This is a genomic window from Microscilla marina ATCC 23134, assembly GCF_000169175.1.
Classification (GTDB): domain Bacteria; phylum Bacteroidota; class Bacteroidia; order Cytophagales; family Microscillaceae; genus Microscilla; species Microscilla marina.
Map to the genome: position 1 here is coordinate 1 of NZ_AAWS01000017.1, position 57,671 is coordinate 57,671.

Below are 57,671 nucleotides of genomic sequence, written 5' to 3' on the forward strand. Positions count from 1 at the left end.
CTTTTTGTGGTAGATTCTTTCAAAGAACTCAGAGATAAAGTTACTTGGCCTAAATATAAAGAACTGCAAAACAGTTCTACTTTAGTATTAATAGCTTCTGTAATTTTTGCATTGGTAATTTTTATGATTGATAAAGTTTTTGAAAATGCGATGAATTTGTATTACAGCGCATTTTAAACAACTTAAACTAACAAAAAAATTTCGATGAGTCAATTAAAGTGGTATGTGGTAAGGGCAATAGCCAGTAAAGAGAAAAAAGCGAAAACATACTTAGAAAATGAAATAGCCAAGCGTGAATTTCATGAACATGTTCCGCAAGTACTCATCCCTTCCGAAAAAGTATATGAGATGCGTAATGGTAAAAAACGATTACGTGAAAAAAGCTTTTTCCCTGGATATATAATGGTACAGGCTAACCTTGAAAAAGATAATCCCACAACAGGAGAATTGATTCACATGATTACTAGCATTCCTGGTATTATAGGATTCTTAGGAGCTACTGGAAGTACCTCTAAAGATCCCGTGGCATTACGACAGTCAGAAGTAAACCGAATATTAGGTAAAGTAGATGAAAGTGCTGAAGATGATGTGAAGTTGGAAACTACCTTTATTGTTGGAGAAACTGTAAAAGTAATAGACGGGCCATTCAATGGTTTTACTGGGACTGTTGAAGAAGTGTTTGAAGAACGCCAAAAAATAAATGTGATGGTAAAGATTTTTGGCAGAAATACACCAGTTGAATTGAACTATTCGCAGGTTGAAAAACAAGAGTAACGTTTTTAAGCCTGCTTATTTTATATACAATAAGGGATATAATACCTCCATAGTTGAGCAAAAACGCTCAACTTAATTTTTTGAAGTGTTATGGCAAAAGAAGTTGAAGGTTATCTAAAACTACAAGTTTCTGGTGGCGATGCAAAGCCTGCACCTCCTATCGGACCCGCTCTTGGTAGTAAGGGTTTGAATATTATGGAGTTTTGTAAGCAATTTAATGCACGTACTCAGGACAAAAAGGGAATGATTTTGCCTGTTGTGGTGACTTATTACAAAGACAAGTCTTTTGACTTTGTGATTAAAACACCTCCAACTCCTATATTACTAAAAGAAACTGCCAAAGTTAAGTCTGGTTCTGGTGAGCCTAACCGTAAAAAAGTAGCGCAAGTTACTTGGGATCAGGTTCGTGAAATCGCCAAAACTAAGATGCCTGACCTAAACTGTTTTACAGAAGAGTCAGCCATGATGATGGTAGCTGGTACAGCACGTAGTATGGGAATTACAGTGACAGGAGAAAAACCCTTCTAAAGAGAATTTTTGTATAATGAATGGTAGAATGAAATAAAACTCATTTGCTTGCCCATTCAAGATCCATTTAAAATGGCAAAATTAACAAAAAAGAAGAAAGAGGCTCTCTCAAAGTTTGACAAGAGTCGTGAGTATCCACTAAATGAGGCTGTAAGTGTTATCAAAGATATCACTTTCACCAAATTTGACGCTTCCGTGGATGTTGACGTGCGTTTGGGAGTTGACCCTCGAAAAGCTGACCAGATGGTTAGAGGAACGGTTACGCTTCCTCACGGTCTTGGTAAAGACGTTAGAGTATTGGTTTTATGTTCTCCAGACAAGGAGCAAGAGGCCAAAGATGCTGGTGCTGATCACGTAGGGTTAGATGAATACATCAAGAAGATTGAAGGTGGATGGACTGACATTGATGTAGTAATTACTATGCCTACTGTAATGGCTAAAGTGGGACGTTTAGGTAGAGTATTAGGACCTCGTGGACTAATGCCAAACCCTAAATCAGGTACTGTGACACTTGATGTTGCAAATGCTGTAAAAGAGGTAAAAGCTGGTAAGGTTGACTTCAAAGTAGACAAAACTGGTATTATTCATACTTCAGTTGGTAAAGCATCTTTTACTGCTGAGAAGTTAAATGATAACGCTCGTGAGTTAATCAATACTTTGGTTAAGTTAAGACCTGCTTCTGCTAAGGGTACCTATATCAAAAGTATTTACTTGTCAAGTACAATGAGTCCGTCGGTTATGGTAGATAAAAATACCTTTGAAAATTAACTGAGGAGATCACTATTAAATTTTTAGGAAAATGACAAGGGAAGAAAAAGCAGTAGTGATTAAAGAATTACAAGAAAAGTTTTCTAATGCACCTGGTTTTTATATCACTGATGCGGCTGGAATGAATGTGGAAAGCATTAATAATTTCCGTCGTATGTGTTTTGAAAAAGGTATAGAATATCGTGTAGCGAAAAATTCTTTGATCCAAAAAGCACTCGAGCAACAAGAATCTGATTATACTACTTTGTTTGATTCAGAAGCACTTAAAGGATTTTCAGGTATCATGTTCGCTGGTGAAGCGATGAGTGACCCTGCTAAGGTGCTTAAAAAGTTTCAAAAAGAGGGTAACGAAAAACCTGCATTGAAAGGTGCATCTATCGATTCAGCTATCTATATCGGAGCTGAGCACTTAGAGCCTCTTTCTAAGATCAAGTCTCGCGAAGAGATGATCGCCGAACTTGTTGGACTTTTACAGTCTCCAGGTCGCAACTTGGTATCTGCTTTACAAGGCAGTGGCAGCAAATTGGCAGGCGTGCTTAAGGCTTTGTCTGATAAACAAGAAGCATAATCAATAGCTTATAATTTTGTAATAACATTCAATTTAGACTTTTTTAAAATTTTAATACAATGGCAGACTTGAAGGAGTTCGCAGAACAGTTAGTAAACTTATCTTTGAAAGAGGTAAACGAATTAGTAACTATTCTTAAAGATGATCACGGTATCGAACCTGCAGCAGCAGCTGTAGCTGTAGCTGGTCCTGCTGGCGGTGGTGAAGCTGGTGGTGGTGAAGAAGAGAAAACTGCATTTGATGTTGTTTTGAAATCTGCTGGTGGCGCTAAACTTAAAGTAGTAAAAGCAGTAAAAGAACTAACTGGCTTAGGATTGAAAGATGCTAAGGCATTGGTAGACGAAGCTCCAAAACCTTTGAAAGAAGGTGTGGATAAAGCTGAAGCTGATGCATTAAAAGCTCAGTTAGAAGAATTAGGTGCTGAAGTAGAGATCAAGTAATTTATTTGAACTTTCAATTGAGTTGGTTATATTTAGCCAATTCAATATTTGAGATAAAATTCCAGACCTGGCGTATAAAATACGTTCAGGTCTTTTCCTCATGTATATGAGGCTATTTTTTAACGGCTTGGCTTTTGAAGAATATTATTGATTCACGACAATAATAAATACCCTATACTCTTAGGACACAGGTTACCCATGCAAAATCCCAACAACAACGAAAGACATAGTTTTGCTACCGTAGAAAAAGTAGTGAAATACCCTGATTTTCTTGATGTTCAAATACAATCTTTTCAAGACTTTTTTCAACTGGAAACCCCCGCTGAATTTCGTCAACAAGAAGGGTTGTACAAGGTATTCTCTGAGAATTTTCCCATATCTGATTCACGGGAAAATTTCTTGCTTGAGTTTATCGACTATTCTATTGATCCCCCAAAATATTCGGTGGATGAATGTATAGATCGAGGGCTGACTTATTCAGTGCCCTTAAAAGCTAAACTCAGGTTATCTTGTAGTGATGAAGATAATGAGGACTTTGAAACCATTGAACAGGAAGTATTTTTAGGGAATATCCCTTACATGACCACTAAAGGGTCATTTATTATAAATGGCGCAGAAAGGGTGATTGTGTCTCAATTGCACCGTTCCCCTGGTGTATTCTTTGCTCAAAGCAAGCACACGAACGGGACCAAACTATATTCTGCTCGTATTATCCCTTTTAAAGGTTCTTGGATAGAATTTACGACTGATGTAAACAACGTAATGTATGCTTACATTGATCGTAAAAAGAAATTCCCGGTAACAACACTTTTACGTGTCATTGGTTTTGGTTCAGATAAGCAAATTTTGGACTTATTTAATCTTTCAGAGGAGATTGAGGCAGAAGACAAAGTGTTGAGAGATAAAGCCATTGGTCGCAAGCTTGCTGCTCGTATTTTGAAAACGTGGACTGAGGATTTTGTTGATGAAGATACAGGTGAAGTAGTTTCTATTGAACGAAATGAAATCCTTTTAGAACGTGACTCGATCCTTGAAGCAGAAGACATAGATACTATTGTTGACTCTGGAGTGAAGTCTATTATTGTTCACCGTGATGATGTCAATGTTACCGATTACTCAATTATATATAACACGCTTCAAAAAGATAACTCAAACTCTGAGAAAGAAGCATTAGAACAAATATACCGTCAGTTGCGTAATACCGAGGCTCCTGATGAACAAACAGCCCGTGAGATCATCCAAAGCTTATTCTTTAGTGATAAGCGTTATGACTTAGGAGAGGTTGGCCGTTATCGTATTAATAAAAAATTAGAATTGGCAATAGACAGTGATACACGCGTATTAACACGTGAAGATATTGTTTCTATTGTAAAACGTTTGATCAAGTTAATCAACGCGAAGGCAGTTGTAGATGATATTGATCACTTGAGTAATCGTCGTGTAAGAACTGTAGGAGAACAACTATATACACAATTTGGTGTAGGCTTGGCTCGTATGGCTCGTACTATCAAAGAAAGAATGAATGTTCGTGACAACGAAGATTTCAAACCTGTAGATTTGATTAACGCAAGAACACTTTCTTCTGTAATCAATTCTTTCTTTGGTACCAACCAACTTTCTCAGTTTATGGATCAAACCAATCCATTAGCTGAAATTACTCATAAACGCAGAATGTCTGCATTAGGACCAGGAGGACTATCTCGTGAACGTGCGGGATTTGAAGTACGTGATGTTCACTATACTCACTATGGTCGTTTGTGTACCATTGAAACTCCGGAAGGTCCAAACATTGGTTTGATATCTTCTTTGTGTGTTCATGCAAAAGTGAACAGCATGGGCTTTATTGAAACTCCTTATCGTAAGGTAGCAGAAGGCAAAGTAACCAATGACATTTCTTATTTGACTGCTGAGGAAGAAGATACTCACCATATTGCACAAGCAAATGTACCTATCTCTGAAAGTGGTGAATTCCTTAGAGATAAAGTAAAAGCACGACTTGAAGGTGATTTCCCGGTAGTAGACCCTGCGGTGTTATCCTATATGGATGTTGCTCCAAACCAGATTGTATCAGTGGCGGCATCATTGATTCCCTTCCTTGAACATGATGATGCAAACCGCGCATTGATGGGTTCTAACATGCAACGTCAAGCTGTTCCATTGCTTCGTCCACAGGCACCTATTGTTGGAACTGGCCTGGAAGAGCAAGTAGCAGTAGATTCTCGTGCACTAGTAGTGGCGGAGTATGATGGAGTCATCGATTATGTAGATGCTAAAAAAATCATAGTTCGTTATGATTTTAACGAAGAGCAACAACTTACATCATTCCAAGATGATATTGTTTCTTATAACTTAATTAAGTTTAGAAGAACAAACCAAGACACTTGCGTAAATCTTAGCCCTATTGTTTATAAGGGGCAAAAAGTGAAAAAAGGTCAAGCGTTGTGCGAAGGATATGCCACCAATGATGGCGAATTAGCACTTGGAGCTAACATGAAAGTAGCCTTTATGCCTTGGCAAGGGTATAACTTTGAGGATGCGATCGTGATTTCTGAAAGAGTAGTAAGAGACGACGTATTTACTTCTATTCATATCGAAGAGAAGGAGTTAGAAGTAAGAGACACTAAGCGTGGACAAGAAGAACTTACCGCAGAAATACCAAACGTGAGCGAAGATGCTATCAAGTATCTGGATGAAAATGGTATTGTGATGGTGGGTACTAAAATCCGCGAAGGAGATATATTGATTGGTAAAATCACTCCCAAAGGAGAGTCTGATCCTACGCCAGAAGAAAAATTATTAAGAGCAATCTTTGGAGATAAAGCAGGGGATGTGAAAGATGCTTCGTTGAAAGCACCTCCATCTTTGCGTGGAGTAGTGATTGATACCAAGTTGTTTTCACGCCCTAAGAAAGATAAAGACTTAAGAGCAAAGGCAAAAGAAGAAGTAAAGTCTTTGATTACTCAATACCGAAAAGATTTACAAGCAATACAAGAGATTGTAGTTGAGAAATTGGTCACTTTACTTGAGGGTAAAACTTCTAAGGGGATTAAGCATAAGTTTGGCAATATTGTAATGTCAAAAGGGGTTAAGTTTAACCAAACCAACATTCATGAAAACTTATTCCCAAAAGAGAATGTCTATCGTGACGAAAGCACTTATAACGTGCCAGAAGAAGCTAACTTTGTTGCAGATTTGATTTTAGACAATGCAACCGAGGATGAAAAAACAAACAGGTTGTTAGTTGGGTTGGTGAAAAACTACAATAAAAAACGCAACGAAATCTCTGGTAAGTTTAAGCGCGAACGATTTGCACTTGAAGTAGGTGATGAGTTGCCAGCTGGTATTGTAAAACTTGCCAAAGTTTACATTGCTAAAAAGCGTAAACTGAAAGTAGGGGATAAAATGGCGGGACGTCACGGAAACAAAGGAGTAGTGGCGAAAATTGTACGTGCTGAAGATATGCCTTTCTTGGAAGATGGAACTCCTGTGGACATTGTTTTGAATCCATTGGGTGTACCTTCTCGTATGAACCTGGGGCAAATCTATGAAACTGTACTAGGTTGGGCAGGGTTAAAACTAGGTAAGAAATATGCAACTCCTATTTTTGATGGCGCCACTGAAGATCAAGTAACAACAGAGCTTGATAAAGCTGGATTGCCTGAGTTTGGCCGTACTTATCTGTATGATGGATTGACCGGGGAACGTTTTGACCAACCAACTACTGTTGGAATTATTTATATGTTGAAACTTGGTCACTTAGTTGATGATAAAATGCACGCACGTTCTATTGGTCCTTACTCATTGATTACTCAACAGCCGTTGGGTGGTAAAGCCCAGTTTGGTGGACAGCGTTTTGGAGAAATGGAAGTGTGGGCTCTTGAGGCATTTGGTGCTGCCAACGTTCTTCAGGAAATTTTGACTGTAAAGTCAGATGATGTAATTGGTAGAGCCAAGGCTTATGAATCAATTGTGAAAGGGGAAAATATTCCTAACCCTAACATCCCTGAGTCTTTTAATGTACTAGTACATGAATTGAGAGGTTTAGCGCTCGAAATTACTCTGCAGTAGATACAGTGTTAAAAAAAAGTTAAAGTTTAGGTTGTTTTAACCTTTATAACTACATTTAGTTATAGAGGTTAATTCTCTTGTAGTTAAAGAGTTATCATAAAACTTAACTTTGGTTAAAAATTTCAATTTTAACTTATAGGATAATTATCTTTCATTATATAATAACCCACTTAATTTTAAATTATCAGGATGGCATTTAGAAAAAATAAAAAGCTGACCAACGATTTTAGGAAAGTCACAATAAGCTTAGCTTCCCCTGAGTCTATTTTGGATTCTTCTTATGGTGAAGTGACGCAACCAGAGACCATCAACTACCGCACATACAAGCCAGAAATGGGGGGCTTGTTCTGTGAACGCATTTTTGGTCCTGTGAAGGACTGGGAGTGTCATTGTGGGAAATATAAAAGGATACGTTATAAAGGCATTATCTGTGATAGATGTGGAGTTGAAGTAACTGAGAAAAAGGTTCGCCGTGAACGTATGGGACATATCGAGTTAGTTGTACCTGTGGTACATATTTGGTATTTCCGATCTCTTCCCAATAAAATTGGCTACCTGCTAGGGTTGCCGACCAAAAAACTGGATCAAATCATTTATTATGAAAGATATGTAGTGATTCAGTCGGGTATTATGGAAGATGAAGGTATCAATTACCTTGATTTCCTTACCGAAGATGAATATTTAGATATAGTAGATAAATTACCAAGAGAAAACCAACAATTAGACAATGGCGATCCTAATAAGTTTATAGCTAGGATGGGAGCAGAGGCACTAGAAATGCTTTTAGCACGTCTTGACTTAGATAAGCTATCGTTTGATTTGCGGGATTCTGCTTCAAAAGATAAATCTCAACAACGAAAAGCAGAGGCATTGAAACGTCTACGCGTGGTAGAGGCTTTCCGTGATGCTCAAAATCGTATTGAGAATAAACCAGAGTGGATGATTATCAGAATGGTTCCTGTAATTCCTCCTGAATTACGACCATTGGTTCCTTTAGATGGGGGACGTTTTGCCACCTCTGACTTGAATGATTTATATCGTCGTGTGATTATTAGAAATAATCGTCTTAAACGACTAATAGAAATTAAAGCTCCTGAAGTAATTCTTCGTAATGAGAAACGTATGCTTCAGGAAGCAGTAGATTCATTATTTGACAACTCACGTAAAGTCAACGCTGTAAGGGCTGATGGTAACCGTGCTTTAAAATCCCTTTCAGACATGTTGAAAGGTAAACAAGGTCGTTTCCGTCAAAACTTATTGGGTAAAAGGGTTGATTATTCTGGTCGTTCTGTAATTGTGGTAGGTCCCGAGCTCAAACTCCATGAGTGTGGGTTACCAAAAAGCATGGCGGCAGAACTTTTCAAACCATTTATTATCCGTAAGCTAATTGAGCGTGGGATTGTTAAGACAGTAAAATCTGCTAAGAAAATTGTAGACCGAAAAGACCCTGTAGTTTGGGATATTTTGGAAAATGTACTTAAAGGACACCCAGTACTGCTTAACCGAGCTCCAACGCTTCACCGATTGGGTATTCAGGCATTCCAACCTAAATTAATTGAAGGTAAGGCTATTCAGTTACACCCTCTGGCTTGTACAGCATTTAACGCTGACTTTGATGGTGACCAGATGGCGGTACACGTGCCATTGGGTCATGCAGCTATTTTAGAGGCTTCTGTGCTGATGCTTTCTGCTCACAATATACTAAACCCAGCGAATGGTAAGCCAATTACAGTACCATCACAAGACATGGTATTAGGGCTTTATTACCTTACTAAAGGACGTAAAACTACCAAGGAAGTACCTATTAAAGGGGAAGGCAAACGTTTTTATGATGCTGAGGAGGTAATCATTGCATTGAATGAAAAGCAATTATCTAAAAATGCATACATTCATGTAAATGTGCAAGTAAGAGATGAGGAGAGTGGAGAGTTAGAGACTAAGATGATTGAAACCGTTGCTGGACGAGTACTCTTTAACGAGTTTGTTCCAGAGGAGGTAGGTTACGTAAACGAGTTACTAACAAAGAAAAAGCTTCAGAAAATTATTTCTCATGTATATAAGATTTCTGGTGGCGCCCGTACTGCACACTTCTTAGATGATATTAAGCACCTTGGTTTCCAAACTGCTTATAAAGGTGGACTTTCTATCGGTTTAGGTGATGTAGTAGTTCCTGCTGAGAAGGATTCATTGATTGCCAAGGCAAAAGAAGATATAGAAGAGGTATCAACCAACTATATGCTTGGTTTGATTACTGATAATGAGAGATATAATAAAGTAATTGATATTTGGACTCGTATCAACTCTAGAATTACCGAGATTTTAATGGGTAAATTAGAGGCTGATCAGCAAGGGTTCAACTCAATTTATATGATGATGCACTCTGGCGCTCGTGGTTCTCGTGAGCAGATTCGCCAATTAGGTGGTATGAGGGGATTGATGGCAAAACCACAAAAGAACTTACAAGGTTCTGTGGGTGAAATCATTGAAAACCCCATTATCTCTAACTTTAAAGAAGGTTTAGATGTAATTGAGTACTTTATCTCTACTCACGGTGCTCGTAAAGGTTTGGCCGATACTGCACTTAAAACGGCTGATGCGGGTTATTTGACAAGACGTTTGGTAGATGTGGCACAGGATGCGATCATTACCGAGGAAGATTGTGGTACCTTACGTGGTATTCAAACCTCTGAATTGAAAGATGATGAGACTACTGTTGAATATTTGTCAGAGAGAATTCTAGGGCGTGTATCAGTACATGATATTACTGATCCATTGACTGATGAGTTGATAGTTGCTTCAGGGGACGAAATTACTGAAGCAATTGCTACAAGAATTGAAAATACCAGTATTGAAGAGGTTGAGATTCGTTCTGTATTGACTTGTGAAACCCGTTATGGAGTTTGTGCAAAATGTTATGGAAGAAACCTTGCTTCCAATAAAATGGTTCAACGAGGTGAATCAGTAGGGGTTATTGCAGCCCAATCTATTGGTGAGCCCGGTACACAACTTACACTTCGTACTTTTCACTTAGGGGGTACTGCTTCCAACATTGCTGTTGATACTACATTGACAGCTAAGTTTAGTGGTCTCATTGAGTTTGAAGGCATTAGAACGGTAAAGACTACTGTGACTACTCCTGATGGAGATGAGGTGAAAGTAGATGTAGTAATGGGACGTTCTGGTGAGGTAAAAATTGTACAGAAGGGCACAAATAAAGTATTACTTACCAACCATATTCCTTATGGCGCTTTCTTAAAAGTAAAAGATGGAGTAGAGGTTGCATCTGGTGATGAGATTTGTAGTTGGGATCCATACAATGCAGTAATTTTGTCAGAAGTTACTGGAGAGATTGAGTTTGAATCTATAGAGGAAGGAATTACTTTTAAAGAAGAAGCTGATGAGCAAACAAGTTTCCGTGAAAAAGTAATTATTGACACAAAGGATAAAACTAAAAACCCGGCAATTGTTGTAAATGCTGGTGATAAGACCAAGAGTTATAACATTCCGGTAGGTGCCCGTTTGGCGGTGAATAAAGGCGATGCTATTAAAGCTGGCCAAGTGTTGGCAAAAGTACCAAGAGCTATTGGTAAAACCAGGGATATTACTGGTGGTTTGCCTCGAGTAACAGAGCTATTTGAGGCGCGTAACCCATCAAACCCTGCAGTAGTAAGTGCTATTGATGGTATTGTATCTTATGGTACAATCAAGCGTGGTAATCGTGAAATTTTTGTAGAATCTAAAGATGGGGTTCGTAAAAAATATATGGTGCCATTGTCTAAGCACATCTTGGTACAAGACGGTGACTTTGTAAGAGCTGGACAACCTTTGTCTGATGGAGCGATTACTCCTGCTGATATTCTTTCTATTAAAGGACCCACAGCAGTACAAGAGTATTTAGTAAATGAGATTCAGGAAGTTTACCGTTTACAAGGGGTAAAAATCAATGACAAGCACATTGAAATCATCGTACGTCAGATGATGCAGAAGGTTCAAATCATTGATGCTGGAGATACTAGTTTCTTGCCTAACCAAGTAGTAGACAAGTTTGAGTTTAGAGAAGAAAACGATAACATTCTGAACAAGAAGGTAGTCGTAGAGGCAGGCGAGTCTGCTAAATTCAAAGCAGGTCAGATTGTAACAGCTCGTGCTTTACGTGATGAGAATTCTAGTTTGAAACGTCGTGATATGAAAGTAGTAAAAGTGAGAGACGCGGAGCCAGCAGTTTCTAAACCAACGCTACAAGGTATCACACAAGCCTCATTAGGTACTAAGAGTTTCATTTCAGCGGCATCGTTCCAGGAAACTACCAAAGTATTGAGTGAAGCAGCAATTACAGGTAAAACTGATGATTTGATTGGTTTGAAAGAAAACGTAATTGTAGGTCACTTGATTCCAGCAGGTACTGGTATCCGTTATTATGATGATTTAATTGTGATGTCTCAGGAAGAACATGATGCTTTGGTTGAGCCTAGATTGGCAGCAAACCGAGAGAAAAACAGACAGTTACAGAACTAATTATAAATATTAATATGCGGCAGGTACTATACCTGCCGTTTTTCATGAAAGATTTATGGCACAGTACGATCCTAAGGAAGAAAACCAAATTAATATTGAACTCTCTGAGGAAATAGCAGAAGGCACTTATGTAAACCTTGCTATGATTGCACACTCTAATAGCGAGTTTGTCGTGGATTTTATCAGAGTGATGCCAGGGCTACCTAAAGCAAAAGTGAAGTCAAGGATTGTATTAACTCCCGAACATGCCAAGAGGCTACTTGATGCATTGAAAGATAATATTCAAAAATACGAAGCAAGTTTTGGGAATATTGTTTCTTCTGGAGATGACTTTCAATTTCCAATGAATTTTGGAGGTACAATGGGAGAAGCCTAACTTTAGTGAAGCATATTATTATAGAGCCAAGTAAGTGATAAAAACTTACTTGGCTTTTTTATTGGCTTTTAGGCATTTAATATGTTGGAAAAGGAGGTAAAAATATTGCTGATAATGCCAGTTCTTAATGAAATAACTTATATATTTGGATTGTACGTTACATTGCATAACTATAAATATTTTACCAAATGGCAACATATCATTTTAATCTTGATGGGTCACTTGTTAGTGCAGATCCTTCTGGTAATGCAGCAGTTGTAGGAGGACAATCCTTTCCCTTAACAGGTAGCCAGCTTACTATGTATGCAGCAACTATATATGCAGAAGCTTCTTTTATGGGATTGGTTCAACAAATTAACCCTAATGATCCAGAAGGTGAAATGCAAAGAGAAACTTTTGCAATTGCTTATTCTATGTTTAACTACGCTTCTGCTAAAAAGCAAAAGGATGCTACCTATACATTTGACAAAATGTTGGTGGATAAAAGCTATACCCATGCAATTGGTAGCCCGGTATACAATGAGTATTTTAGTGCTGGTGGAGACTCTATACGAAAAAAATATGCTACACAGGCTATTATCAAGATGTTTACCCGCAACACAGCAGATATGCTACATGTGATACAAACCTTAGACAGTGGACCGTTTTGGGATGGTGCTGATATTTACCAAAGGTTTAGAGATCACTATAGAGCAAAACAAGGGTTTAAATTATCTGACCCATCACACGGAAGCCTTTATCAGAATGTAACAGTAGTACAAGGTACACAAGTGATAGAAACAGTAGAGGGCAATAACAAGTGGATTCAGGGACCGTATACCTTTATGTCCACAATGACTGCTGGAGGAACCATATTCTGGAAGTTTATGCCTGGGTCTGGTGCAAGTGTGTAAAAGTGATGTGCTCAAATTGTCAGAAGTAAATAATAGGCTTTGCACTCAAAATATTTAGCTTGATTTTTCTTAAAGTATACAGTTTATATAACAGATGTAAGGTACTCCGCTTGACGGAGTATTTTGCGTTATAAGGGATAGGATTGTAACCTTTGATATCCAGGCGGCCCTGTTTACGATATGATCAACAGTATGGGTATACTCTAGTTTGAGCCTTTTACTTATAATTAAATTTTTTTCTGTTATATTTGACTTCATCAGCATCTTACCAAAAGAGTAAAACCCAAACTAAATTTGCTGTGTTTCTCACTTCACAAACATTAAAAAGGTTTTTGAGGTGTTCCCCTAATATTGATAAGATAACAAGGTATTGATAATATATATAGATAGATTATGAAGAAGATAGCACTTCATTGGCAAATACTAATTGCTTTAGCTTTAGGTGTTGTTGTTGGTTTGCAGTTAACACCCACCTATGAGGTTACTAAAGAGTCAGTAAGCAAACTGCAAAGTGTACAAGTTTTTGATAAAGCTTCTAAGAAAAAGCAACATATAGAAACTGACATTATTGAGAACCTTAAAAAACTAGAGGGGAAAGATTATCACAATGATAAAGCTTTTGAAGAAGCCTTGAAAAGTGCTATAGGTGATGAAAATGTAAAAAAGTATAGAAAAACCATCTTAAAAGAAACAGAGTTTCAACCAGTTACTTATGTAAGCTGGATGGGTGATATTTTTCTAAGAGCCTTAAAAATGGTGATTGTGCCTCTGATTTTGAGCTCCATCATTACTGGTATAACCAATATTGGGAGCGGAGAAAACTTAGGGCGTTTAGGGGGTAAAACATTGCTATACTATTTATCTACCAGTGTATTAGCCATTACTACAGGGTTATTTTTTGTAAACCTTATTCGCCCAGGAGTGGGAGCCCCTACTAGTTCGGCAGGAGCCGTAGAAGGTCTTGACGATGCCAGAGGATCTTTTGGTGATACTTTGATTAACATGATTCCTACCAATGTATTTGAGTCATTGAGTACAGGTAAAATGCTCTCTATTATCTTCTTTGCGATTATGTTTGGGTATTTTATTACCCAAATACAACAAAATTATAAGGATCTGCTCAATGATTTTTTTAATGCAGTGTTTGAAGTGATGATGAAAATCACGATGTTCATTATCAAGTTTACTCCACTAGGGGTTTTAGGGTTAGTTGCCAATACCATTGCCGAGCAAGCAGGTGACAGCCAGGCATTGGGGCAAATGGCAGGTAGTTTGGGCTGGTATATGCTCACGGTAATTTTGGGCTTAGGAACTCACTTCTTTATCATTTTGCCACTCATTGTAAAGTTTATAGGCAAGGCCAACCCTTTTGCTCACCTACGCAATATGACCAACCCATTACTTACAGCTTTTTCTACTTCTTCGTCAAGTGCCACCTTACCTTTGTCAATGGAGACAGTAGAGCATAAAAGCGGAGTCTCTAATAAAATCACAAGCTTTACGCTACCTTTGGGTGCTACCATTAATATGGATGGAACTGCATTGTATGAATGTGTAGCAGCTATGTTTATTGCCCAGGCGTATGGCATAGAATTAAGCATTATGCAACAAATAGTAGTAGTAATGACTGCTTTATTGGCTTCTATTGGTGCAGCGGGTATACCAATGGCAGGTTTGGTAATGATTTCGGTAATTTTGAGTGCAGTAGGTTTGCCACTTGAGGGTTTAGGGATGATTTTGGCAGTAGACCGAATACTAGATATGTTGCGTACTACTACCAATGTGTGGAGTGATAGCTGCGGGGCCGTAATTATTGGCAAAAGCGAGGGAGAAGAACTAAAAGTATAAATTAGCAAATACTGAGCAAGCCTTTGCTGGGCAACTTACTTGGCAAAGGCTGATTTTGTCGTTCTATCTTAGTTTTTTAACGTGATGTATTTAGAGGTGGTCGTGATTTTAGTATCTACTGCAATCTCTTGTGAGCCATTATTCATAGTCATATACATCGTGCCTGACATTACTTGTTTGATATAATAACGCTGGGTCCAACCAGTTTCTATGTCTATATCCATAGAACCTTCTTGGGTACCATTGAGATCATATTTTGCTGTTACAATACCTAAATCTACTATCGTATTAGGGGTGGGTCTTACCGTGGCTTTAATGTTAATCAGTCCTGTATTTTCTTCCACTTTATCCAAAGTCCATGTCATATTCACTTTACTTGGAAACGAGGCTGTTTTCTCGAATTTCTTTGACCAACTATCACCTACCGCAATTTTTTTGTTAGGGTAAATATTAAAGAATTGATCCATAGACTCCCTCAGTGCAGCCTCACCAAAAGCCTTTTTAAATGTTTTGTGAAGCCTCTCTCTAGTGGCTTTATTAGCTACCGCCTTTGCATTGAGCATTTTCTCAATTAGCTCGTCAGCACCAATTAATTCTCTTACTTGTCCTTGATTGTTGACTTGCATAGTTATCCTGCTATCAATCATAGCGCCCAATGCTCTAGATAAAGCCGTTTCTGTAGCAGTGGTATCCTCAGAGTTATACGTTGACTTTCCCTGTTTATAATGTATTTTTTTGTATACAACCACTATCTTATAAAATCCCTCTTCATCTATTTCTTTGATGTTATACTGGTAAGTAATGCTACTATTTTGTCTTTGTCCTTGAAACTCTTGTTCAATATACTGAGATATTTGTTGTTGGATAACATACGAAGTGTTAGGAGTAAGTTTGAGCGTGAGTTTGTGTTTTTTTTGGGCATATGTAAGAGAAGGGACTTGAACAATGAACAAGAGAAAAATAAAAAATTTGAAGTGTTTTTTCATCGTGTAGGGGTTTAAAAGTTCGTTGATTTGTAGCAGTTACAATGTATGTACGAAGAGGTTATTTTGTTGGTTTTGTGATAAAGGTAAGCCTAAAGAAAAAATAAAGGTTAATTGTGCGCTCATATTTGACGGTTTAGAATATACAAAAGTGTAGTTTTATAGCGATAGGGTTGTAGGATTGCCGGAAATGATAATTTTTTCATCAATTGTAAGTGCTTTTAACAATTTTATGCCATAGCTTTATTAACTTTGCACTTCGTGTAAATTTTTAAAAAGCTAAATTGCTTTGGTAATAATAACCCGGGGGGGTAAACTCAAAAAAAAATAATCGTCATGGCTGACCAAAAATTCAAGCTACATTTTGATGACAATACTACGCAAGAATTTGATGCTGAAGAGAAGATAATTCTTCAGAAAAAACGTACCGAAAAAGAAGAAATCACAGTAGATGAAGTACAAGTAAACCAAAAATTGGTTTTTTATACTATAGAGTCTTCACTACAGGATGAAATACTTCAAGAGGTGCAAGATGCTCCAATAGAAGTAGAAGTAGGCAAGTATGACTGGTTGGATATTTTCAAAAAGCTAAAAAGTTTTTATGTAACTGACCTGGCCGTATACCGTATGTCGAAAATCACTGCAAACCAGAATTCTTTTTTGAAATGGATTTCGGGTGAAACTGATAAGCTTCCATTGAAGAAAAAAGACTTTGGAATTGTTTTATTGATGGCTCGTGAAAAAGGCATCATCACAGATGATGTAGAAGAGAACCAAGTAACAAGCAGTGAAACCATAGCTGATGATTTACATTCAGAGCTTAATATGTTGGAATTGACCCGTAAGAAAGGGGCTATTTGTTCTACCATAAGCACTAGTTTGTTCAAAAAAATCAAAGAGCAACGTTCTTCTAAAGTAGTAGCATCTATCGAGATGGCATAATCCCCGTTTTTATGTATTGAAATATGCCTAAGTTTATTTGTATAAGCTTAGGCATATTCTTTTTTAAACCCTTTAATAAAAGAGTGATATGTCTGATTCAGATATAGCATTTTTGTTATCTGAGGATGTACAGCAGTACATTGACGCTAACCTCTATAAAACCCCAGCAGACTTAATTTTAGCTGCATCGCCTTACTCAAAACCTGAAATGACCCACATTGTTGGACAAATTCAAGCACGGCGTAAAATACAAGCCAAATTACCTACCTGGTTTGATACTCCCAATATTATTTATCCACCTTTGCTGTCTATTGAGCAATGTTCTTCTGAAATAGCTGCATTGCATAAAGCACAAATTTTATCTGGAAACACCCTGGTCGATCTTACAGGAGGGTTTGGGGTAGATAGTTATCATTTTGCCCAAACCTTTGATCAGGTATATTATGTAGAACAACACCAAGAACTGGCGAAACTTGTGCAGCATAACTTTGAAGCGTTTGGGGTAACAAACATACAAATCAAGGCACAATCTGCGGAAAGTTTTCTTAAAGAAGTAGATAAAGTAGATGCAGTTTATATTGATCCAGCGAGGCGTGATGATGCCAAAAATAAAGTGTTTAGGTTGGAAGAGTGTACCCCTAATTTGCTGGAGTTGTTGCCTGTGCTTTGGCAAAAGACTGATCAATTATTAATTAAACTTTCACCAATGTTGGATATTGACTTGGGTATAAGGCAGCTGGAGCAAGTAGCAAAGGTAGTAGTAGTGGCTATAAATAATGAATGTAAAGAACTACTATTTGTACTAAAAAACAATCACCAGACAATACCCCACATTGAAGCTTTGAACCTAAACGCCCATAAACCTGCTCAGTACTTTAGCTTTACCCGAAACGAAGAGAGGACCTCGCAAGTAGTATATGCTGAGCCTATGCAATACTTGTATGAGCCTAATGTGGCCATATTGAAAGCAGGAGCTTTTAAACAAATTGCCCAATGCTTTGGGTTGGCAAAGTTACACCCACATAGTCACTTGTATACATCAAACACTTGGTTAAAAGATTTCCCAGGGCGGAGTTTTAAAATAAAAGGAGTATGTAGGTATACTAAAAAAGAGGTTGCAAAGTACTGTCCAGCTAAAAAAGCCAATATTACTGCGCGAAACTTTCCCGACTCAGTGGCATTGGTGCGTAAGAAACTTCAGCTAAAAGATGGAGGGAATGATTATTTATTTGTAACTCAAACTCAAGCTCATAGAGCGTTGGTAATTGTTACTGAAAAAGCATGAGTGATTATAACGAAAATTTCGCCAAAAGCATGAAACTTTGAAAGTGTTCAGCGTATACAGAAGGTAGAAGAAGGAAAAAAATAATAATATGGCGCAAGTTATAAGAAACGTACACAATCATAATATTATAGATTTACTTGAAATCTATCACATATTTATAGACGAGTTGGAAGAGTCGGGAAAGTTTGACCTTAAATTTGATAAAATAGATCCGGTAAGACCCCAGGATATTGCTGATTTTGTAAAAGAATACGATGTATTTGTTCCAAAAGACGTTTGGACTTTTTGGGAAGAAGGATTGATGTCAGTATCTTTTGTTGGAGAGAAAAACAAGTTTGCGGCAGGTACCGATTTCTTGCCTTTTAAATATGTAGTAAGAGATACGGCTATGTTACGTGAAATGGCAGAAAACTATGACGATGAAGAAGACAAAGAAGAAATGGAATTGCGACGCTTACATCTATATGGTATTCCACTTACCTTTGAAGAGCCTTGCCTGATATTAGATGCCCAACCAGAGAGAAAAGAAAATGGGATTTACCGTATTTTGTACGATGGCTCACCCTTAAAAAACGTGATAGCTCCCGACTTTACTACTTTCTGGGAGCATTGGCTTGCTGCTGGGTGCTTTATTAAAGGTAACTTTGATATTTATTGGCAAATCGTGCACGAATATGTTACCTTACAAATTCCTCATAAGGATAATCTATGGTTGAAATATTGGGATCAGCAGTATAGAACAAATTACGCCCATTAATAATACCTATTTATCATAATAAGCATTGTGTAAGCAGCTGATTATATTAACAGTTTCTTTTTATTATTTTCTCCTTTGTTTCTGTACTTGTCGTATAAGACTTTTATCTTTACTCATCTAAAAGTTAGGATAGAATTTATAGACATAATTACGACATGAGAAACTATATTGCTTTGGTTTTAATAAGCTTAATGACAGTGGCTTGTGCCAAAAAACAAGCGAATAAAGATGATAAAACTTCAGACTCAACAATTACAGCTGATAAGAGCCCGCAAAAACAATCTAAACTGACCAATCGATTTACTGATGACACCTTGGTGAATATATACAATCACCAAACAGCCCGTGACTCTAAGGGAGTAATTCATTTTTTTTCTAATAGTAACCCTACTTATCGTGAAGCTGCTGCCATGGCTTTCGCGTCAATACAGGATACAACTGTTGTTGATACATTGGCAAGTTTGCTGGTAGACAAAGATGTAGAAGTACGCAAAGCAGCAGTGTATGCCTTGGGGCAAATTGGTAAAACCATGAAAGATCCAGCAAAGGCTCAGGAAAAGTTGTTGAGAGCGTGGATCAAAGAAGAAAACAAAGAAGTGAAAATCTTGATACTTGAGGCTATAGGCAAATCGGCCACTGCTAAGGGCATGGATTATTTGGCTTCTTTAGATATTAGAGATGAAGGTCTTTTATATGGCTTGGCACTTGGAGTATACCGAGCTGGACTCAAAGAAGTTTTTAAAGATGAACTGACCACCAAAATGGTAGACTTGATTAATCCCAGCCACCAAGAAAGGGTACGCGAGATGGCAGCTAATCATTTAGGACGTTTTGGTAGGTTGGCTGAGCTCAAAGATGTACAAGATAAGATTATTCAGGCCATGGCAAGCGACCAACACCCATTTGTGCGCATGAACTGTGCCCGTGCTTTATCCAAAATAAACACTCCTGAAGTAATAGCCAGTTTGACTAATAGCCTTAAAAACGATGAAAACTATTTGGTAAGGGTCAATGCGATCAGAGCCTATAGATTTGCTTATGATTCGGTTCGTAATGCCATACTAGATGCGATCAATGACGACAATGAGCATGTGGCCATCACAGCTTCTCAATATATGCTAAACAATGCTCCCGAATCAGATGCAGATACACTATGGAAGTTGGCAAAAAAGCTCAAAAGCTGGAAAACCAGGGCTAACTTGCTTACTGTAGTAAATAAATATGCTCAAGGCAATGAAGTGAATGATTACATTAAGTCATTGTACGAAAAATCAGACAATATGTATGAAAAAGGCAGTTTAATGCTTGCCTTGGCTGAAAAGGTAGAAAATTACCCTTGGCTTGCCAATCATTTGTACAACAGCAAAGAACTACTCATTCGTTCAGCAGCCATTACTGCCTTGAGCAAGGTGAGAAGCTTAAAAGCTTTTGACAAGGTAAGAGCAGATACAGTAAAAAAGGATTTTGGAAAAATATTCAAGTATGCCATAGAGAGTAAAGATGTTGGTTTGGTTGTATATGGTGCTCAGGCATTGCGTAATCCTAAGTATAATTACAAAGACTTTTATCGTGACAAGTCCTTTTTGCAGAAAGCGCTGGATTTGCTCAAATTACCCCTTGAGCTGGAAGGCTATCAAGAACTAAAGAAAACCATAGACGTTTTTGCGGGTAGAAAAGTAAAGCCTACTCCGGCAGGCAAGGCAAAAAAAGAAGTAAACTGGGCAATGATCAAAACTCTACCCCAATTACAAAAAGTGCAACTTAAAACCTCTAAAGGCGACATCATGTTTGAGTTATTTGTAAATGAATCACCGGTAAGTGTAGCTACTTTTGTGAGTTTGGTCAAAAAGAAATTTTATGACAATAAAGCTTTTCATAGAGTCATTGCCAATTTTGTGGCACAGGGCGGGGGACCTCATGGCGACGGTTTTGGTGGTTTAGATTACACCATTACTTCCGAGCTATCTTCTTTGCGTTACCGCGAAGGTTATATAGGGTTGGCTTCTGCCGGTAAAGATACCGAAAGTTGTCAATGGTTCATTACTCATTCACCCACCCCACATTTAGACGGCAACTATACCATTTTTGCTAAAATAGTGGAAGGAATGGACGTAGTACACAAACTACAAGTAGGTGATAAAATCCAGCGTGTTTCTTTATTAGAAAGCGTAAGTCAATAGTTTTAACAGACTTGTTTAATACTACTGTATAATACAAAAAATCCCTGAAGCAATCACTTCAGGGATTCTCATTCAAGCATTTACACAGTAACCTTGTCACCATTGAAGTCATCTATGTTTACATTTTCTATTGTTTCAAAAAGTATTTGATCATACTCGTTAAGGTGCATTGTCACTACAGACCCTTTACTTATTTTACCTGCCAAAATTTCTTTTGAAAGTTCATTCAAGATGCGTTTCTGCAATACTCTTTTCAAAGGCCTTGCCCCAAACTCAGGGTCAAATCCTATCTCTGCCAGCGTATCTAACACGTTTTCGGGGGCGTCAAGGTGAATGTCTTGTTCTTTGAGTAACCTTTGAATATGTGCAAATTGAATATTAGTAATGTTTCGCATATCTTGTTTGCTTAACGGACGGAACATTACCACCTCATCTATTCTATTCAGAAACTCTGGTCTTACACTTTGTTTAAGCAAGTCAAATACCTCCTCTCTGGTATTGGTCATAATCTCAAACTCGCTAAGTGTATTGCCCTCTTCATACAATTTGGCAAAGTTATCTTTTATAAGGTGCGAGCCTGCATTAGATGTCATAATAATGATGGTATTCTTAAAGTTTACCAACCGCCCCTTACTATCAGTCAACCGACCATCGTCTAGTACTTGCAACAAAGTATTGAAAACATCAGGGTGCGCTTTTTCTATTTCGTCGAGCAATACTACTGAGTAGGGTTTGCGCCTAACTGCTTCGGTTAATTGCCCACCTTCTTCATAACCTACATAACCAGGAGGCGCTCCTATCAAACGACTCACTGCATGGCGTTCCTGGTATTCCGACATATCTATGCGTACCATCGCATCTTCGTCGTTGAACAGAAAATTCGCCAGTGTTTTTGCCAACTCAGTTTTACCTACCCCAGTGGTTCCCAAAAATATAAAAGAACCAATAGGGCGGCGGGGGTCTTGTAAACCAGCCCTGCTTCGTCGTACTGCATCAGCCACTACCTTAATTGCCTGGTCTTGTCCTGCGACTCGTTTGGCAAGTTCAGCTTCCAGCTCTAATAATTTTTCACGCTCGCTTTTTAGCATTTTAGATACGGGCACACCAGTCCATTTAGCCACTACCTCGGCAATATCTTCATTTCCAACTTCTTCTTTTAGCAACGCATTGTCTTGAATATGCGAAAGTTCTGCTTGTTTCTCTGCCAACACTTTTTCTGTTTCCAGTATTTTGCCATAGCGTAGTTCTGCTACTTTAGCCAAGTTACCCTCTCGTTCGGCGGTTTCTGCAGCAATTTTCATTTGCTCTATATCTTCTTTAGCCTTTCTTATGCTTTGAATGACTCCTTTCTCGGTCTCCCACCTTGCTTTAAGACTATCTCTTTTTTGACTCAACTCAGCTATTTCTCTAGAAATCTCTTTTTCTCTTTTTTTATTTTTTTCGCGTCTTATTGCTTCTCTTTCTATCTCAAGTTGCATTACCTTGCGTTGTAGCTCATCTAGCTCTGCCGGCATTGAGTCAATCTCTATTCGCAGTTTAGCAGCAGCCTCATCCATCAGGTCAATAGCCTTGTCAGGTAAAAAACGATCAGAAATATAGCGATCAGACAACTCTACTGCCGCAATAATGGCGTCATCCTGAATGCGTACCCCGTGGTGTAGTTCATAGCGTTCTTTCAAGCCCCTTAGAATAGAAATGGCATCAGGTACATTAGGTTCATCTACCATCACTCCTTGAAAACGCCGCTCTAAGGCTTTGTCTTTTTCTATGTATTTTTGATACTCTTTGAGCGTAGTAGCTCCTACAGTATGCAATTCGCCCCGTGCCAAAGCAGGCTTTAATAAATTGGCGGCATCCATGGCACTTTCACCACCGCTTCCGGCACCCACCAAGGTATGTATCTCATCTATGAAAAGAATAATTTCACCATCAGAGTCTATCACTTCTTGAATCACAGCTTTGAGCCGCTCTTCAAACTCTCCCTTATATTTGGCACCAGCTACCAATAATCCCATATCAAGCGATACCAGCTGTTTTGACTGAAGGTTTTCTGGTACATCACCTTCTACTATTCTTTGGGCAAGTCCTTCAGCAATAGCAGTTTTTCCTACCCCTGGTTCACCTATCAGCATAGGGTTGTTTTTAGTACGGCGCGACAAAATTTGTAGTACACGACGTATTTCTTCATCCCGCCCAATTACAGGGTCAAGTTTTCCGGCTTTCGCCAATTCATTTAAATTTTTCGAGTATCTCTCCAGCGATTTATAAGTAGCTTCAGCGTTTTGATTCATAACCTTATTTCCTCCTCTTAGGTCATTGATGGTTTTTAGTAAGTCTTTTTCGTTCATACCTGCTTCTTTGAGCAGTTGGGCAGTATTATCTTTACCTGCCAGCAACCCTAGTAGTAAATGCTCAAGGCTGATGTATTCATCATCCAGCTTGGTTTTATATTTTTCTGCCTGTTGCAGGGCAGCCGCAGTATCATTGCCAAAATAAGCTTGTCCATTTACTTTGGGGTAGGTATGGAGCAAATCATCTATTTTGCTTTGTAAACTTTCCCTGTTAATACCTAACTGTGTGTGAATAAACGAAGTAAGGTTGTGGTCAGCCTCCATTACGGCTTTCAGCAAGTGCCCTGTTTCTATGGCTTGTTGTCCTGTTTGCTGGGCTATCTGTGCCGATTGTTGTATGGCTTCTTGTGCTTTAGTTGTATAATTTTTAAAGTTCATAGTTTTGTGTGAGTTATAGAAAATGATAAATAGTGTAAAATATTACTGTTTGCCTTTTTTTGATCAAAAGTGTTACCAAGCCAATTTAAATTGTTTTTTAGGACAAAATGGCTTAATTTACTGCGGATTCTCTAATTTGAGTGTGACATAATGTCTTGATTGTTAGGCGCTTATTTATTTTAACCTGTCAATTCAATCAAAAAACAGTATTAGTATCCTTGATTATTTTATGGAAAGTTACCCGGTAGAGTATTATTACCAAAGCATAGAAAAGTACAAGCAAAGAGCTTATGAAACTTCCTTGGAACTGATTACTCAAGCCATTGCCTTGGATGCAAATCAGGTGGCTTACTATTACCACAGAGGAGGTGTGTTGCAAAGGCTGCAAAAGTTTGATGTTGCTATACAAGACTTTGATAAAGTGATTGGTTGGGAGAGGCAGGCTGCCGCGCCATTTATTGTAGAAGCGTTACTAGCAAAAACGGAGATGCTTTATCAACAAAAAAACTATGATTTACTCATTGCTACCTGTGACCATTTCCTGAGGATTTGTCGCAATCATTGGAAAGGTTTTTTTTTTCGTGCCCTGGGGTTTTACTTTACCCAGCATTATTATTTGGCATACCAAGACATTGAAATGGCGTTTTACCTGAGCAAGCAACCTGACAGTATACGGCCATATCGTGGGTTGATCGGCTTTAAAGTTGGAAAGTTTGTACAAGCACAAGTAGACTTTGATATAGCGATCAGACAAAAGCCAGAAGAAGCCGTATTATGGTTTAATCGCGGAATGAATCTCTACAAACTTAATAAGTTGAGTGAAGCCATTGCTAGTTTTGACAAAGCCACTCAACTAGGTTTAAAAAACAAACAGTTGTATGATTTTAGAGCCAAAGCATTACAACAGATCAATAGCTTGAAATAAAAAAGGACACCTTTCGAGATGTCCTGATTAGCCGTGGCTTTTAAATGTTTTAAACTTCCCATTCTTCCCGCAAAAAGTCAAGATAGTTTTTGTTAGCAGAAGAAAACAAATTGAAATCAGTAGCACTTTTGATAATGCTTATAAACTCACGCAGCTCTTCTACTTCGAATTCTTTGTCCATAGCATCTACTGCTTGCTGAACCAAATCATCTAACTCTCCATCAGGTATATTATGATAATCTTCGTGGAAATAAATTTCAAAAGCATCGCGCACTGCAATAGTATCAAAGTCTAGTTGGCGAGCAATGCGTGGTATCACCCTATCATAAATACGGTCCAATTCATCTTCCGAAATGGTTCCATCAGCACCTAAGCCTTCTACAATAAGCACTGACATAAAGTATTCTAGTCTATCTCTCATCTTCATTAGTTAGTTAATAGTTGAGAAAGCAATCGTGTATACAAGATTGACTAATTGTGTTGTTGAAAATATTACTTAGAATCTATTTTTGCAACAAATCCTTGTATTCTTTTACCAGTTTATTTAGCTGCTTTGCCAATTCTTCGTTTTGCAAAGCTTGACCAATATGCACTTTTTTCAATGTTTCTACTTTTGTAAGGTTAGCAGTAACTGCTGCTTGCCACGCTTTCATAGTTTTTTCTGATACTTGTACTCTGCTGGTGGTTTTGGTCAGCTCGATGTGTTGACGCATATTATTTTTATTGGCTGTTAAATATTCCTGAGCATCTTTTATTCCTGTGATAAGGTCAGGTTTTTCCTTCGTTTTACGCAATAGTTGAGTCGTAAACTGATTTAACTGTTGAATACTGTGTTGTACTTGGGTTTCCTTGGTTTGACAGCTTGACAATAAAATTATCGGTATACAAAATATTAAACTTACTTTATTTTTCATGAGCATTATATAGTTGTGTTGTTATATGTTTTTTATGCAAAGAAGGCGAAGTCAGACAAATTTCAGTGGTAAAGGCAACCCTTTTTAAACGAAGCAGGTCTGCCTTTATATACGAAGATAAAACAACTATTTATTACCATGAAACAATTTATATTGACAATGTTTTTGAGCTTGAGCATAGCTTCTTTGAGCCAGGGACAAGACAACCCCGCAACTTTATTTGGTGGTGCTGGTAACATGAAAATCTCAGGGTTTGGAGGTCCGACAGTAAGTTTAGGAGTAATTGATGGATCAATTGCGATGTTTAATGGAGGAGGAGGAGCGATTATGTTCAACAATTTCTTTTTTGGTGGATATGGGTCAAACATGTCTTTTTCTACTGTGACAAGGTCGGTGGGTGGTGAAAACCTTCGCCTAAGAATGCGTCAGGGAGGCTTATGGTTTGGGTATGATGCACAAGCACACAAACTAGTACATTTGACTTCTAGCCTTAAAATGGGTTGGGGGCACCTGCGATTTTATCGCTCAACAACGTCGTTTTACGATGATACTCAAAGTGTGTTGCGAGAACATTTTTTTATGTTAACACCTGAAGCTGGAATAGAAGTAAATATTACTAAGTTTATGAAAATAGCCCTTACTGGAGGGTATAGGATAGGATTTTCTAACACTATCAAAGAAGATGACAACTCTAGTATAAACCTGAATGGGCAGTACATGGCGCTCACTTTTAAGTTTGGTTGGTTTGGAAAAAGTGGACCTATAACCGAGATAAAGAAACTAATCAAAGATTAAACATAATGTGTGCTTATTGGCTGATGGGAATTTTAAGCCAAACGAAAAATAGCGAGTAGTTTTTGCCCAACTGAAGGGGTAAGTAATAGGTTTTGATTAATGTAAGTTTCTTTTGAAAAATTACTATGTAAGTTTTGCTTGTAAAACATAATTTTAAATAAAGATATTTACATAATATCGTAGTTTTTGACAAAAAAAAAGCCCGTATCAGTTGGATGACGCGGGTTTTTTGCTATTTCGTAACTATGCTATATGTTCTTAAATTCCAAAATTGGTTCGATTAATTAAATAGTACTTTTATAAGATTGATATATTTAAACTATCTGTTTTTTTGTAAAAATCGTCTATTTTAGAGACTTTTCAAAAAAAAATAAGTAATTTTTTTTAGTTAAACTCGTTTCTGCCATTATCTTGTATGGGTAATGCCAAGGTAAGTTGTATAAAAGTTTTATGATCAGCGATTTATTTAAGTGAAAATTAAAGAATTGTAGCGTGTAAATCAAACTAAGATGAATGAATAAGCGTATTCTTTTCTTTAAATGCAACTATTTTTTATACAAATAAAAGTAGTTATGCTATTTATGTAATATTGTGTGATACATTTTATAAAAACATATCATATAACTTTGAATAAACTCAAAAATTACAAAACCAAGGCGTTCAGTTTGATCTCGCGACAAACCGGGCAATTAAGCGTTCTTTTTACAGTTTGTTTCCTGTTTTGTGTACCATTGCAAGCACAACCTGGGGCACGTTGGCAAAATATAGAAACCTTGCTTGAGCAATATCGGCGTCACCTCAAAATTCCTGGAATGTCGGCAGGGGTAGTGCATAATGGAGAACTCGTCTGGAGTAAGGGCTTTGGTTATGCTGATATACTGCGAAAGGTCAAAGTCACTCCACAAACCATTTTTCATATTGCGTCTTTAACCAAAACGTTTACTGCTGCCATTGTTCTCAAACTTGAGCAAGCTGGTAAATTAAAATTGACCGATTCATTGGCAAAGTATGGGATCAACAAACCAAAGCTAAAGCACCTTCAGGTTCGACATATTTTATCGCATGTCTCAGATAGCAAACCAGTAGGTAATGCTTACAAATACAATAGTCCCAGGTTCGAGCTTTTAGGAAAAGTATTAAAAAAAGCCAGTGGAAAATCCTTCGCTCAGTTGGTGACGCAATACATTGCCAATCCCTTAAAGATGCATCATACTGCCCCTAATATAAATGCTCGCAAAGATTTTTTAGTGGCTAAACGAAATTGGTACACCTTTACCCAAAAGTTGGCCAAACCATATAAACTAAAAAATGGGCAACCTGCCAAGTTTGTTTACTCTAACCGCTTTAATACTTCGGTAGGAATGATGTCTAACATTTCTGATTTGGCAAAATATGCCCAAGCGTTGGAAGGAGAGGAGTTATTGACAGCTAAACAAAAGAAACGTATTTTTCAGCCTTGGGTTACTCCAAAAAATGATACTTTACCTTATGCTAAAGGTTGGTTTGTACAGTGTTATCAAGGAGTAGAGATGTATTGGCATTATGGATATGGACGCTCTTGTTCTTCTTTAATTTTGAAGGTACCTGACAAAAAAATGACCATATTATTGCTCGCCAACACCGATATGTTGAGTGAGCCTTTTAGTGCAGGTTTAGGGGTTTTTGGTGATGTTACATCCTCACCCATAGCTAATATCTTCTTACGCAAATTGGTGTTCGCTAATAGTTCCTTGCCTGACTTAAACTATATAAGTAACAATGGTAAAAGTCTGCAAGCCCAATGGCAAGCTACTCAAAGGACTGCTTTTGCTACAATGTATAAAAATGAATTGATTGCCAACACTTTACTTGCTAAAAGTACCAAGCGACATATACGGTTTGATGCATTATTTCGCTGGCATATCAAGGTGACTTATCCCAGCTACAAACCCGATACAACCCAGTGGAAACATTATATGGGAAAATACCCGGTGAGCAGGTATTATATCTTTAAAATTGTGAAGATCGACAATCAATTGTACTACAAGACCCCGGGGTCGCGGGGAACAGGATTAAAACTGTACCCTATTGCCCCTGATAAGTTCTTGTTGGACCCTTATACTCGCATTATTTTCCGAAATAATCAATTAATTATTCAAAACGATTGGGATGAAGTGAAGATAAGAAAAAAGAAATAAGCATTGCTTATTTGGTAAAATGAGGCTACCTCATAATTCAAACGTTTCCTGTTTTTATTAGAGAAAAACGACTTTAAGGCACTTTATACCTGCTAGTATTTAGAGGTATATTCTCCTAAAATATATGATGAGATAGCTTCAGATAGTGTTTATGAAAGAGTGTTTTCATTTTTATGTTCACTCACAATTTGCCCATCAAATAAATTGACAATGCGATGTGCATACTCAGCATCCAACGATGAGTGAGTGACCATGACAATGGTAGTACCGCCAGCATTGAGTTCAGTTAATAGGTTCATTACTTCTTCTCCATTTTTAGAGTCCAGGTTACCAGTAGGTTCATCCGCCAAAATCAGTTTTGGTTTTGTAATTACAGCCCGTGAAATGGCCACCCTTTGTTGTTGTCCACCCGAAAGCTGCTGGGGAAAATGCTTTTTACGGTGCATAATCTCCATCTTGTTCATAATTTCTTCAACTCGGCGTTTGCGTTCTACAGCTGGTACTTTTAAATAAATAAGTGGTAGCTCTATGTTTTCAAATACTGTCAACTCATCAATCAAGTTAAAACTTTGAAACACAAACCCAATATTTGCTTTACGCATATCGGCACGTTGTTTCTCACTAAACCCACTAATTTCTTTATCTAAAAAATAAAACTCACCTGTGCTAGGGTTATCCAATAACCCTAATATGTTCAACAGAGTAGACTTGCCACAGCCTGAAGGCCCCATGATGGCCACAAACTCACCTGAGTCTATCTTCATATTTACACTGTTCAATGCAGTGGTTTCTATTTCATCCGTAGTATATATTTTACTAAGTTTCTTAGTCTGTATCATTGATTTCTATTTTTTGGCAGCATCTGTTGCTACAGTTTCATTGAATGGTTTATATGGTTTTTATTCTGAGTGATAAAGTAAGCAAGACTGGTTATTTTTGCAACACAAGTTGGTCAATATTTTCATAACCTTCATAGGATGATACAACGACTTTTTCGCCAAGTTTCAAGCCTTGGGTTACTTCGTAATAGTGTGGATTTTGTCGCCCAAGTTTTATGTTACGTTTTACAGCCTTGTCTCCATTAGGGTTTACCACAAATATCCAACCACCGCCAGTTGCCTGATAAAATCCTCCACGAGGGATTAAAACTGCCTGCTGAGAACTACTGAGTTGTAGTTTAATTTGTAAGGTTTGCCCTCGGCGAATTTTAGCCGGAATCGTTTTCAAAAACTCCATATCTACCTTAAACTCCCCCGACTGTACCTCAGGGTATACTTTTTTTACTACCAATTCATAGTTTTTTCCTTCTAACTCAAATGTTCCTTTGAGTCCGGTGTATACTTTAGAAATATAGTGTTCGTCAATGCCTACATTAATTTTATAGCCATCCAAGTTATCGATTTGTCCAATGTTTTCACCCGGAGATTTAGACTCGCCCACTTCGGCTTTGAGAGTTGATAACTGCCCGCTGATAGGTGCTATTACATAGAGGTTGTCTAGTGTACGTTGAGACAAGCCAATGTTTCTTTGCATACGTTGGATAGAAGCATCAAGTTGGTTCAAGCGTTCGGCTCTAAGCATTGTATTTTGTTTGATTGACCTCTTGGCTAATTCAAACTTTCGTTGTTGGTAGTCATAATTATCTTTTGAGGTAAAATATACCTGTTTTGCTATGGCCTTGCCTTTTATTAATTGTGAGTCGCGCCGATGATTTCGTTTGGCTTGTTTTAGTCTGTATTCTATGTCTGCAAGCTCGTTTAAAGTTTGTAATTCATTTTGCCTCATATTGATTTGGGTAGTTTGTCGTTCATTGATCATGTCTAATAATTGTGACTCGCGGTTCATAAAATCAATCTGCAAAGCAGTATTGGTGAATTTCAAAATACTATCTCCTTTTTTTACTTGGTATCCATCTTCTACAAAAATCTTTTCAACCCTGCCACCTTCTATAATGTCTAGAAACACGGTTTTGATCGGCTGGGCTACACCATCAACTACTATAAACTCCTGAAAGTTAGCTTTTTGTACTGAGGCGATAGTTATTTTTCCTTGGCTTACATTCAGTTTCGCTGAAGAATTACCAAAAAAACTGTAAATCAATAGTAAAAGTAATAATCCACCCGCTCCTCCAAGGCTGAAGACTTTTTTGAGTGTCCACTGTTTCTTCTGAATTACTTTGTCCATGTTTTTATAATTTCATAGTTATTAAAAGGCTTATGTGTATGTAGTATCTAACAGGTAATACCATTGCCCTTGCTTAGCCAATTAGAGTGCCACCTTGTATAAGTGGTTGATGTACAGTGTTTTGTATTGTTTTAGGAGGTTTTTTTAGTGTATTATATGTTCGCCTTCAATACAGAAAATGTTCATTGACGAACACTTTGAAATTGGATTGGTTGAGTAATGCTTTTATCATGGTTTTTCACATTAACCAAAAACTCAGTTTATAAAGTGCTAAACCTATAAAATCAGTGATAAATGAAATAGAAGATGTTTATTACTTAGTGAGCATAACAACAAAAATGGTGTAGTTACTACTGCTATGACTTTTAAAATAGCTTACTTCAATATAAGGAGGGGCGATAGGTATTTTTGACATAGTACATTGATCGTTAGCCAAGCACTTTGCCTGACTAACGCAATGTGTATTTGTGGTGTGCTATAAATAAGAAAGAATACTATATAAAAGGCAGGAGGGCAAACGTGTCTTGCTTTTTATATGTATGATAGAGTGAACATTAATCACTGTTTTTTGGTTCACTATTTAAAAACTTCATAAAAGGTTTGCGTACATCCAGCCATAAAACTAGCAGAAACCAGATGGCAAAGCCAATGTATAATCCTGTTTTTATACGCTTGGTTACTTTAATACTAGGGTTATTAAACTTTACAAAACCTTCTACTATTTGTACATTGTCTATCAAAGCAAGGGTTGTATCTACTTTTAGCTCTTCTTCTCGTAGTTTTACAGCTTCCTCATAAAGCTTAGAAATTGTACCTGGGTCTGTAATTTGAATGTTTTGATCTTTGCGAGTAAATACCTTGGCAATGTGGCGTTTGAGAGAGTCAAGTTCTTGGATTTCTTGCCTAAGTTTTTCTTTTTTTTGAGTTAAAAACATCTTTTTGGTATTTACTCTTTTCTTCATGTATTCATTTTCCTGAAGATAAGTAATAATTGCGCCTTCTAGGGCTGTGACATTGGCATTATCAGTCAGGCTTAACTCTATCGCAAATTTTTTGTCTTTGAGTTGAAAAATCTCTTTGTCCCTTTCTTTAGAACTGGCTTGTCTTTCATCTTTCCCTGGTTTCAACTCTTTGTTTTGCTGAGCACTTAAGTCTTTAAGCACTACTAACTTATCTACTGCTTTGATCGATACAATGGTTTTGGCTATTGCTGGGTCAATTTTAAGTATATTGGTAAGAGCTTTATGGTTACCTTCATCCGCTAAGTTTTGCAAAGTTCCCAACAAGCCTGACAAAATAGAGTAATCAGCCTCTTTTGCATCAATCAACATTCTGGTTTTATAGGTAGGTGCTGAAACTTTATGAAAATAAAAGCCAACTCCTCCTCCAATCCCTAGAAAAACAGCTAATAAGAGTCCTCTTTTTATTATTCCTTTAATGACTACTCTCAAAAAGCTAACAAACTGACCCCATAGCTCCCTCAAGTCTATTTCATCTGATTGAACTACCTTTTTTGTCTGTTCGTTTAGATTTGTAATAGGTTTTGCTGCGTTTTTTTCTTCTTCAGGCTTACTTTTACTCTGACTCATGGTCGGTTCTTTATCTGTTTAAAATAAAACTGGCTGTAAATTTATAAAAAAACACTGATTAAGGGCATATATCTATGCCAATTGTGTTTGTCTTTCCTTAAACTCTATCCCAAGTTGCAACAACTCAGCCATGACAGGTGCATATATTTCTTTGAGTGTAGGAATAAAAACCCCTTTTAAGTTGATTTTGCCTAACAAAATGAGTTTGGCAGCTATAGCCAATGGCAGCCCTACTGTTTTTGCCATAGCAGTATGGTTTTCGTCGCCTAGTACTACCAAGTCAGATGTTTTGGCATATTTTGTTTGGTTTGTTAGCTGATACTCAAACTGATGTTGCATGACAATCATATCTTTGTCATTGTCTTCTAATTTCCATTTCTGCTCTAGCAAATGTTGTAATATAAAAGCGGGAGAACCTTTTACTGGAATAGGAATATCGTCTAATAAACCTGCCCAGGCAATTTTTTGAATGATCTCATGGTCAGCAGACTTGCCTATAAAACTTGCAAGTTTATCAACAGTACTCTGAGCACTGGTCTCAGGAAAAAATGCCTCAGTAAAGGTACGGTAAGTCATCCCCTTGGTGTCTACTTCAAAATCGTCTGAGGTAAGCCCCAAACTGACCAAAACAGCCCAGGCGCTACAATAACCATCGCCTCTGAGGGTGCCACGCAACATGGTAGGAATATGATCTAACCCGTACAACTCGCGGTATTTGAGTGAGTCACGGTTGGCGTAGGTTTCAAACTTTCCCAAGCCCTCTACCTCTAAGGAGTCTGTTTGATTGAATAATTGATGATAAGGAATATACTTGTATTGTCCGTTTTCTATATACTGTGCAGTGCCTCCTTTGCCTGCTAATATTACATTACGGGGGTTCCAGGTAAACTTATAATGCCAGGGATTGTTGTCATACTCTGGGGCAACCAAGCCACCTGTATATGATTTAAAGGACACAATATTGCCATTTTGTGACTTGATCTCATCAATCATTTGCATTGCCGACATATGATCAATGCCTGGGTCTAGCCCTATTTCATTTAAAAATATCAGCCCAGCTTCTTCTACATCTTTTGCCATGGCTTTAATTTCTTCTGACAAATAAGAGGCTGTCAATAAGTGTTTTTGATGGATTAAGCAATATTTGGCTACCTCGGCATGTAAGCTGGCCGGTAATAAGGAGACCACCATATCGACTTTGGCTATAGTTTCAGTTGCTTGCGAATGGTTATATATATCAAACACCAGCGTTTTAACGTGTGGATAAGGTGCCAACTTTTGTGTCAACAGGTCAGTAGACACATCAGCAACTGTCATTTTCCATTGATAAGTTTGCACGGCTTTTGCCAGATAATCGATAAGCGCATCAGCAGACCTTCCTGCTCCTATAACTAAAATATGTGCCATATTAAATGTGATTGTGTTTCGTACCCCAAAGCTAAGTCAACTTATTGAAAACCAAAATATCATGGCTATGGTATTTATTATTAATAAAAATAGCTGGTTTTATATAGCCACTTTGTTTTTTATAATTAAATTTAGACTTGATTAACAAACCCCTTCAAATAGGATAATTGAATAAAGTATGAATAATAAACATAGGGTCATCAAAAATAAAATCATCCTATTCTTTATTTCATTTGCAGTTATATTTTTTATTTTACAACTGTTTATCAATGTATACAACAGTAAAATAGAAAACTATAATAAACTGTATAATGAGATTTCTAAAGCCAATAAAGATATTAGCTCTTCTCTTTTGTTTGCGCATCATATTAGCCAACAATATGAAACTGAAAACAGTCAACGTTTACTGCGTAAAAGTATAAATCGTTATCAGGTAATGCTTAACCTTGTAACCCAGGAAGGAGAGGTAGCAGTAGAGCAAGAAAGTATTAGTTTGCCAGGCAATACACCTGAGTTCCGGTTAAACTTAGACCTTATTGCTCCTATATGGAATACTTATAAAACAAATGCGCTCACCCTGGCAAGTCGTGTACAATTTGATTACAATCAATATAACAAATTGTCTCCCGCGCAAGCCGTGCTTGATTTTTGGGCAGCCCAACAAAAAATTATCAACGATTCTATTGCTACTCAAGGTATTAATGAATTGCTCAATGCCAAAGATACTATAGCTGCCATTGATGCATTGGCATTGAAACTTGCCAAAAAATACAAACTTACTTTAAACAAAGATTATTCTTTAGACTCGATAAGCACCAAAGCTTACAAGGCGCTTCAGCAAAATATTGATCCTTTGTCAAAACAAACCAATGAGTTACTTGACAGTTGTGAGTCTATTGTAAACAATACTCAGGCAACCCTACAGTTGTTGTTGTATATCAATTGGGGGATGTTTTTCTTGTTTCTTGCTTTAGGGTACCTGGTGTATAACACTTGGATAGCCATACCAATTCAAAAAATAAACAACAGTGCAGCACTCATTCAAACGGGAGACCTTGACCAAAGAATAGATTATAAAAAACAAAATGAGATAGGAATTATTGCTGATACACTTAACTTGTTGATTGGTAAAATACGTCAGGCAACCACTTTTATCAAAGGTATTGAACAAGGCGAGTTGGATTTATCTTATGAAGCCGAAGAAAAAGATACTTTGTCAGAAGCACTGCTAAACATGCGCGAAAAACTAAGTGCAGTAAATATAGAGGAGCAAGAACGTGCCTGGGCAAACAAAGGGTTGGCGATGTTTAGCAATATTTTACAAACTTACCGTGAAAACACCCAAACACTCGGTTATGAGATCATCTCTAACATTGTAAAATACATTGATGCCAACCAAGGAGGCATTTATATAGTAAATGACAATGACGAGCAGAATATATTTATAGAATTATTGGCTAGTTATGCCTTTGGAAAGCAAAAATACCGAATCCAACAAATCAACACAAACGAAGGCTTGGTAGGACAGGCTTACAACGATGTAGACACTATTTATGTGACCGATATTCCTAATGATTATGTAGATATTTCTTCGGGAATGGGAGGGGCTAACCCTAGCTGCATTTTGGTTATTCCATTAAAGCTAAATGAAACGGTGTACGGGGTAATGGAATTGGCATCGTTTGAGGAGATACCTAGGTATAAAATTGATTTTCTTGAAAAGTTAGGCGAAAACATTGCATCTACCTTGTATGCAGTAAAAACCACAGAACAAACCCACAAACTCTTGTTGGAGTCTACGGAGATTACCCGACAAATGCGTGACCAAGAAAAGGAAATGCGCGACAACCTGCTTACCTTACAACATACTCAAGGAGAAATGGAAGAAAATCAAGAAGTGCTTACTGCACAGTCGTACGCCATGAATACGACCTTGATTACACTGGAAATGGACATTGAGTTTAAAATATTGAATGCCAATGAGTTGTTTTTAGAAACTATGAATTATTCGGCAGCTGAAATTACTGGCAAACATTACCGAATGTTTATAGATACCGAAGATTTTGAAAGCGACGATTACAAGGCATTGTGGAATGACCTGAAAAATGGAGTGCCTCATAAGGGAGAGTTTAAGCAAATCGCTAAGTATGGCAAAGAGGTGTGGTTGCAAACTACCTTTACTCCCATTAAAAATAAAGAAGGTAAAACGTATAAAATTCTTAAAATTGCCTTTGATGTTACGACCGACAAAAAACTAAGGCTTGATTTCCAGGGGCAGCTCGAGTCTTTCCGTCGTTCAAATGCCACTGTGGAGTATGATATGGATGGCAACATTCTGGAAGCAAACGATATCTTCCTGCGTTTGATGGAATATAAGCGTGACGATATTATTGGGCAAAACCATGCCGTATTGGTTACTAACGAAGAACGCAACTCTGAAGCTTATCAACTACTGTGGGATAAACTGGTACAAGGCGAGTATCATTCGGGTGAGTCGCGCCGAGTGTCTAAAAACGGAAAAGAAATATGGATACAGGGCAGTTTTAATCCTATATTTGACCTGAGTGGCAAACCTTACAAGCTGGTAGAGTTTGCGGTAGATATAACCGATAGAAAGAACGCTGAGCGTAAAATATTACTGACTCAACGTAAACTACAAAATAGAGAAGCCAACCTAAAAGCAGTGATTAACAACACTGAAGAGATGATTTTGACGGTAGACCAAAGTTATAAAATCACTTTGCTGAATGATAAAATGAGGGCAGCCTATGCTACTCGAAATATTACCCTAAAAGCAGGATTAAATATTACAGAGACATTTCAGGAAGATAAGTTTAACTACTGGAAACAGCATTATGATAAAACACTGGAAGGCGAAAAAATACAAATAGAAGAGATTTTTAATCACCCTGAAAACAACCAGGATATTTATTGGCAGTTTTCTTTTATCCCTATTAAGAATAAGCTTCGTAAAATCACTGGAGTGGCAGTGTTTATCAAAGATATTACAAAGCAAAAGCAAGAAGCGTTTGAAAAAGAAAAGATTGCTATCAATATTGCTTCTATCAAAGAGCAAGAAACAGCCAAAGCCCAAGAGATACTAGAAACTCAACAGAAATCTATTGCTCGAATCATAGAAAAATTTGAAAAAGAGAAAGCCGACCTCCAGGAAGCTTTAAAAGCTAAAGAACAAGAGCTGGAAATGTTGAGAAAAAAATAAACTCAGGATAAAGCCCTAAATCAATGGCTATAGGTACAATAATAACAAGTACTTATGTTTGGTTACCTGTATCTTTGTTACTTGAACCATTAAAATACTATAAGTCAAAAGTTGCTCGATGGACATTTGACTTTGTCTCCTAAATATTCAAGTAACATGAGCCAAACAGATCAAAGAAAAAAACTCGATATTACGCTTTCTATAGATGTGTATGATCGCCCGTCAGAACTTGCCCCAGAGTATGCCAGCTTGCTCAAAGCCGCCGAAAAAATAACCCATCAGGCGTATGCCCCTTATTCCAATTTTTTGGTAGGCGCAGCCATTTTGCTGGATGATGGAACAGTAGTGACAGGGAGCAATCAAGAAAACGCGGCTTACCCTTCTGGTATTTGTGCCGAGCGAACCGCTATTTATTATACTGGTGCCCAATACCCCAACCGTACAATCAAAGCCATTGCAGTAGCTGCTCAGCGGGGCGATGAAGTATTTTTACCAGCTGCACCCTGTGGGGCTTGTCGCCAGGCAATGCTCGAATATGAAGAAAAACAGCCTCATAACATTCAGTTGATTTTGCAAGGTCAAGAAGAGAAGGTGTATGTAGTTTCGTCTATTGCCGATTTATTGCCCCTTAAGTTTGGTAAGAAAAACTTGAACTCTGGCGAATAAGATAAGCACAAAAAAAACAATAAGTTCGCGGAGCTACTCCCAGCGAACTTATTGGTTTGATAGTATTGGTGTATTTCTAAATTTAAGACTCTTTTTTCTCCGTCTCTTCTTTCTCGTCAGCTTTAGCCTCTTTCTCTTCTTCTTCATGTGTACCATTGGCTAACTCTTCCAATGTTTCGGGCGTATTTTCGACAATTAGCTTATACCAACTAATCAGTTTTTTTACGTCTGATACATACACTTTTTCTTCATCATAATCAGGCACTATGCTTTTCAAAAATGCCATCAAATCTGCTGAAGAGGCTTTAGAGTTGAGTTTTTGTATATCTTCGTTAAAGTCTTGATATATCTTTAGAATAACATTTGCCAAAGGCACCGAGCCTTCTTGATCTGTTGTGTAGATGGATACTTCTTTCAACACTGACATACGGCTGGTAGCTCCCACTACCACCTTGCGTTTTTTCTTATCCAATGATTCTACAATCACACCAGAACGCGTAGGTTTTACTACTTTAAACAACCCTGGTTTTCCTGAGATGGCAGCAATCTTTTTTAAATCCATTCGATTTGATATTTTTTGATAAAAATTGATTCGAAAGTTTTACTTTCTTTAAGCAACGTTTTCAAAATAAGTTTCCATATTTAGTAAATTTACCCAAAGCCAGACGGGGTACTTTTAGCCGAAGGCAGAGCTACGGGCAATAAAAGCAACGAAGTATAGCCAAGGGGATAAAACTAAACCGGACGGTTATTGCAAACACGTTACTAAGCAATATGTATAATATGCAGCACGTGTTTTCTTCATATTTATCTAGTCTAAAAATGAACAAAACACCATACACCTTTTGCAAAATAGCCTCAAAAATAGACATTTTTTAAAAACGATACGTAATGATGCGTTAAAATGTCTATGTGTTTTGTGGCTTTAACACTAAATCAGATCAACGTTTCAATGTTGGAAAGTCTTATTTACGTCCCTTATGAATTTTAATATTTCGTCGCATCCTAACCCTGACACCGACGAAGTGACAAAGTGAGTGGGCATTTCTTCCCAGGTTCTAAGTATAGCCTTGCGGTAGCTGGCTATAGCCTGAGGCAGTTTGTTAGACGATAATTTGTCTGATTTGGTAAACACCATTGTAAAAGGAACTCTCTCTTCACCGAGCCACTCCAAAAACTCCAGATCAATTTTTTGGGGCTCATGGCGAGCATCTATCAATACAAAAATACCTAGTAACACTTCTCGTTTCAAGATGTAGTCATTGATCATCTTGCCCCATTTTTTGCGTTCGGTTTTACTTGCTTTGGCGTAACCATACCCTGGCAAATCTACCAGGTGCCAGCGATCGTTGATAAGAAAATGATTGATAGTTTGGGTTTTACCCGGATTTTGAGATGTCTTTGCCAGGCTTTTTCTATTGGTCAACTTGTTAATCAAGGAAGACTTCCCCACGTTCGAACGTCCAATAAAAGCATATTCAGGCTGGTGTACTGCCGGGCATTGGGTGTAGTCGGTACTACTTTTGATAAATTCGGCACTTTTAACTTCCATGATCTTACTATTTTAAAAAAATTGGTACTAACTGCAAAAATACGATATTTTCAGGCAAACTGTATTTGTCAAAGGGCTTTTTAGATCAATGACATCATTTATTAGGTCTGGTGCACCTCACTTAAGACAATACTTCGATGCTTTTCACCTAGGTGTAGCCAAACCTCATCAAGGGGTTTATAATCTTCGCCAAATAAAAACCATGCGTAGGTATTTTTGGCAACCAATGTAAAAATACGGCTTTACAAGAAAATATATAATCTATTGATTTTCAGCGGAGGGTTAATCAATTTTTTAGCACATACTGGTATACTTGCATCAAATCCTGGGCTAATTTATCACCCGCAAAATTTTTGCGATGTTGTTGTCCTTTGGCAATCATTTCTTGCTGTAAATCAGTATCATTGAGTACTTGCTTGAGCACATCAATGACTGAATCGACATTGTGTGGATCTATATATTGAGCAGCGTTTCCGCCCGACTCGGGAAAACAACTGCCCTGACTTGTGATCACGGGGGTATCAGAATGTAAAGCCTCAAGAATAGGAATACCAAAACCCTCGAAAATAGAAGGATAAACAAATAATTGAGCCATTTGATATAAACCTGGCAAGTGCTTTAGAGGTACCTGATGCAAAAAAATAATAGGGGCTTTGGGTGGTTTTTGAGCAATTAGGTTTTTGAGCGTATCGAGATAGGGGGTAGGGCTCCCCACTACTACCAGCGGCATATCAATCGCTTCTTTTTGCATGGCTTCTATCACAATGCCTATGTTTTTGCGGGCTTCTATAGTACCCACCGACAACATATAGTTTTGGGGCAAATGGTATACAGTGCTTAATTGACTTTTTTCTTCTTTGCTTACCAACTTGCTAAAAGATGAGTGGCAGTTTTGATAAACCACACTTATTTTATCGGGGGAAATATTCATAAAGTCGACCAAATCGGCTTTAGTTTGCTTACTTACTGCAATCACCCGGTCGGCAGCTTGGGCAGCGTGGCGAAACTTACGGGTATCTATCATCCGGTCAGCCTTTTTGTACAATGTTGGGTAACGCAAAAATATAAGGTCATGAATAGTAACTACCGATTTGCCTTTAAACTTGCCAATGTTTTTGGGCAGTTGGTTGCTCAACCCGTGAAACAAGTCTATGTCGTCGCGTTGTAGGTCTTTTGCCATCCAAAGGCTACGCCAAAGCGATTTTAGCTTGCGGTTTGTCCAGCTTTGGGGTGTCTTGATGATGGGTTGTTTTGGTAAGTTAAACGCAATGGTGTCTTGGTCAGAGGGGGTATAAAGGCAATATTGGTGCTCAGGGTAGTGTTGAGCAAGCAATTGCAGCATATTGCGACTGTAGTTTCCTAGGCCACTGCGATTAAAAAAAGCTCTTTTTGCATCAAATCCTATCTTCATACCTATTTTTGTGCTTTGGTTGATAGCCCATAGTATTTATAAGTGCGACAGTCGCCTCGGTTTGTGTCCCCACAACCGAAAAATGTCTGGCAGTATGGCGTTTTTTACTAAAAACATCTAATAATCAGTGTTTTATAGATTTTTTAGTTGCTAGGATAACAGGAACTAACTTGAAGCACCGATATTCATCGGTATCTAAGGACTTGCCCCCTGTTGGTTGTTAGTGGAGCAGGGTATACCTAGAACCTAGTGCCTAGTACCTAAAACCCTATCAACCCTTTTAACTAACAAATTCATAAACCACTGAAAATAAGTATACTATGATTTTGTTAGTTGTCTCTGGAACAGGAGGCAACTTGAAGCTTGTTGCTTAAATCTTGCTCCTGTCGGTGCTATGGACTATTTAAATAAATTTAAAGTTGGAGATATTCTGTGAAAGTGCAAAAAATATTATTGATACAAACGGCTTTTATTGGTGATGTTATTCTGGGAACAGCAGTAATTGAAAAAATACATGCGTTTTACCCTGAAGCAAAAATTGATTTTTTGTTGCGCAAAGGCAACGAAAGTTTGCTCGAAGGGCACCCTCTGCTCAACGAAGTATTGGTGTGGAATAAGCAAGAAAACAAGAAAAAAAACATGTTTAGAATGATTAGCCGCATTCGACAAAACCGCTACGATGTGGTAGTAAACATGCAACGCTTTTTTGCTACTGGGCTCATGACAGCATTTTCGCGGGCTCCCCAGCGCATTGGCTTCAAAAAAAACCCGTTGGCGTGGTTGTTTTCCAAAAAGGTAGCCTATCAGTACGGTGACAGCATTCACGAAGTAGACCGAGTACTGGGACTGGTGGCGCACCTTACCAACGGGCAACGAGTACGCCCCAAACTATACCCCACCCAAGCCCAGTTTGCTAAGGTGGCTACCTATAGACAAAACACTCCTTATATATGTATGGCGCCTACTTCAGTGTGGTTTACCAAACAGTTTTTGCAAGAGCGTTGGATAGAGCTATTGCGCGCTATAGCACAAAAGTATGACACTCCGCCGCAGGTATATTTGTTAGGAGCACCTGGCGACAAGGCCGCATGCGAGCAAATAATGGCAGATGCCCAATACCCCAGCATCAAAAACTTGGCAGGAGAACTGACTTTGCTTGAGTCGGCTGCATTGATGCAAAACGCTCAGATGAACTACGTAAACGACTCGGCACCTATGCACCTTGCCTCGTCTATGAATGCCTCTAGTTGCACTATTTATTGCTCTACTGCCCCCAGTTTTGGCTATGGTCCTTTGTCTGATAATGCTACCATAGTACAAGTACCCGATTTGCCGTGCCGTCCTTGTGGTTTGCATGGGCATGCCGCCTGCCCCAAAGGACATTTTGATTGTGCCCAAAAAATAGAAATGGGAGAGTTGTTGGGGGCGCTTGAGTAGTACTTTAAGCAACTAAATCGGTAGGCGAAATATTCATTTGTTGCAGCAACTCACGTAGTTCTTGTAAAAATTGAGTTCTTTTATATTGGTATTGGTTTAGCGTAAAATCATCTTCATCGTTTGTATGCATTTCAATCATATAATCGATTTGTTGGATTTGCTCTAAAACTCCTATGAGTTCGTGGTTTACTTCTGAAGATAACTCTTGTTGGTTCATATTATTAATTGTTTATGATTTCTATAAATGCTTTTGAGAATTTTTTACCAGCGCTGTTTTTTCTAGTATGACTAAAAAAGTTTTCCCAATGTAATAGGTCTAATACTGTTGTGTTATGATACTTGTGGGTTGTTGGGTATAGCCTTATGAAATAGGCGTCAATTTTCTTTTTTTTTAGTTCATCATGATTGAGCAATTTTTGTGTAAGCAAACGCTGTTTTTTGCTAATACCTCATGGTCAATGAGTGTTACTAAATCAATATCATTTGGGTTGGTAGTAGTGAAACTTCCATTGATCCATTGAGTAAAATTCGGTGTAATTCCTTGTCTAAAGCTCTCCATATATTCTTGGTAATTAGCAAAAATTAAATGCCGAGAAGAATCATTATCAAAAGGAAGAAATAAAGTTTTCTTTAAACTCTTCATGAGATAGTTGAATTCTAATATTTTTATCTTGAGGAATTAGCAATCCTCTTATGTTAAACGTTAAGCTCATTATTATTATATAGATAAAATATATACTTCATTCAAATATACGAACGATTCCATTAGCAAAAGTTATTTCAAAACAACTTAAGCTACAAATAGTTAAGTGGTTATGAAAAATTACTTAATCATTGGAGGCTCGTCTGGCATAGGCAAAGCCCTGGTAGCACAACTAGCCAGCGAGGGGCATCAAGTATATGCTACCTATCATACCACCGAAGTAAACAACACGACTGCAGGCGTACAATACCACCCGCTCAATGTAACAGATGAAACCCTTAATTTAGACTTTCTGCCTGACAGTCTCGACGGGGTAGCCTATTGCCCAGGTAGCATCAATTTATTGCCCTTTGCCCGCATCAAACCCCAGCAATTTGCCAATGATTATGAGCTACAGGTATTGGGCGCAATAAAGGTGCTGCAGGCAGTACAAAAAAAAATGAAAGCTGCGAATAATGCCTCAGTGGTGTTTTTTTCTACCGTAGCCGTACAAACCGGTTTTGCGTTTCACGCGCAGGTGGCTGCTTCTAAAGGTGCCGTTGAGGGTTTGACCCGTGCTTTGGCGGCAGAGTTTGCCCCTAGCATTAGAGTAAATGCCATTGCGCCTTCTATTACCGATACCCCATTGGCAGGTCGTTTACTCAACTCTGATGATAAAAAAGACAAAAACGCCCAACGCCACCCGCTCAAAAAAATAGGCACTCCTGACGACATTGCTCAAACGGCGGCTTTTCTGCTCTCTGACAAAGCCAATTGGATGACTGGACAAATTATTCATGTAGACGGAGGGATGTCAAGCGTAAAATTATAAATTGATACCTATGCATTTGACCAAAGAAGACATTGAAAATACCGAAAGGGTAAAACGATTAAATATTATCAACTCAGTGAGTGGTATCAAACCCGCCAACCTCATTGGGTCTATCTCTGACAACGACGAGCCTAATCTGGCCATTTTTAGCTCAGTAGTACATTTGGGCAGCAATCCGGCTTTGTTGGGGTTTATTATGCGTCCCAAGGGTGAGGTGCGCCGCCATACCTACGAAAACATCTGCGACAACGGCCTGTATACCATCAACCATGTGCACGAATCGTTTGTCGAGCAAGCGCATTATACCTCAGTAAAGTTTGATAAAGGCGAATCGGAGTTTGACAAATGCCGTCTTACCGAAGAATATTTGTTTGATTTTAAAGCCCCTTTTGTCAAAGAAAGCAAGCTCAAGCTAGGGATGAGGTTTGTGCAGGAAGTGCCCATCCAAATAAATGGCACTACTTTGATTATTGGCGAAATTATGCACCTGATAGCGCCCGATGAAGCAGTAAACGACCAAGGCTACATAGACCTGGCAAGCTTGGGCGATGTAGGCATTTCGGGTTTGAACAGTTATTATACCCTTCAGAAAACCGCCCAACACCCTTATGCACGGGTGAGCAATTTGCCCAATTTTTCATAAAAAAGCCCTTGTACTTATAAAATGAGTACAAGAGCTTTGAGTTCTTGGTAAGTTTCTCAAAAATGATATTTGCCCCTTGGGTATGCAGGGTTTTCTTATAAAAGGCTATTTAGGAGAATATACCCCCGAAAAACCATATTTCCGCCTCGGGCAGTGTCTCCACGCCCGATCAAAACATTGTACTTTGCAAGCTTCAGAGAGGTTTCTCATTTTTTATAAGAAAGCTCTACTTGGGTATGCTTTAAAAGCGAGTCTTATCTCGTGCTTGTTTTCTCTTTCTTCAAACTTATTATGAAATACCGCTGCTCTTTCTATAGTCATTAAGAGATCGTCTACCCTTTGGCGTAACAAGCCGAGTTGGTCGTCTAGTTTGCGTTTGGTGACATAACAAACAGGCGCTTTGTGGTGTGGATAAAGGTCGAGTATTTCGTCGGTATCGAAGGTAAGTGCCTCAAGGTTTCGGCGAATTTTTTGCTGAACTGCCCATAAGTTGGCATACTCCATAATACCTGAGGTTTCTTGGTCGGCTCTAGCTTTTCGCTCTGCAAAATTTTCGTTACTTTGCATACTGTAATAATTTTTTGTTACAAAAAGCCCTTGAGGTAGATGTTCCAAATCTTTGACCTCTTGGGCTATATTTCACTTGAAATACAGAGTAAATATAGTAATTTTTTCGCTTTTATTTATTTTAAGCGAAAAAATTATTCTGATTTCCCTTCAAATCTATATACTACGCTAAAATACCCATAATCACTTAAAATTCGTTTCATCCGTTTTTCAGATACTTTTCTCCCTTCTTTATAAAAAGAATACTTTGCATCTTTTATCTCAAGCTTTTGTTTTGATGAGAGTTTAGGGTATTCGTTTTCCAAAAACCAGCGAAAGGCTTCTTCTATGGTGTCAAATTCTTGCATGGGTCTGTTTGTTTTACTGGTGAATATACAAGATTTTTTGTTTGAAAATATAAGGAAGGGATTTGTGAGAATATTTTACTACACAAATTGGAAGTAGCCAAACAGCCCCTGTATTGGCAAAACCAGTACAAGGGCTGTTATCTTTGTTAAGTTCTTAGTTTTTTCAAAAATGATATTTGCCCCTTGGGTATGCTTTAAAAGCCAGCCTTATCTCGTGCTTGTTTTCTCTTTCTTCAAACTTATTATGAAATACCGCTGCTCTTTCTATAGTGATTAAGAGATCGTCTACCCTTTGGCGCAACAAGCCGAGTTGGTCGTCTAGCTTGCGTTTGGTGACATAACAAACAGGCGCTTTGTGGTGTGGATAAAGGTCGAGTATTTCGTCGGTATCGAAGGTAAGTGCCTCAAGGTTTCGGCGAATTTTTTGTTGAATTGCCCATAAGTTGGCATACTCCATAATACCTGAGGTTTCTTGGTCGGCTCTAGCTTTTCGCTCTGCAAAATTTTCGTTACTTTGCATACTGTAATAATTTTTTGTTACAAAAAGCCCTTGAGGTAGATCTTCCAAATCTTTGACCTCTTGGGCTATATTTCACTTGAAATACAGAGTAAATATAGTATAATATCGTTAAAAATAATATTAATAACGATGTTATTTTTTATTACTTCCATATTTATATACTGTTTTAAACTCTCCATATTTTTCCATTACGTTTACCATTTTCTTTTTAGATAAACTGCGTCCTTCTTTGTAAAAAGAATATTTTACGTCTTTTAACTTGACCTTATCTTCTGAGGATAAATTAGGAAAGTCGTTTTCCAGAAACCAGCGAAAGGCTTCTTCTATGGTGTCAAATTCTTGCATGGCAATGTGTGTTTTGCGGATAAATATACAAGGTTTTTGGGTAAAAGTGTAAGAGTTTGATCATTCGTCGGAACGCTTGCCCAAGCGAAGAAAATTCACCCAAAAAAACGCCTGCTCTCCATTGGTGCTTAGAGCTAAATTCAATCTGTTAACATCAGATATTAAGTTAGCTACAGTTGATATAATATTCTCTCGACGAAACATTTAAAATATATTTATAAAAAACAGGAGGTGAAAACTATTGAATAACCTTGTATATTTGGCGCCACATCATCGCTTGATTGTGTCATTATACAAAAAATATATCGCCCCTTATCACATATACCTACTACTATTGCTGGGGGCGGTAGTGCTAGAGATGGGGCACCACTGGTTGCATTACCTCGATGCACATCATCATGGGGGTGTACATCATCACACCCACGCCCATGCCACAGAAGATCACCACGGGCACGACCACATCAAAGAATTGTTTGTATTAGTAGCACCGCCTGTACATTTGCATCACCATTTGCCACAGGTAGTGGCTACTACTGGCAAATACTTTACTAAACCAAGGTTGCTTTTTTGTTTAAAACAAACCTTGTATATGTTCTCCCTCCCTTTTTATCAAGCAAGCACTGTTTCTATTACACTTGTGCCTGCCTCTCCTCCGCCTCAGGCTTAACATTTTGTTTGTCAGTTGTTTAGCCAGTACCTTAACCATTAAGTAAATACCCTATTATTTGGGATGAGTTTTGTTTTCTGACGCACTTCAAAAATCGCGCATAGCCTTAGCTACGCAAGTTTTTTGAAGTAAAGTCAGTGGGCAAAAATCGCCGAAATAATGAGTGAGGTATTTAGTGGTTGAGGTACTAGTATTATCACTTGATTTTTTTCACTTAAAAGTTATAGTAACAGAATTGTTATGTCTTTTTTTAAAAATATTTTTATCTGCGGACTCTTGTGGTTGGCAGTAATAAGCACCTCGTTTGCTGCTCACCAAGGTTCTATACAAGGAATAGTGCAAAGCGCCAACGATCATTTACCATTGGCAGGAGCCAGTGTGTTTTTAGTAGAAACTAGCCAAGGTGTTGCCACCGATGCATTTGGCAAATACCAACTCGACCACCTAAAGGCAGGGCAATACACGTTGAGGTTTTCTTACATTGGGTACCAAACCCAACAAGTCAATGTAACAGTAAAAGACAATGAAAGTGTAAGGCTGACTACTTTGTTGACGTCCAGCAATCTTATGTTGTCAGAAATAATGGTATCGACCCCAAAAACTGTAGGTAGCGAAGAGCTCAACCCCCTTGGCAATGTCGATATTTTGTTGCGCCCCACGCAGTCGTCACAAGACATCTTGCGCATTGTACCCGGGCTTTTTATTGCGCAACACGCTGGAGGTGGCAAAGCAGAACAAATATTTTTGCGCGGCTTTGACATTGACCACGGCACCGACATTCACCTGTCGGTAGACGGCATGCCAGTAAATATGGTGTCGCACGCGCACGGTCAGGGCTATGCAGACTTGCATTTTGTTATTCCGGAAACGGTAGAAAGGGTAGACTTTCAGAAAGGGATGTACAACGCCGATAAGGGTAATTTTGCCACGGCGGGGTTTGTTGCTTTTCAAACCAAAGACGCATTAGAGCAGAGCAGTATTTTGCTGGAAGCCGGGCAGTTTGATACTTATCGGGTAGTAGGAATGCTCGATTTGTTGAGCGAAAAACAGAAAAAAGAAAATCGCCAAAGTGCTTACCTTGCCGCCGAATATATGGGCTCGGCGGGCTACTTTGAGAGTTCGCAAAACTTTAGCCGTTTGAACCTAATGGCAAAGTACCACCACTACCTAAGCGACAACAAAATGTTGACTGTACAAGCGTCTACTTTTAGCAGTCAATGGGATGCCTCCGGGCAAATTCCTCAACGAGCAGTTGATCAAGGGCTTATTTCGCGCTGGGGCGCAATAGACGATACCGAAGGGGGCGAAACCAGCCGTACCCAAATATCGGTGAAACTTAAGCAGATGATGGACAATGGGGCTATCTGGGACAACCAAGTGTACTTGATCGATTATAACTTTGAGCTGTATTCTAACTTTACCTTCTTTTTGAATGACCCAGTGAATGGCGATCAAATTCGCCAGAAGGAAAATCGCAGTATCTTTGGATACCAGACCAACTACCACTTAGAGAGTGATTTTGGCGGCACTAAGTTGTTTAGTCACCTGGGGGCTGGCATTCGCCGCGACAATGTGCGAAATAATGAGCTTTCGCGCACCTTGGGGCGACGTACCACCCTTAGTACAGTCTCATTGGGCAACGTGCAAGAGACCAATGTTTTTGCATTTATAAACGAAACCTTGCAGTTGACGCCCCGCCTTAAGGCAAATGTTGGGGTGCGGGTAGACCATTTTGACTTTGAGTACATTGATGCCCTTAGCAGCAATTATCAACGACAAAACCAAGCGCAAACCATTGTAAGCCCTAAACTAAGCTTGAGCTATACACTCAACCCAGCGGTAGAGTTGTTTGCCAAGTCGGGCTATGGGTTTCACTCAAACGATGCAAGGGTAGTAGTAGCTCAACAGACTACCCAAACCTTGCCTAGCGCTTTGGGTGCCGATGTTGGGGTAAACCTGAAACCCTTTGCCAATATGTACCTGTCGGTAGCGGGTTGGTGGCTCGACCTTGAGCAAGAGTTTGTATACGTAGGCGACGAGGGCATAGTAGAACCCAGCGGCGAAACACGTCGCTTGGGGGTAGACTTTGCTTTGCGTTATCAGATTACCCCTTGGCTGTATGCCGATGCCAACGTAAGTTGGACCCACGCACGCAGCACACAAGCACCCGAAGGCGAAAACCTGATTCCGCTTGCACCTTCTTTTACCAGCATAGGAGGCTTGACTTTCAAAACCAAAGCGGGTTGGAACGGTAGCTTGCGTTATCGTTGGATGGACGATCGGGCTGCCAATGAAGACAACAGCGTGATTGCGCAAGGGTATTTTTTGTTAGACGCCAGCCTAAACTATACCCACAAACGATTTGAGGTGAGTTTTTCGGCGCAAAACCTGTTAGATCAAGCCTGGGACGAAGCCCAGTTTGACACAGAGTCACGTTTGCAAAACGAAGCCAACCCTGTATCTGAAATTCATTTTACCCCAGGTACTCCATTTTTTGCCAAGGTAGGAGTGAAGCTCTTTTTTTAGTAGGCTTCTACGATGAATAAAAAGCCCTTGTACTGTTCTTATAAGTACAAGGGCTTTCTTTGTTTATTCAACCTCAATGTCTCGGTTTTGTTCCGCGTTTTTAGTCAGGTATGTACATGCTTGTACATCAGGCATCAAATTGTCTATTTTTTTGCGTAATAGACGCAAGCGTGGATACAATTGACTTACCGTAACAGTACACTTGATGCCCAGTTGGTACGGATATATCTCTAGCAAATCGTCTGCGTCGAACTTGATAATTTCCAGAGTTTCGCGGATGTTTTGTTGTAAAAACCAGATTTCTGTGGCAAGCATATAGGTTTGGGCTTTCTCTTTGGTGGTATTTTTCTGAGCCAAATAATTTTCATTACCTTGCATACTGTAATAATTTTTTGTTACAAAAAGCCCTTGAGGTGGTTCGTCAAAACTTTAACCTCTTGGGCTATATTTCACTTGAAATACAGAGTAAATATACATAATTAATATTGCATATAAAAAATAATTGCAATATTTACTCTTCCTTTTTTGTGAATTGATATACAGTTTTAAACTCTCCATATTCGCTTAAAACCCGCTTCATTCTTTTCTCCGATACCTTTCTATCTTCGCTATAGTAGCAATACTTTACATCTCGTAGTTTTATTTTAGATGCGGTAGGTAACTCAGGAAATACGTTTTCAAGAAACCAGCGAAAGGCTTCTTCTATGGTGTCAAATTCTTGCATTGGTTTGTTTGTTTTACTGGTGAATATACAGGATTTTTGGGTAAAAAACATTTATGAAGTTATTGAGCTACCGTCATCAGGGTTTGAGGGAGTTTCCTGAAGAAATACGGCAAACCCCCCGTATTACCAATCTTAACCTAAGCGATAACCAGATTGAGAGAATACCTGCATGGGTTACCACATTAAAAAACTTACAAGTACTTTACCTCAACAATAACCAAATTACCAATATAGACAAGTTGTGCGATTTGCCCCACCTCGAAGTACTTCAGTTGAACAATAACCAAATTAGTAGTATACCTGGGTCAATCAGGAGTTTAACCAACTTGAAACGCTTGTACATCAATAATAATCTACTGGTAGAGGTACCCACCGCACTAGGAGCGCTTACCCAATTGAAGCAGTTATTGCTTGCCAAAAACCAGTTAGTTGACTTGCCTGACGCTATAGGCAAGCTGATAAATTTAACAATCTTAAACTTGTTTGACAACCGCCTGGAGCAACTCCCCGACACTATAGGCAACCTTACCCAGCTTACCTATTTGCAGTTGGGTTTCAACTGCCTTGTCCGGCTACCCCACACCCTACAGTGTTTACAAGCGCTTACTCATTTAGAGGTTTTTTCTAACCAACTGCATACATTGCCGGAGCTTGCCCGCCTCCCAAACCTCCAAAAGCTCAATGTAGGCGATAACTATTTGTCAGGCATCGAGCAGCTTCCCGCCAGTTTAACAGAAGTCAGCATTTATCATAACCCCCTAGAGGCAATTGCATCAGAGCTGATCGATTGCTTTAAAAACAAGGAAAATAATCTGTTTGAATATTTGTATGTAGACACCCAACAGATGCAAAGGTTGAATATTGACCCTCAGGAGTTTGACAAAACCCTCAAGGTGGTAGACTTGGCAAACAAGAAAGCGAGTGCGCGAGACCTAAACTATATGCCCCTGGAGCTGCGACAAAAATGGCAAATTATAGGTGAGTGGACTTAAACTTGCCACTTTCTTTTGGTAGTGGTATACGGTAAGTTGTGACAAGTTCAATATTCACGAGTTAGCCCAACAAACAAGTACCTGAAGTTACAAAATATAACTCTTCATCACAAAACCCTCCGCAAAACCCAACTTAAGATAAAGCCCTTTGCCCATTGCCGAGGCTTGCAGGGTAGCATACTCTAGCTGTTGGACAGTGGCAAGCTGCAATACCTCATGCATAATGGCTTCGGCATATCCTTGGCGGCGCATGTTGGGTGTAATGCCTACCATGTGAATGCCCGCTATGTTTTTTTGGGTGCGATAAAGCATAGCCGTGCCTACAGGCTCGTTGGTATGGTTATACACTGTAAAGAATTGAGCGTTTTTGGGGTGATTGGCTACAAACTTGGGCGAAATATAATAGCCAAAGGCTTGTTCAAACAACTCAGACCAAAGCGTTGCTTCATTGCTGTGTGTTACAGGCTTCAGTATTACCCTAGTTTGTTGGTGTGGGTAAGTATTGCCCAGTTTGAGCGACATGCCTATTTGCTCAAAAGCTACCCTAAACCCTTGAGCCGCAAAAACTTTGTCTGCGTCTTGGTTGGGCTGGTGCACATACGGCACTACCATTGGTTGAGGCAAGCCTTGTATTTTTTCTTTGACTGCCTGCAAAAGAGCTGGGGTCAAAGGTTGGTGCAACCACACTCGATTAGGCCACTCGGCATCGAGATTTACACAATAGCTAAAATCTTCGCCTGCAAAATGCATCTTATACAATTTGCTGGTTTCTGCCCAATAAGCAGTTAAGTTGTCAAAATTTGCTTCAGTAAGATTTAATGTTGTGGTGTTCATGTTGTGGTATTTTTTTTTGATTTAATGTTTGTAAATGGTATGCAATCTCTACCAAATAAAAAATGTGTAACCTTCTGATTTTTAGTGAAATAATAGGCATTTATGCGCACGCAATGGCTATTGGCTGAATACTCTAACTCATAAATATGAGTTTTTTCGCTACTAGAAGAACAGGCTGTAATACCGATATAAATCGGTATCTAAGGACTTGCGACTTGTTGCTTAAAGCTTGCTCCTGTCGTGGACTATTACTCATTTCCAGTTAATCAATACAATACCCGTTACCATTGCCAATACGCCCAGCAAACGCTGTAGATTGATGGGCTCTTGAGGCAAGCCAAACCAGCCAAAATGCCCCGCAATTACGGCAAATGCCAGTTGTCCACTTAAGCCCAGCGAGATCATAGTAGACACACCCAAACGTGGAATGGTGTAGTAGTATAAGCTAATGCCCAGCAAACTAAACAGCCCACCCGCAAACCATAAATAATAGGGCACCTCTCTGATTTGGTGCCAGGTGGGGATAGTACGCACGCCCAGCGTTACAAAGAGCAAGGCAAATACTGCACTGCCAAAAAATGCTACCAATGCCCCCAACAAAGGATGTTTGAGCAATACGCTTAGTTGGGCGTTGAGTCCACCTTGAACGGCAAGAAAAACCCCACCAGTAAATGCCAGTGTTGATAATATAAATTGATTCATAGTCCAAAGGTAGGAGGGAGGGAGGTACTTTGCATGTACATTTGTTGAGAGCATGTAATTTTTTTTGCACAAAAAGGGAAAAGATACTCGTTAGGTTTTTTCTACCAAAAGGGTTAAATTGTACGTTAAAACTATAACTAAACTAATTTATAAAATATGTTATTTTCAACAATCTCCAGGGTATGATTGACAAATTATCCCCTACATTGAATCTGGCAGAATATATTGCCAAAATACAGCAACTCTTACATACCAACGATGAAATAAACATTAGCTTAGCCTGCGAGCTAATGAAAGGACAAGGTATTCCAGCTTCGCTTCAAAATATTCTGCTGAATAGCTCAGGCAACATTATTTTACATTGCTTACGAAATCATTTGATAGCCCCTTTTGCCCGCCTACAGTATCTAGACTTAAACAATACTGAGCTTACCGAATTACCACCCGAAATAAGCCGCCTCAAAAACCTGACAAGCATCAACCTGGCCTTTAACGAAATAGATGAGTTTCCGCCAGTATTGACTGAACTAAGTCACTTAAATACCCTCAATTTGAGCGAAAACTACTTGAGCAGCCTTTCGTTCGACATAGTACACCTACACAAATTGAAAACTCTGCATTTGGGGTGGAACGAGTTCGAAGAGTTTCCTCTGGAAGTATTAGGGTTGTTAAAGTTAGAACAGTTATATTTAAACGAAAACAAGCTCGACAAACTACCTAAAGAAATCAGCGAATTACCTTGTTTAACTTACTTGAACTTGCGATGGAATGAGTTTGAGCAATTCCCGATAGAACTTACCCTGATCGCTCAACTTAAAAAACTTAAATTTAGTGAAAACTGGATCAACGTACTCCCTCCCGAAATTGCCCAATTGCAAAAACTAGAGCAATTGTATTTGTCTAAAACTAACCTGGAAATTGTACCTCCCGAAATTGCCCAACTACGCAACTTGCGTATGCTTGATTTATCTGCCAATCAGTTAGATATTTTTCCGGAGGAGCTGTTAGAGTTATATCAACTCAAGCAATTAAACCTTGCCCACAATCACGTAAATAGTTTGCCTGAAGGCATCGGCCAACTTACTCAGCTAGAGGTGTTAGAGCTACAAGGCAATTATATAAAGGCACTACCTACTGAGATTACACAGCTGCAACACCTCAAAAAGTTATCGCTCAACAACAATGGTCTAACCCATTTACCGATAGAAATGGGCGAATTAGTGAGCCTTGAATACCTTGCCCTTGAGCAAAACTGTTTGCAAAAGTTGCCAGAAGGGTTGGCACAACTCAACAAGCTCAAAGTGTTGAAACTGGCAAACAATGATTTCCCTGAAAAGGAAAAAGAGCATATTCGACAAGCGTTTGCCACAACTCCTCAGGTAAATATTCAAGGTTTAGGAACCTGTTCAAAATAAGTGTCGAGATTGAGGTCATAAACTCAAGGCTGACTGAGGCACTTTTAGCCTTTGGCAGAGCTCAGCGCAGCAAAGCTGCAGCTATCGGGTGTGCCCTGAAACAAAGCACAACAAGCTTTGTATGCTATAACTAAGATGGTGGTAGACCCACCAAAGGCGATTTACAGGAATAGCCTTTAAACCACTCTACGGTGCTATGACAGTAATGTTTTGGTATTGAACGGCTAGAGAAAAGGCTCCGCTGGTACGGAGTCAGGTGTGAATAAGAGAGATGAACGCAAGTGAACCAATGAAGAAGTGTCGAGAACAGCTACTTGTTGTCAAAACCAGACTTATCCGATAAAGTTTGGGACAAAGCATAGAGCGTACCCTGTCAAGTGTCTATGTGGCAACCGTCATTAAGTTGGCATGACTCTTATTTAGGCTTAGTTATGGAACAGGGGAAGCCCTCTATGATCATTAAGGGAAAGTACAAGTAGCGATCCTACAAGGCGAATACTGAGATGATAGAGGGTGGCGGATGAACTCGTATTAGTGTAGAAGCTTCTGTAATGGAAGTGGAGCGAAGGGGTTCAGTTATACAGTTTTCAAGTTTTTAACAACTTAATAATATGAGGAGGATTAAAAGCGACAAGACAAAGTCATTACCATTTTATCACTGGAATACAGGAGTTAAATTATGATGATTTGTATAACAAGAGCCGTGTGATGGGAGACTATCACGCACGGTTCTGTGAGAGATTTGGGGTGAAAATCCCCTTATCTACTCGACTTTGCGGGCAAGGCAACATCCGGGGGATGTTGAGCCAGACCGTGGGACGGTACCACGGACAATAAAAGCTCATAGTCCCGGCGGAACTGCCGGGGTAACGAAAGTCAGGAAAGAGAACCGCAGAACGAAGTTCAAGCTCTGCGAAGCTAATATGTTCTAAACCGAACAGCTTCAAAGTCCCGATTTCTTATCGGGGTTATTGTTGAGGGCTATGCCCGAAATCCCGTTTACGGGGCGATCACGTTCCTTAACTTAGAGGGTACAAAAAAACGGCAAAACTCAGAGTGTTACTCCAAACCTTGCCGTAGTATATAACTTTATATGTTTAAAGCTTAAAACTGTACTTCTAAACGCTCCATGACGAGGTTTTCGAGGTACACACGTAAAGGTTCAAGCTCAATTTTATCTACTATTTCATTACCAAAAGCGTGAATTAACAAAGCACGGGCTTCATTTGTTGCAATACCACGCGAGCGTAAGTAAAACAATGCTTCTTCGTCGAGGTTTCCGGTAGTAGCCCCGTGCGAACACTTCACGTCATCTGCCCAAATCTCAAGCTGAGGTTTGGTATTGATAGAAGAATTGTCAGACAATAATATATTACGGTTTTGCTGGTAAGCATTGGTTTTTTGCGCATCCTGTCGCACAAAAATTTTACCGTTAAATACCCCGGTACTTTTTCCATCCAGCACCCCTTTGTACAACTCATTACTAAGCGAATGAGGCTTAAGGTGATCGGCCACACTGTGGTTGTCTACGTGTGTGTTACCCGTAAGCATATACAAGCCAAACATGTTCGACTCTACATTAGAACCATCCAGGGCTATGTTCAAGTTGTTGCGAATGACCCCACCATTGAGCGATATGGTAGTATTGGCATAATAGCTATCAGATGCTTGCTTTACCTGAGTAGTGCCCACATACGATGCATTAGGCTGATCGTTCTGCACTTTATAGTGAGTCATTCGAGCGTTGGGCTCTACTACTACTTCCATTACAGCATTACTAAAGCTTGCCTGACCACCTATAGTATCAGTTTTGTCTACAAAAGTGGCTTGTGCACCTTGTTCTACCACAATCAATGAGCGAGGCTGTACACCTACATTTCCGTTGCGGGCATCATTGATAAAGTACAACACCGTAGGCGCTTCTACTACCTTATTGGCAGGTACATGAATAAACACACCATCTTGAACAAAAGCAGTATTGAGGGCAATCAAAGCTTCCTCTTCACTGTTGGCAAGTTGGGCAAAATGAGGCTCAACCAGTGTTGTATGGGTATCGTAAGCTTCTTCCAGGTTTTTTACTACCAACACATCTTCCGAAGATACAATCTGAGAAAGTGTCGGCTGATACACTCCGTTTACAAAAACAATGTTGTTGGCTTTGGGCATGTTAGGCAAGAAAAATTGCTCAATATCTGCCTTTTGCAAAGGAGATGTTTGCCCAAAAGTATATGCTTCTTTGAGTACCTTGCCAAGGTTGGTATACTTCCATTCTTCGTGTTTGGTAGTAGGAAAACCCAACCCATCAAACGATTGAATTGCCTGTTGACGGATTTTGTGTATAGGTTTTTGGCTTTTGCCATTGAGCGTATTCTCAAAAGCTTTGAACTGCTCAAGCAAAGTAGATTTTAGATTTAATTTATCTATAGTACTCATGTTTGTTAAAATTCTAAGTCAAAATTAGAGACAATGCCAACCCTTCGGCTAAGGGAATAGTTACACTTGAGTATCTATTTTGGCATCTTTGAGTATGGCATTTTTAAAACTTGTGGATTGATCAATTTTGGCTCCTCTAAAATCAGCTCCAGTCAAATCACAATCTTCAAAATCGGTATTCACCAGGCTTGCTCCTTTAAAACTACAATTACGCATTTGTGAGCGTGAAAAATCAGTAGAGTATAGGTCAGCCTTATCAAAGCAGCAATCATTGAGAATAGAGTCTATAAACAAACTCCCTTCAAGGTCAGAGCCGCTCCAGTTTTTGTTAATAGCATATACTGCTGCACAATCGGCATAAGGGAGACGAATTTGGCTCAGGTCTATTTCTTGTAAATTTTTGAAGCATAATTTGGCTTGTTTACCTGTTTTGATATCATCAGTATCGATGCCTTTATATACTCCGAATATCAGATTTTTGATATAAAAAGTAGCCCAGTGCCCACCCGCACCTCCATTTTGCAAAAACATATCGTGGTCTAGCAATAACTCGTTAAACTCCTTGTTTAATACTGGTTTGGCTTCTTTTACCAGGTTTTTCATCGAGTCACGAGTTTCATCAAAATTGTCTGCCATAAGTCCGATTTTAGATTAGAAATTGTCCAGAGCAGTCAAGTTTTAGTTTTGTGTACACTCTTTACTACTGTGCAGCCGCTACTTCTTCCTTGATCCAGTCGTACCCTTTAGCTTCAAGTTCCAATGCCAAATCTTTAGTGCCCGATTTGACAATACGTCCATCAAACAATACGTGAACAAAATCAGGGACAATATACTCAAGCAATCGTTGATAGTGAGTCACTACAATGGTGGCGTTTTCGTTGCTTTTCAATTGATTTACTCCTTCAGCCACAATGCGCAAAGCATCAATGTCCAAACCTGAGTCAGTTTCGTCCAAAATAGCCAATTTAGGCTCAAGCATCGCCATTTGAAATACTTCGTTACGCTTCTTTTCGCCACCTGAAAAACCTTCGTTCAAAGAACGCTTCAATAAGTCTTGGCTAATGTTTACCAAGCTGGTTTTTTCTTTCATTCTTTTCAGAAACTGTACTGCATCCAAAGGCTCTTCACCTCGGTATTTGCGTATTTCATTGGTAGCAGTTTTCAAAAAGTTAATAGTAGTTACTCCAGGAATCTCCACAGGGTATTGAAACGCAAGAAAAACACCTTCTCCCGCTCTTTCTTCAGGAGCTAGTTCTAACAAATCTTTTCCAGTAAACTCAATACTCCCTTGTTCTACTTCATAATCCTCACGTCCGGCAAGTACCGAAGCAAGTGTACTTTTACCCGATCCATTGGGGCCCATAATAGCGTGGATTTCTCCCGCTTTAACTTCCAGATTAATTCCTTTTAGAATTTTCTTACCCTCAATAGAGGCATGAAGGTCATTTATTTTTAACATGATTGTTTCAATTTAAGCATTCAAAAATTCAACATTTAATATCTGTTACCAA

The 57,671-nt window shown here is 38.8% G+C and carries 51 protein-coding genes; 27 read left to right on the forward strand and 24 right to left on the reverse strand.

Features of this window, described 5'->3' with window-relative positions; translation table 11 throughout:
• From secE to M23134_RS16980, 11 genes are all read left to right on the forward strand, one after another.
• On the forward strand, positions 1 to 177 hold a 177-nt coding region (gene secE, locus M23134_RS16930; protein ID WP_075164038.1), incomplete at its 5' end, for a preprotein translocase subunit SecE.
• A 27-nt stretch (positions 178 to 204) separates the two neighbouring features.
• A complete protein-coding gene (gene nusG, locus M23134_RS16935) occupies positions 205 to 774 on the forward strand; it encodes a transcription termination/antitermination protein NusG (RefSeq protein WP_002698241.1) in 570 nt (189 codons plus the stop codon).
• Between the two features lie 90 nt (positions 775 to 864).
• Positions 865 to 1,302 carry a 50S ribosomal protein L11 gene (rplK, locus tag M23134_RS16940; RefSeq protein WP_002698242.1) on the forward strand — a complete coding sequence of 146 codons (438 nt, stop codon included), beginning with the start codon at positions 865 to 867 and terminating at the stop codon, positions 1,300 to 1,302.
• 72 nt (positions 1,303 to 1,374) lie between these two features.
• A complete protein-coding gene (gene rplA / locus M23134_RS16945; RefSeq protein WP_002698243.1) occupies positions 1,375 to 2,070 on the forward strand; it encodes a 50S ribosomal protein L1 in 696 nt (231 codons plus the stop codon).
• 31 nt (positions 2,071 to 2,101) lie between these two features.
• Positions 2,102 to 2,638 carry a 50S ribosomal protein L10 gene (gene rplJ, locus M23134_RS16950; RefSeq protein ID WP_002698244.1) on the forward strand — a complete coding sequence of 179 codons (537 nt, stop codon included), beginning with the start codon at positions 2,102 to 2,104 and terminating at the stop codon, positions 2,636 to 2,638.
• A gap of 59 nt (positions 2,639 to 2,697) precedes the next feature.
• A complete protein-coding gene (rplL, locus tag M23134_RS16955; protein ID WP_002698246.1) occupies positions 2,698 to 3,078 on the forward strand; it encodes a 50S ribosomal protein L7/L12 in 381 nt (126 codons plus the stop codon).
• Positions 3,079 to 3,276: 198 nt separating this feature from the next.
• Positions 3,277 to 7,146 carry a DNA-directed RNA polymerase subunit beta gene (rpoB, locus tag M23134_RS16960; protein WP_002698248.1) on the forward strand — a complete coding sequence of 1,290 codons (3,870 nt, stop codon included), beginning with the start codon at positions 3,277 to 3,279 and terminating at the stop codon, positions 7,144 to 7,146.
• 189 nt (positions 7,147 to 7,335) lie between these two features.
• On the forward strand, positions 7,336 to 11,661 hold the full coding sequence (rpoC, locus tag M23134_RS16965) for a DNA-directed RNA polymerase subunit beta' (RefSeq protein WP_002698249.1): 4,326 nt from the start codon (positions 7,336 to 7,338) through the stop codon (positions 11,659 to 11,661).
• A gap of 55 nt (positions 11,662 to 11,716) precedes the next feature.
• On the forward strand, positions 11,717 to 12,037 hold the full coding sequence (locus tag M23134_RS16970) for a DUF3467 domain-containing protein (RefSeq protein ID WP_002698251.1): 321 nt from the start codon (positions 11,717 to 11,719) through the stop codon (positions 12,035 to 12,037).
• 188 nt (positions 12,038 to 12,225) lie between these two features.
• Positions 12,226 to 12,930 (forward strand): hypothetical protein, encoded by a 705-nt coding sequence (locus M23134_RS16975; protein ID WP_157558522.1) that lies wholly within the window; start codon positions 12,226 to 12,228, stop codon positions 12,928 to 12,930.
• Positions 12,931 to 13,323: 393 nt separating this feature from the next.
• Entirely contained in the window at positions 13,324 to 14,778 is a 1,455-nt protein-coding gene (locus tag M23134_RS16980; protein ID WP_002698255.1) for a dicarboxylate/amino acid:cation symporter, read from the forward strand.
• Between the two features lie 68 nt (positions 14,779 to 14,846).
• On the opposite strand, the gene M23134_RS16985 is transcribed toward M23134_RS16980, so the two are convergent.
• Positions 14,847 to 15,764, reverse strand: a complete 918-nt coding sequence (locus tag M23134_RS16985) for a DUF6263 family protein (RefSeq protein WP_002698258.1) — start codon at positions 15,762 to 15,764, stop codon at positions 14,847 to 14,849.
• Positions 15,765 to 16,097: 333 nt separating this feature from the next.
• On the opposite strand from M23134_RS16985, the gene M23134_RS16990 reads away from it, so the two are divergent.
• The 4 genes from M23134_RS16990 (at position 16,098) to M23134_RS40540 (ending at position 20,925) form a co-directional block, all read left to right on the forward strand.
• A complete protein-coding gene (locus tag M23134_RS16990) occupies positions 16,098 to 16,703 on the forward strand; it encodes a hypothetical protein (protein WP_002698260.1) in 606 nt (201 codons plus the stop codon).
• An 88-nt stretch (positions 16,704 to 16,791) separates the two neighbouring features.
• Positions 16,792 to 17,988, forward strand: coding sequence for a THUMP-like domain-containing protein (locus M23134_RS16995; RefSeq protein ID WP_002698262.1), 1,197 nt, complete (start codon positions 16,792 to 16,794; stop codon positions 17,986 to 17,988).
• A gap of 88 nt (positions 17,989 to 18,076) precedes the next feature.
• Positions 18,077 to 18,745 carry a hypothetical protein gene (locus tag M23134_RS17000; RefSeq protein WP_002698264.1) on the forward strand — a complete coding sequence of 223 codons (669 nt, stop codon included), beginning with the start codon at positions 18,077 to 18,079 and terminating at the stop codon, positions 18,743 to 18,745.
• A gap of 155 nt (positions 18,746 to 18,900) precedes the next feature.
• Complete coding sequence (locus tag M23134_RS40540; RefSeq protein WP_002698266.1) at positions 18,901 to 20,925, forward strand: peptidylprolyl isomerase; 2,025 nt, start codon at positions 18,901 to 18,903, stop codon at positions 20,923 to 20,925.
• A gap of 80 nt (positions 20,926 to 21,005) precedes the next feature.
• Here the strand turns inward: M23134_RS40540 and clpB are convergent, their stop codons facing one another.
• Positions 21,006 to 23,654 (reverse strand): ATP-dependent chaperone ClpB, encoded by a 2,649-nt coding sequence (gene clpB, locus M23134_RS17010; RefSeq protein WP_002698267.1) that lies wholly within the window; start codon positions 23,652 to 23,654, stop codon positions 21,006 to 21,008.
• Between the two features lie 229 nt (positions 23,655 to 23,883).
• Between clpB and M23134_RS17015 the strand changes: the two genes are divergently transcribed.
• Positions 23,884 to 24,579, forward strand: coding sequence for a tetratricopeptide repeat protein (locus M23134_RS17015; RefSeq protein WP_002698269.1), 696 nt, complete (start codon positions 23,884 to 23,886; stop codon positions 24,577 to 24,579).
• Positions 24,580 to 24,628: 49 nt separating this feature from the next.
• On the opposite strand, the gene M23134_RS17020 is transcribed toward M23134_RS17015, so the two are convergent.
• Positions 24,629 to 25,000, reverse strand: coding sequence for a hypothetical protein (locus M23134_RS17020; RefSeq protein ID WP_157558523.1), 372 nt, complete (start codon positions 24,998 to 25,000; stop codon positions 24,629 to 24,631).
• An 82-nt stretch (positions 25,001 to 25,082) separates the two neighbouring features.
• Positions 25,083 to 25,493: a hypothetical protein gene (locus M23134_RS17025; RefSeq protein WP_045113757.1), complete on the reverse strand. Its 411-nt coding sequence runs from the start codon at positions 25,491 to 25,493 to the stop codon at positions 25,083 to 25,085.
• A 138-nt stretch (positions 25,494 to 25,631) separates the two neighbouring features.
• Between M23134_RS17025 and M23134_RS17030 the strand changes: the two genes are divergently transcribed.
• Positions 25,632 to 26,288: a hypothetical protein gene (locus M23134_RS17030; RefSeq protein ID WP_045113758.1), complete on the forward strand. Its 657-nt coding sequence runs from the start codon at positions 25,632 to 25,634 to the stop codon at positions 26,286 to 26,288.
• A gap of 626 nt (positions 26,289 to 26,914) precedes the next feature.
• The gene (locus M23134_RS17035; protein ID WP_002698276.1) at positions 26,915 to 28,465 is read left to right on the forward strand and encodes a serine hydrolase domain-containing protein; all 1,551 of its coding nucleotides are present in this window, start codon (positions 26,915 to 26,917) and stop codon (positions 28,463 to 28,465) included.
• Between the two features lie 149 nt (positions 28,466 to 28,614).
• Here the strand turns inward: M23134_RS17035 and M23134_RS17040 are convergent, their stop codons facing one another.
• From M23134_RS17040 to M23134_RS17055, 4 genes are all read right to left on the reverse strand, one after another.
• The gene (locus M23134_RS17040; RefSeq protein WP_002698277.1) at positions 28,615 to 29,304 is read right to left on the reverse strand and encodes an ABC transporter ATP-binding protein; all 690 of its coding nucleotides are present in this window, start codon (positions 29,302 to 29,304) and stop codon (positions 28,615 to 28,617) included.
• Between the two features lie 91 nt (positions 29,305 to 29,395).
• Positions 29,396 to 30,649, reverse strand: coding sequence for an efflux RND transporter periplasmic adaptor subunit (locus M23134_RS17045; RefSeq protein WP_002698278.1), 1,254 nt, complete (start codon positions 30,647 to 30,649; stop codon positions 29,396 to 29,398).
• Positions 30,650 to 31,203: 554 nt separating this feature from the next.
• Complete coding sequence (locus tag M23134_RS17050) at positions 31,204 to 32,238, reverse strand: GumC domain-containing protein (RefSeq protein ID WP_002698279.1); 1,035 nt, start codon at positions 32,236 to 32,238, stop codon at positions 31,204 to 31,206.
• Between the two features lie 72 nt (positions 32,239 to 32,310).
• Positions 32,311 to 33,645 carry a saccharopine dehydrogenase C-terminal domain-containing protein gene (locus M23134_RS17055; protein ID WP_002698280.1) on the reverse strand — a complete coding sequence of 445 codons (1,335 nt, stop codon included), beginning with the start codon at positions 33,643 to 33,645 and terminating at the stop codon, positions 32,311 to 32,313.
• A gap of 178 nt (positions 33,646 to 33,823) precedes the next feature.
• On the opposite strand from M23134_RS17055, the gene M23134_RS38340 reads away from it, so the two are divergent.
• Positions 33,824 to 36,865, forward strand: coding sequence for a PAS domain S-box protein (locus M23134_RS38340; protein WP_002698282.1), 3,042 nt, complete (start codon positions 33,824 to 33,826; stop codon positions 36,863 to 36,865).
• Between the two features lie 156 nt (positions 36,866 to 37,021).
• A complete protein-coding gene (cdd, locus tag M23134_RS17065; RefSeq protein ID WP_002698285.1) occupies positions 37,022 to 37,531 on the forward strand; it encodes a cytidine deaminase in 510 nt (169 codons plus the stop codon).
• A gap of 82 nt (positions 37,532 to 37,613) precedes the next feature.
• Here the strand turns inward: cdd and M23134_RS17070 are convergent, their stop codons facing one another.
• The 3 genes from M23134_RS17070 to M23134_RS17080 all read right to left on the reverse strand — a co-directional run bounded on the left by M23134_RS17070 (position 37,614) and on the right by M23134_RS17080 (position 40,494).
• Positions 37,614 to 38,093, reverse strand: a complete 480-nt coding sequence (locus M23134_RS17070) for a DUF5606 family protein (protein ID WP_002698287.1) — start codon at positions 38,091 to 38,093, stop codon at positions 37,614 to 37,616.
• A 387-nt stretch (positions 38,094 to 38,480) separates the two neighbouring features.
• Positions 38,481 to 39,083, reverse strand: coding sequence for a ribosome biogenesis GTP-binding protein YihA/YsxC (gene yihA / locus M23134_RS17075; protein ID WP_002698289.1), 603 nt, complete (start codon positions 39,081 to 39,083; stop codon positions 38,481 to 38,483).
• Positions 39,084 to 39,369: 286 nt separating this feature from the next.
• Positions 39,370 to 40,494, reverse strand: coding sequence for a glycosyltransferase family 4 protein (locus tag M23134_RS17080; RefSeq protein WP_045113759.1), 1,125 nt, complete (start codon positions 40,492 to 40,494; stop codon positions 39,370 to 39,372).
• A 432-nt stretch (positions 40,495 to 40,926) separates the two neighbouring features.
• Here M23134_RS17080 and M23134_RS17085 point away from each other — a divergent pair, with 432 nt between their 5' ends.
• Positions 40,927 to 41,931, forward strand: a complete 1,005-nt coding sequence (locus tag M23134_RS17085) for a glycosyltransferase family 9 protein (RefSeq protein WP_316928796.1) — start codon at positions 40,927 to 40,929, stop codon at positions 41,929 to 41,931.
• Between the two features lie 4 nt (positions 41,932 to 41,935).
• Here M23134_RS17085 and M23134_RS17090 read toward each other — a convergent pair whose 3' ends face one another.
• Together M23134_RS17090 and M23134_RS17095 are read right to left on the reverse strand one after the other, a co-directional pair.
• Entirely contained in the window at positions 41,936 to 42,148 is a 213-nt protein-coding gene (locus M23134_RS17090) for a hypothetical protein (protein WP_002698294.1), read from the reverse strand.
• Positions 42,149 to 42,322: 174 nt separating this feature from the next.
• Entirely contained in the window at positions 42,323 to 42,574 is a 252-nt protein-coding gene (locus tag M23134_RS17095; RefSeq protein ID WP_045113760.1) for a DUF6932 family protein, read from the reverse strand.
• A 172-nt stretch (positions 42,575 to 42,746) separates the two neighbouring features.
• On the opposite strand from M23134_RS17095, the gene M23134_RS17100 reads away from it, so the two are divergent.
• Complete coding sequence (locus tag M23134_RS17100; protein ID WP_002698297.1) at positions 42,747 to 43,445, forward strand: SDR family NAD(P)-dependent oxidoreductase; 699 nt, start codon at positions 42,747 to 42,749, stop codon at positions 43,443 to 43,445.
• 10 nt (positions 43,446 to 43,455) lie between these two features.
• Positions 43,456 to 44,088: a flavin reductase family protein gene (locus M23134_RS17105; RefSeq protein WP_002698299.1), complete on the forward strand. Its 633-nt coding sequence runs from the start codon at positions 43,456 to 43,458 to the stop codon at positions 44,086 to 44,088.
• 213 nt (positions 44,089 to 44,301) lie between these two features.
• On the opposite strand, the gene M23134_RS17110 is transcribed toward M23134_RS17105, so the two are convergent.
• The 4 genes from M23134_RS17110 to M23134_RS17125 form a co-directional block, all read right to left on the reverse strand.
• Entirely contained in the window at positions 44,302 to 44,655 is a 354-nt protein-coding gene (locus M23134_RS17110; protein WP_002698301.1) for a hypothetical protein, read from the reverse strand.
• Between the two features lie 134 nt (positions 44,656 to 44,789).
• On the reverse strand, positions 44,790 to 45,002 hold the full coding sequence (locus M23134_RS17115; RefSeq protein ID WP_002698303.1) for a hypothetical protein: 213 nt from the start codon (positions 45,000 to 45,002) through the stop codon (positions 44,790 to 44,792).
• Positions 45,003 to 45,165: 163 nt separating this feature from the next.
• Positions 45,166 to 45,522, reverse strand: coding sequence for a hypothetical protein (locus M23134_RS17120; protein WP_002698305.1), 357 nt, complete (start codon positions 45,520 to 45,522; stop codon positions 45,166 to 45,168).
• A 132-nt stretch (positions 45,523 to 45,654) separates the two neighbouring features.
• Positions 45,655 to 45,867, reverse strand: coding sequence for a hypothetical protein (locus M23134_RS17125; protein WP_002698307.1), 213 nt, complete (start codon positions 45,865 to 45,867; stop codon positions 45,655 to 45,657).
• A 241-nt stretch (positions 45,868 to 46,108) separates the two neighbouring features.
• Here M23134_RS17125 and M23134_RS17130 point away from each other — a divergent pair, with 241 nt between their 5' ends.
• Positions 46,109 to 46,534 (forward strand): hypothetical protein, encoded by a 426-nt coding sequence (locus M23134_RS17130; RefSeq protein WP_045113761.1) that lies wholly within the window; start codon positions 46,109 to 46,111, stop codon positions 46,532 to 46,534.
• A gap of 240 nt (positions 46,535 to 46,774) precedes the next feature.
• Positions 46,775 to 49,060, forward strand: a complete 2,286-nt coding sequence (locus tag M23134_RS17135; RefSeq protein ID WP_002698311.1) for a TonB-dependent receptor — start codon at positions 46,775 to 46,777, stop codon at positions 49,058 to 49,060.
• Between the two features lie 63 nt (positions 49,061 to 49,123).
• On the opposite strand, the gene M23134_RS17140 is transcribed toward M23134_RS17135, so the two are convergent.
• A complete protein-coding gene (locus tag M23134_RS17140; RefSeq protein ID WP_002698313.1) occupies positions 49,124 to 49,438 on the reverse strand; it encodes a hypothetical protein in 315 nt (104 codons plus the stop codon).
• A gap of 133 nt (positions 49,439 to 49,571) precedes the next feature.
• Positions 49,572 to 49,784: a hypothetical protein gene (locus M23134_RS17145; RefSeq protein ID WP_045113780.1), complete on the reverse strand. Its 213-nt coding sequence runs from the start codon at positions 49,782 to 49,784 to the stop codon at positions 49,572 to 49,574.
• A 53-nt stretch (positions 49,785 to 49,837) separates the two neighbouring features.
• Between M23134_RS17145 and M23134_RS42625 the strand changes: the two genes are divergently transcribed.
• Entirely contained in the window at positions 49,838 to 50,776 is a 939-nt protein-coding gene (locus M23134_RS42625) for a leucine-rich repeat domain-containing protein (protein WP_002698316.1), read from the forward strand.
• A gap of 87 nt (positions 50,777 to 50,863) precedes the next feature.
• Here M23134_RS42625 and M23134_RS17155 read toward each other — a convergent pair whose 3' ends face one another.
• Both M23134_RS17155 and M23134_RS17160 read right to left on the reverse strand, forming a co-directional pair.
• The gene (locus M23134_RS17155; RefSeq protein ID WP_002698318.1) at positions 50,864 to 51,610 is read right to left on the reverse strand and encodes a GNAT family N-acetyltransferase; all 747 of its coding nucleotides are present in this window, start codon (positions 51,608 to 51,610) and stop codon (positions 50,864 to 50,866) included.
• 252 nt (positions 51,611 to 51,862) lie between these two features.
• Complete coding sequence (locus tag M23134_RS17160) at positions 51,863 to 52,312, reverse strand: DMT family transporter (RefSeq protein WP_002698321.1); 450 nt, start codon at positions 52,310 to 52,312, stop codon at positions 51,863 to 51,865.
• Positions 52,313 to 52,494: 182 nt separating this feature from the next.
• Here M23134_RS17160 and M23134_RS17165 point away from each other — a divergent pair, with 182 nt between their 5' ends.
• A complete protein-coding gene (locus M23134_RS17165; RefSeq protein ID WP_002698325.1) occupies positions 52,495 to 53,727 on the forward strand; it encodes a leucine-rich repeat domain-containing protein in 1,233 nt (410 codons plus the stop codon).
• Positions 53,728 to 54,831: 1,104 nt separating this feature from the next.
• On the opposite strand, the gene sufD is transcribed toward M23134_RS17165, so the two are convergent.
• The 3 genes from sufD to sufC all read right to left on the reverse strand — a co-directional run bounded on the left by sufD (position 54,832) and on the right by sufC (position 57,619).
• Complete coding sequence (sufD, locus tag M23134_RS17170; protein ID WP_002698329.1) at positions 54,832 to 56,160, reverse strand: Fe-S cluster assembly protein SufD; 1,329 nt, start codon at positions 56,158 to 56,160, stop codon at positions 54,832 to 54,834.
• A gap of 60 nt (positions 56,161 to 56,220) precedes the next feature.
• Complete coding sequence (locus M23134_RS38345) at positions 56,221 to 56,796, reverse strand: pentapeptide repeat-containing protein (RefSeq protein WP_002698330.1); 576 nt, start codon at positions 56,794 to 56,796, stop codon at positions 56,221 to 56,223.
• 64 nt (positions 56,797 to 56,860) lie between these two features.
• Entirely contained in the window at positions 56,861 to 57,619 is a 759-nt protein-coding gene (gene sufC, locus M23134_RS17180) for a Fe-S cluster assembly ATPase SufC (protein ID WP_002698333.1), read from the reverse strand.
• Between the last annotated feature and the right edge of the window lie 52 nt (positions 57,620 to 57,671).

Coding starts and splice junctions, on each gene's coding strand:
- nusG (WP_002698241.1), top strand. CDS start 205: ATGAGTCAATTAAAGTGGTATGTGGTAAGGGCAATAGCCAGTAAAGAG.
- rplK (WP_002698242.1), top strand. CDS start 865: ATGGCAAAAGAAGTTGAAGGTTATCTAAAACTACAAGTTTCTGGTGGC.
- rplA (WP_002698243.1), top strand. CDS start 1,375: ATGGCAAAATTAACAAAAAAGAAGAAAGAGGCTCTCTCAAAGTTTGAC.
- rplJ (WP_002698244.1), top strand. CDS start 2,102: ATGACAAGGGAAGAAAAAGCAGTAGTGATTAAAGAATTACAAGAAAAG.
- rplL (WP_002698246.1), top strand. CDS start 2,698: ATGGCAGACTTGAAGGAGTTCGCAGAACAGTTAGTAAACTTATCTTTG.
- rpoB (WP_002698248.1), top strand. CDS start 3,277: ATGCAAAATCCCAACAACAACGAAAGACATAGTTTTGCTACCGTAGAA.
- rpoC (WP_002698249.1), top strand. CDS start 7,336: ATGGCATTTAGAAAAAATAAAAAGCTGACCAACGATTTTAGGAAAGTC.
- M23134_RS16970 (WP_002698251.1), top strand. CDS start 11,717: ATGGCACAGTACGATCCTAAGGAAGAAAACCAAATTAATATTGAACTC.
- M23134_RS16975 (WP_157558522.1), top strand. CDS start 12,226: ATGGCAACATATCATTTTAATCTTGATGGGTCACTTGTTAGTGCAGAT.
- M23134_RS16980 (WP_002698255.1), top strand. CDS start 13,324: ATGAAGAAGATAGCACTTCATTGGCAAATACTAATTGCTTTAGCTTTA.
- M23134_RS16985 (WP_002698258.1), bottom strand. CDS start 15,764: ATGAAAAAACACTTCAAATTTTTTATTTTTCTCTTGTTCATTGTTCAA.
- M23134_RS16990 (WP_002698260.1), top strand. CDS start 16,098: ATGGCTGACCAAAAATTCAAGCTACATTTTGATGACAATACTACGCAA.
- M23134_RS16995 (WP_002698262.1), top strand. CDS start 16,792: ATGTCTGATTCAGATATAGCATTTTTGTTATCTGAGGATGTACAGCAG.
- M23134_RS17000 (WP_002698264.1), top strand. CDS start 18,077: ATGGCGCAAGTTATAAGAAACGTACACAATCATAATATTATAGATTTA.
- M23134_RS40540 (WP_002698266.1), top strand. CDS start 18,901: ATGAGAAACTATATTGCTTTGGTTTTAATAAGCTTAATGACAGTGGCT.
- clpB (WP_002698267.1), bottom strand. CDS start 23,654: ATGAACTTTAAAAATTATACAACTAAAGCACAAGAAGCCATACAACAA.
- M23134_RS17015 (WP_002698269.1), top strand. CDS start 23,884: ATGGAAAGTTACCCGGTAGAGTATTATTACCAAAGCATAGAAAAGTAC.
- M23134_RS17020 (WP_157558523.1), bottom strand. CDS start 25,000: ATGAGAGATAGACTAGAATACTTTATGTCAGTGCTTATTGTAGAAGGC.
- M23134_RS17025 (WP_045113757.1), bottom strand. CDS start 25,493: ATGAAAAATAAAGTAAGTTTAATATTTTGTATACCGATAATTTTATTG.
- M23134_RS17030 (WP_045113758.1), top strand. CDS start 25,632: ATGAAACAATTTATATTGACAATGTTTTTGAGCTTGAGCATAGCTTCT.
- M23134_RS17040 (WP_002698277.1), bottom strand. CDS start 29,304: ATGATACAGACTAAGAAACTTAGTAAAATATATACTACGGATGAAATA.
- M23134_RS17045 (WP_002698278.1), bottom strand. CDS start 30,649: ATGGACAAAGTAATTCAGAAGAAACAGTGGACACTCAAAAAAGTCTTC.
- M23134_RS17050 (WP_002698279.1), bottom strand. CDS start 32,238: ATGAGTCAGAGTAAAAGTAAGCCTGAAGAAGAAAAAAACGCAGCAAAA.
- M23134_RS17055 (WP_002698280.1), bottom strand. CDS start 33,645: ATGGCACATATTTTAGTTATAGGAGCAGGAAGGTCTGCTGATGCGCTT.
- M23134_RS38340 (WP_002698282.1), top strand. CDS start 33,824: ATGAATAATAAACATAGGGTCATCAAAAATAAAATCATCCTATTCTTT.
- cdd (WP_002698285.1), top strand. CDS start 37,022: ATGAGCCAAACAGATCAAAGAAAAAAACTCGATATTACGCTTTCTATA.
- M23134_RS17070 (WP_002698287.1), bottom strand. CDS start 38,093: ATGGATTTAAAAAAGATTGCTGCCATCTCAGGAAAACCAGGGTTGTTT.
- yihA (WP_002698289.1), bottom strand. CDS start 39,083: ATGGAAGTTAAAAGTGCCGAATTTATCAAAAGTAGTACCGACTACACC.
- M23134_RS17080 (WP_045113759.1), bottom strand. CDS start 40,494: ATGAAGATAGGATTTGATGCAAAAAGAGCTTTTTTTAATCGCAGTGGC.
- M23134_RS17090 (WP_002698294.1), bottom strand. CDS start 42,148: ATGAACCAACAAGAGTTATCTTCAGAAGTAAACCACGAACTCATAGGA.
- M23134_RS17095 (WP_045113760.1), bottom strand. CDS start 42,574: ATGAAGAGTTTAAAGAAAACTTTATTTCTTCCTTTTGATAATGATTCT.
- M23134_RS17100 (WP_002698297.1), top strand. CDS start 42,747: ATGAAAAATTACTTAATCATTGGAGGCTCGTCTGGCATAGGCAAAGCC.
- M23134_RS17105 (WP_002698299.1), top strand. CDS start 43,456: ATGCATTTGACCAAAGAAGACATTGAAAATACCGAAAGGGTAAAACGA.
- M23134_RS17110 (WP_002698301.1), bottom strand. CDS start 44,655: ATGCAAAGTAACGAAAATTTTGCAGAGCGAAAAGCTAGAGCCGACCAA.
- M23134_RS17115 (WP_002698303.1), bottom strand. CDS start 45,002: ATGCAAGAATTTGACACCATAGAAGAAGCCTTTCGCTGGTTTTTGGAA.
- M23134_RS17120 (WP_002698305.1), bottom strand. CDS start 45,522: ATGCAAAGTAACGAAAATTTTGCAGAGCGAAAAGCTAGAGCCGACCAA.
- M23134_RS17125 (WP_002698307.1), bottom strand. CDS start 45,867: ATGCAAGAATTTGACACCATAGAAGAAGCCTTTCGCTGGTTTCTGGAA.
- M23134_RS17135 (WP_002698311.1), top strand. CDS start 46,775: ATGTCTTTTTTTAAAAATATTTTTATCTGCGGACTCTTGTGGTTGGCA.
- M23134_RS17140 (WP_002698313.1), bottom strand. CDS start 49,438: ATGCAAGGTAATGAAAATTATTTGGCTCAGAAAAATACCACCAAAGAG.
- M23134_RS17145 (WP_045113780.1), bottom strand. CDS start 49,784: ATGCAAGAATTTGACACCATAGAAGAAGCCTTTCGCTGGTTTCTTGAA.
- M23134_RS42625 (WP_002698316.1), top strand. CDS start 49,838: ATGAAGTTATTGAGCTACCGTCATCAGGGTTTGAGGGAGTTTCCTGAA.
- M23134_RS17155 (WP_002698318.1), bottom strand. CDS start 51,610: ATGAACACCACAACATTAAATCTTACTGAAGCAAATTTTGACAACTTA.
- M23134_RS17160 (WP_002698321.1), bottom strand. CDS start 52,312: ATGAATCAATTTATATTATCAACACTGGCATTTACTGGTGGGGTTTTT.
- M23134_RS17165 (WP_002698325.1), top strand. CDS start 52,495: ATGATTGACAAATTATCCCCTACATTGAATCTGGCAGAATATATTGCC.
- sufD (WP_002698329.1), bottom strand. CDS start 56,160: ATGAGTACTATAGATAAATTAAATCTAAAATCTACTTTGCTTGAGCAG.
- M23134_RS38345 (WP_002698330.1), bottom strand. CDS start 56,796: ATGGCAGACAATTTTGATGAAACTCGTGACTCGATGAAAAACCTGGTA.
- sufC (WP_002698333.1), bottom strand. CDS start 57,619: ATGTTAAAAATAAATGACCTTCATGCCTCTATTGAGGGTAAGAAAATT.